The 53,957-nt window shown below is 66.3% G+C and carries 52 protein-coding genes (1 of these 52 only partly in view); 25 read left to right on the top strand and 27 right to left on the bottom strand.

The window, feature by feature from the left end; genetic code table 11:
• A partial coding sequence (locus tag VGK32_11265) for a TolC family protein (GenBank protein HEY3382340.1) occupies nt 1-1,524 on the bottom strand: 1,524 nt, incomplete at its 3' end.
• 208 nt (nt 1,525-1,732) lie between these two features.
• Between VGK32_11265 and VGK32_11260 the strand changes: the two genes are divergently transcribed.
• The 7 genes from VGK32_11260 (at nt 1,733) to rseP (ending at nt 9,952) form a co-directional block, all read left to right on the top strand.
• Nucleotides 1,733-4,117: a S9 family peptidase gene (locus tag VGK32_11260; GenBank protein HEY3382339.1), complete on the top strand. Its 2,385-nt coding sequence runs from the start codon at nt 1,733-1,735 to the stop codon at nt 4,115-4,117.
• A 134-nt stretch (nt 4,118-4,251) separates the two neighbouring features.
• Nucleotides 4,252-4,842, top strand: a complete 591-nt coding sequence (pyrE, locus tag VGK32_11255; protein ID HEY3382338.1) for an orotate phosphoribosyltransferase — start codon at nt 4,252-4,254, stop codon at nt 4,840-4,842.
• Between the two features lie 24 nt (nt 4,843-4,866).
• A complete protein-coding gene (truA, locus tag VGK32_11250) occupies nt 4,867-5,658 on the top strand; it encodes a tRNA pseudouridine(38-40) synthase TruA (GenBank protein HEY3382337.1) in 792 nt (263 codons plus the stop codon).
• A gap of 219 nt (nt 5,659-5,877) precedes the next feature.
• Entirely contained in the window at nt 5,878-6,669 is a 792-nt protein-coding gene (locus tag VGK32_11245; GenBank protein ID HEY3382336.1) for an isoprenyl transferase, read from the top strand.
• A 5-nt stretch (nt 6,670-6,674) separates the two neighbouring features.
• Entirely contained in the window at nt 6,675-7,460 is a 786-nt protein-coding gene (locus VGK32_11240) for a phosphatidate cytidylyltransferase (GenBank protein ID HEY3382335.1), read from the top strand.
• A complete protein-coding gene (locus VGK32_11235; GenBank protein ID HEY3382334.1) occupies nt 7,457-8,626 on the top strand; it encodes a 1-deoxy-D-xylulose-5-phosphate reductoisomerase in 1,170 nt (389 codons plus the stop codon). The genes VGK32_11240 and VGK32_11235 overlap by 4 nt, the downstream gene beginning before the upstream one ends.
• Nucleotides 8,627-8,635: 9 nt before the next feature.
• Nucleotides 8,636-9,952, top strand: coding sequence for an RIP metalloprotease RseP (rseP, locus tag VGK32_11230; protein ID HEY3382333.1), 1,317 nt, complete (start codon nt 8,636-8,638; stop codon nt 9,950-9,952).
• Nucleotides 9,953-10,027: 75 nt separating this feature from the next.
• Here the strand turns inward: rseP and VGK32_11225 are convergent, their stop codons facing one another.
• From VGK32_11225 to VGK32_11180, 10 genes are all read right to left on the bottom strand, one after another.
• On the bottom strand, nt 10,028-10,543 hold the full coding sequence (locus VGK32_11225; GenBank protein HEY3382332.1) for an N-acetyltransferase: 516 nt from the start codon (nt 10,541-10,543) through the stop codon (nt 10,028-10,030).
• A 160-nt stretch (nt 10,544-10,703) separates the two neighbouring features.
• Complete coding sequence (gene ispG / locus VGK32_11220; protein ID HEY3382331.1) at nt 10,704-11,933, bottom strand: flavodoxin-dependent (E)-4-hydroxy-3-methylbut-2-enyl-diphosphate synthase; 1,230 nt, start codon at nt 11,931-11,933, stop codon at nt 10,704-10,706.
• Between the two features lie 141 nt (nt 11,934-12,074).
• The gene (gene hemL, locus VGK32_11215; GenBank protein HEY3382330.1) at nt 12,075-13,376 is read right to left on the bottom strand and encodes a glutamate-1-semialdehyde 2,1-aminomutase; all 1,302 of its coding nucleotides are present in this window, start codon (nt 13,374-13,376) and stop codon (nt 12,075-12,077) included.
• A gap of 24 nt (nt 13,377-13,400) precedes the next feature.
• Nucleotides 13,401-14,399 (bottom strand): porphobilinogen synthase, encoded by a 999-nt coding sequence (gene hemB, locus VGK32_11210; GenBank protein ID HEY3382329.1) that lies wholly within the window; start codon nt 14,397-14,399, stop codon nt 13,401-13,403.
• Between the two features lie 43 nt (nt 14,400-14,442).
• Nucleotides 14,443-16,005 (bottom strand): uroporphyrinogen-III C-methyltransferase, encoded by a 1,563-nt coding sequence (gene cobA / locus VGK32_11205; protein ID HEY3382328.1) that lies wholly within the window; start codon nt 16,003-16,005, stop codon nt 14,443-14,445.
• Nucleotides 16,006-16,198: 193 nt separating this feature from the next.
• A complete protein-coding gene (hemC, locus tag VGK32_11200) occupies nt 16,199-17,164 on the bottom strand; it encodes a hydroxymethylbilane synthase (GenBank protein HEY3382327.1) in 966 nt (321 codons plus the stop codon).
• The gene (hemA, locus tag VGK32_11195) at nt 17,161-18,504 is read right to left on the bottom strand and encodes a glutamyl-tRNA reductase (protein HEY3382326.1); all 1,344 of its coding nucleotides are present in this window, start codon (nt 18,502-18,504) and stop codon (nt 17,161-17,163) included. Before hemA ends, hemC begins: the two co-directional genes overlap by 4 nt.
• A gap of 7 nt (nt 18,505-18,511) precedes the next feature.
• Nucleotides 18,512-19,339: a cytochrome c biogenesis protein CcsA gene (ccsA, locus tag VGK32_11190; GenBank protein ID HEY3382325.1), complete on the bottom strand. Its 828-nt coding sequence runs from the start codon at nt 19,337-19,339 to the stop codon at nt 18,512-18,514.
• A gap of 66 nt (nt 19,340-19,405) precedes the next feature.
• Complete coding sequence (locus tag VGK32_11185) at nt 19,406-20,488, bottom strand: VWA domain-containing protein (GenBank protein HEY3382324.1); 1,083 nt, start codon at nt 20,486-20,488, stop codon at nt 19,406-19,408.
• The gene (locus VGK32_11180; protein ID HEY3382323.1) at nt 20,485-21,429 is read right to left on the bottom strand and encodes a hypothetical protein; all 945 of its coding nucleotides are present in this window, start codon (nt 21,427-21,429) and stop codon (nt 20,485-20,487) included. The genes VGK32_11185 and VGK32_11180 overlap by 4 nt, the downstream gene beginning before the upstream one ends.
• A 390-nt stretch (nt 21,430-21,819) precedes the next feature.
• On the opposite strand from VGK32_11180, the gene ndhC reads away from it, so the two are divergent.
• The 13 genes from ndhC to VGK32_11115 all read left to right on the top strand — a co-directional run bounded on the left by ndhC (nt 21,820) and on the right by VGK32_11115 (nt 33,324).
• Nucleotides 21,820-22,176, top strand: coding sequence for an NADH-quinone oxidoreductase subunit A (gene ndhC, locus VGK32_11175; protein ID HEY3382322.1), 357 nt, complete (start codon nt 21,820-21,822; stop codon nt 22,174-22,176).
• A 54-nt stretch (nt 22,177-22,230) separates the two neighbouring features.
• The gene (locus VGK32_11170) at nt 22,231-22,917 is read left to right on the top strand and encodes an NADH-quinone oxidoreductase subunit C (GenBank protein HEY3382321.1); all 687 of its coding nucleotides are present in this window, start codon (nt 22,231-22,233) and stop codon (nt 22,915-22,917) included.
• Complete coding sequence (locus VGK32_11165) at nt 22,918-24,042, top strand: NADH-quinone oxidoreductase subunit D (protein HEY3382320.1); 1,125 nt, start codon at nt 22,918-22,920, stop codon at nt 24,040-24,042.
• Entirely contained in the window at nt 24,039-25,061 is a 1,023-nt protein-coding gene (gene nuoH / locus VGK32_11160) for an NADH-quinone oxidoreductase subunit NuoH (protein HEY3382319.1), read from the top strand. Before VGK32_11165 ends, nuoH begins: the two co-directional genes overlap by 4 nt.
• A gap of 15 nt (nt 25,062-25,076) precedes the next feature.
• Nucleotides 25,077-25,586 (top strand): NADH-quinone oxidoreductase subunit J, encoded by a 510-nt coding sequence (locus VGK32_11155; GenBank protein HEY3382318.1) that lies wholly within the window; start codon nt 25,077-25,079, stop codon nt 25,584-25,586.
• On the top strand, nt 25,587-25,895 hold the full coding sequence (gene nuoK, locus VGK32_11150) for an NADH-quinone oxidoreductase subunit NuoK (GenBank protein HEY3382317.1): 309 nt from the start codon (nt 25,587-25,589) through the stop codon (nt 25,893-25,895). It begins immediately after the preceding gene.
• 13 nt (nt 25,896-25,908) lie between these two features.
• Nucleotides 25,909-28,122 (top strand): NADH-quinone oxidoreductase subunit L, encoded by a 2,214-nt coding sequence (gene nuoL, locus VGK32_11145; GenBank protein HEY3382316.1) that lies wholly within the window; start codon nt 25,909-25,911, stop codon nt 28,120-28,122.
• Between the two features lie 5 nt (nt 28,123-28,127).
• The gene (locus VGK32_11140) at nt 28,128-29,858 is read left to right on the top strand and encodes an NADH-quinone oxidoreductase subunit M (GenBank protein ID HEY3382315.1); all 1,731 of its coding nucleotides are present in this window, start codon (nt 28,128-28,130) and stop codon (nt 29,856-29,858) included.
• Nucleotides 29,858-31,339, top strand: coding sequence for an NADH-quinone oxidoreductase subunit N (locus VGK32_11135; GenBank protein HEY3382314.1), 1,482 nt, complete (start codon nt 29,858-29,860; stop codon nt 31,337-31,339). Before VGK32_11140 ends, VGK32_11135 begins: the two co-directional genes overlap by 1 nt.
• A gap of 8 nt (nt 31,340-31,347) precedes the next feature.
• Nucleotides 31,348-31,587, top strand: a complete 240-nt coding sequence (locus tag VGK32_11130) for an AtpZ/AtpI family protein (GenBank protein ID HEY3382313.1) — start codon at nt 31,348-31,350, stop codon at nt 31,585-31,587.
• On the top strand, nt 31,584-32,048 hold the full coding sequence (locus VGK32_11125) for a hypothetical protein (protein HEY3382312.1): 465 nt from the start codon (nt 31,584-31,586) through the stop codon (nt 32,046-32,048). Before VGK32_11130 ends, VGK32_11125 begins: the two co-directional genes overlap by 4 nt.
• 32 nt (nt 32,049-32,080) lie before the next feature.
• A complete protein-coding gene (gene atpB, locus VGK32_11120; protein HEY3382311.1) occupies nt 32,081-32,890 on the top strand; it encodes a F0F1 ATP synthase subunit A in 810 nt (269 codons plus the stop codon).
• 92 nt (nt 32,891-32,982) lie between these two features.
• Nucleotides 32,983-33,324 (top strand): ATP synthase F0 subunit C, encoded by a 342-nt coding sequence (locus VGK32_11115; protein ID HEY3382310.1) that lies wholly within the window; start codon nt 32,983-32,985, stop codon nt 33,322-33,324.
• A 185-nt stretch (nt 33,325-33,509) separates the two neighbouring features.
• Here the strand turns inward: VGK32_11115 and VGK32_11110 are convergent, their stop codons facing one another.
• The 3 genes from VGK32_11110 to VGK32_11100 are packed head-to-tail and all read right to left on the bottom strand — an operon-like array spanning nt 33,510 to nt 37,264.
• On the bottom strand, nt 33,510-33,977 hold the full coding sequence (locus tag VGK32_11110; protein HEY3382309.1) for a C-GCAxxG-C-C family protein: 468 nt from the start codon (nt 33,975-33,977) through the stop codon (nt 33,510-33,512).
• Between the two features lie 16 nt (nt 33,978-33,993).
• Nucleotides 33,994-35,067, bottom strand: coding sequence for a hypothetical protein (locus VGK32_11105; protein HEY3382308.1), 1,074 nt, complete (start codon nt 35,065-35,067; stop codon nt 33,994-33,996).
• A 49-nt stretch (nt 35,068-35,116) separates the two neighbouring features.
• Complete coding sequence (locus VGK32_11100) at nt 35,117-37,264, bottom strand: dehydrogenase E1 component subunit alpha/beta (protein ID HEY3382307.1); 2,148 nt, start codon at nt 37,262-37,264, stop codon at nt 35,117-35,119.
• Nucleotides 37,265-37,449: 185 nt separating this feature from the next.
• On the opposite strand from VGK32_11100, the gene VGK32_11095 reads away from it, so the two are divergent.
• Nucleotides 37,450-37,800, top strand: coding sequence for a cupin domain-containing protein (locus tag VGK32_11095; protein HEY3382306.1), 351 nt, complete (start codon nt 37,450-37,452; stop codon nt 37,798-37,800).
• Here VGK32_11095 and VGK32_11090 read toward each other — a convergent pair.
• The 13 genes from VGK32_11090 to VGK32_11030 all read right to left on the bottom strand — a co-directional run bounded on the left by VGK32_11090 (nt 37,794) and on the right by VGK32_11030 (nt 51,482).
• The gene (locus VGK32_11090; GenBank protein ID HEY3382305.1) at nt 37,794-38,474 is read right to left on the bottom strand and encodes a rhomboid family intramembrane serine protease; all 681 of its coding nucleotides are present in this window, start codon (nt 38,472-38,474) and stop codon (nt 37,794-37,796) included. The two genes, VGK32_11095 and VGK32_11090, sit on opposite strands and share 7 nt — an antisense overlap.
• Before the next feature lie 223 nt (nt 38,475-38,697).
• Entirely contained in the window at nt 38,698-40,314 is a 1,617-nt protein-coding gene (murJ, locus tag VGK32_11085) for a murein biosynthesis integral membrane protein MurJ (GenBank protein HEY3382304.1), read from the bottom strand.
• Nucleotides 40,315-40,551: 237 nt separating this feature from the next.
• Nucleotides 40,552-41,961, bottom strand: a complete 1,410-nt coding sequence (locus tag VGK32_11080) for a hypothetical protein (protein HEY3382303.1) — start codon at nt 41,959-41,961, stop codon at nt 40,552-40,554.
• A gap of 27 nt (nt 41,962-41,988) precedes the next feature.
• Nucleotides 41,989-42,438 carry a GatB/YqeY domain-containing protein gene (locus tag VGK32_11075; GenBank protein HEY3382302.1) on the bottom strand — a complete coding sequence of 150 codons (450 nt, stop codon included), beginning with the start codon at nt 42,436-42,438 and terminating at the stop codon, nt 41,989-41,991.
• Nucleotides 42,429-43,517, bottom strand: a complete 1,089-nt coding sequence (locus tag VGK32_11070) for a GNAT family N-acetyltransferase (GenBank protein ID HEY3382301.1) — start codon at nt 43,515-43,517, stop codon at nt 42,429-42,431. The genes VGK32_11075 and VGK32_11070 overlap by 10 nt, the downstream gene beginning before the upstream one ends.
• A 7-nt stretch (nt 43,518-43,524) precedes the next feature.
• Nucleotides 43,525-44,268, bottom strand: coding sequence for a hypothetical protein (locus tag VGK32_11065; protein ID HEY3382300.1), 744 nt, complete (start codon nt 44,266-44,268; stop codon nt 43,525-43,527).
• 141 nt (nt 44,269-44,409) lie between these two features.
• Entirely contained in the window at nt 44,410-45,372 is a 963-nt protein-coding gene (locus tag VGK32_11060; protein HEY3382299.1) for a GDP-mannose 4,6-dehydratase, read from the bottom strand.
• A gap of 88 nt (nt 45,373-45,460) precedes the next feature.
• Nucleotides 45,461-46,576, bottom strand: a complete 1,116-nt coding sequence (locus tag VGK32_11055) for a DegT/DnrJ/EryC1/StrS family aminotransferase (GenBank protein HEY3382298.1) — start codon at nt 46,574-46,576, stop codon at nt 45,461-45,463.
• On the bottom strand, nt 46,573-47,610 hold the full coding sequence (locus tag VGK32_11050) for an NAD-dependent epimerase/dehydratase family protein (protein ID HEY3382297.1): 1,038 nt from the start codon (nt 47,608-47,610) through the stop codon (nt 46,573-46,575). Before VGK32_11050 ends, VGK32_11055 begins: the two co-directional genes overlap by 4 nt.
• A complete protein-coding gene (locus VGK32_11045; GenBank protein ID HEY3382296.1) occupies nt 47,607-48,341 on the bottom strand; it encodes a glycosyltransferase family 2 protein in 735 nt (244 codons plus the stop codon). Before VGK32_11045 ends, VGK32_11050 begins: the two co-directional genes overlap by 4 nt.
• 88 nt (nt 48,342-48,429) lie before the next feature.
• Nucleotides 48,430-49,290 (bottom strand): glycosyltransferase family 2 protein, encoded by an 861-nt coding sequence (locus VGK32_11040; GenBank protein ID HEY3382295.1) that lies wholly within the window; start codon nt 49,288-49,290, stop codon nt 48,430-48,432.
• A 51-nt stretch (nt 49,291-49,341) separates the two neighbouring features.
• The gene (locus VGK32_11035) at nt 49,342-50,385 is read right to left on the bottom strand and encodes a glycosyltransferase family 4 protein (GenBank protein HEY3382294.1); all 1,044 of its coding nucleotides are present in this window, start codon (nt 50,383-50,385) and stop codon (nt 49,342-49,344) included.
• A 2-nt stretch (nt 50,386-50,387) separates the two neighbouring features.
• Nucleotides 50,388-51,482, bottom strand: a complete 1,095-nt coding sequence (locus VGK32_11030) for a DUF933 domain-containing protein (protein HEY3382293.1) — start codon at nt 51,480-51,482, stop codon at nt 50,388-50,390.
• 275 nt (nt 51,483-51,757) lie between these two features.
• Between VGK32_11030 and VGK32_11025 the strand changes: the two genes are divergently transcribed.
• The 4 genes in view from VGK32_11025 to VGK32_11010 are tightly spaced (at most 16 nt apart) and all read left to right on the top strand, a layout consistent with a single transcriptional unit that may run on beyond the window.
• Complete coding sequence (locus VGK32_11025) at nt 51,758-52,225, top strand: hypothetical protein (GenBank protein HEY3382292.1); 468 nt, start codon at nt 51,758-51,760, stop codon at nt 52,223-52,225.
• Complete coding sequence (rsmH, locus tag VGK32_11020; protein HEY3382291.1) at nt 52,225-53,112, top strand: 16S rRNA (cytosine(1402)-N(4))-methyltransferase RsmH; 888 nt, start codon at nt 52,225-52,227, stop codon at nt 53,110-53,112. The genes VGK32_11025 and rsmH overlap by 1 nt, the downstream gene beginning before the upstream one ends.
• A gap of 16 nt (nt 53,113-53,128) precedes the next feature.
• Complete coding sequence (locus VGK32_11015; protein HEY3382290.1) at nt 53,129-53,530, top strand: cell division protein FtsL; 402 nt, start codon at nt 53,129-53,131, stop codon at nt 53,528-53,530.
• A 9-nt stretch (nt 53,531-53,539) separates the two neighbouring features.
• Nucleotides 53,540-53,957: the 5' portion of a penicillin-binding protein gene (locus tag VGK32_11010; GenBank protein HEY3382289.1), read on the top strand. 1,604 nt of this gene lie beyond the right edge of the window; the window shows 418 of its 2,022 coding nt (coding positions 1-418); the start codon lies at nt 53,540-53,542; its stop codon lies beyond the right edge, outside the window.

Below are 53,957 nucleotides of genomic sequence, written 5' to 3'. Positions count from 1 at the left end.
GTCCAGGACCGCCTGCAGTTCGGCGTTGCGGGCCGAGGCCAGGTCGCGCTGGGCCTGAATCACCTGGAAGTTGGTCGACATCCCGGCCTGGAACTTCTTCTGCTCGGCTTCCAGCTTTCTCTCGGCCAACTGGCGCGACGCCCGCGTGGCGTCGACGCGCTTGCGGTCGGTGTTCACCGTCCGGGCCACCTCACGCACCTGAGTGGTCACCTGGAGCTCGAGGCTTCGCATCTGCAGCTCTGTCTGGGAGCGGGCAACGCGGGCGCGCGCCAGGCCGGCTTCGGCGGCGCTGCGGCCGATTGGATAGCCGACGGTGACCGAGAACGACCAGTTGTGGAAGTCGTTGCTGAACATCTTCGACAACGTCGAGCCGTAGCCGTTTTCGATGACGCTGAGCGGCACCGGCGGGAAGTCGTTGCTGAACTTGATTTCCTTGCCGCCCTGGCCGGTCAGGCCATAGCCGCCCTGGACGTTGAGGTCTGGTAGCGTCTGATTCCTGTAGTAGCGGATGTTGATGTCGGTGGCCTCGAGGTTCTTCCGCATGTTGATGATGTCGGTGCGCTGGGCGAGCGCGTTCTTGACGGCCAGGTCGACGTCCACGGTCTGTGCCTGGAACGTCGGCTGGTCGGTCAGATCGAAGGTCATCGACCAGAACTCTGGGGTCTTCGGATCGAAGACGAGCTGGCGGAGACCATCCTCGGCCCGGGTGATGGCCGCTTCCGCGACGATGGCCGATTCCTCGTTGCGGGCCACCTCGGCCTCGGCCTCGATGATGTCGATCGGCGCCATCGTGCCGATCTGGACGCGCGACTTGTTGTTCCGCAGCGACTCGCGGGCGATGTCGAGCGACTGCTGCTGGACCTTCGCGTTCGCCACGGCGTACGCGAGATCCCAGTAGGCGTTCTTCACGCTGCGCACGGTCGCCAGCACGGTCTGGCGCAGTTGCACGTCGCTCATCTCGCGGTTCTTCTTGCTGATGAGCAACTGCTGGCGCGTGCTGTCGATCTTGAAGTTCCGCAGCAGCGGTTGCGTGTAGGACCCGCTCAGGCTCGCGGCGAGCGACGGGTTCGGGCTGTCGAACGCGCTGTTGGACTTGAAGCGGTTGCTGTTCCACGCCACGTTGTAGTTCGCGCCCCAGGGGAGGAGTTGATTGGCTGCGACGTTGGCCTGGAATCGATCACTGACCGCAGAATCCACCACGCCCGACAGGAAGCTGCTGGGCTGACTCGTCGAGCTCTGATTGGTGATCGTCGTACTGAGATTCGGCGTCCACGCCGTCCGAACCTGGGCGATGCTCAAATCCTGCAACTGGGGATCGATCCGTTGCACCTGCAGACTGAGATTCTGTTCGAGCGCGAGTTTCACGGCGTCGTTCACAGAGAGCCGGCGCGCCGCGGCGGCGGCCGGCGTGGCAGCCTGCCCCGTGGCAGGTGCCTGTCCGGTCTGCCCGAAAACGGACGCCGGGGCCAAGAAGGCGGCAAGCATGAGGGCACACGCGCTGAGGCGACGAAGCGTTTCTGACATGAAAGTGACTCCCATCCGCAGTTCCTGGCGTCCCGTCCGCCGGTGAGCACCATGGCGCCTCGGGACGCACGGCGCCCAAAGCGGGGCCAAGCCAATAGTAATAGACGATCAGCAGGCGTTCCGGGTTCTCGGACGCGACAGAATTGTATACTAGCGGCTCGCTTCAGTCGGAGGCCGACCGCCCGACGCTTCCTATCCGAGGTTTCTCATGACCCGAAAGACGCTGACCCTGTCCGTCCTGCTCCTGATCTCGGCGCCACTGTTGGCCATCGGTCCCGACCCCGCCACGCCCCACAAGCCGTTTGCTCTGACTGTGGACAGCATCATGCGCGGTCCGAAACTGGTGGGGTACCCGCCGAGCGGGCTGCGATGGTCTGGTGATTCGAAAGACCTGTTCTTCGAGTGGCGCCGGCCAGGCGACGAGGAGGCGGCCACCTATGTCGTCGGACGGGACGGCGGCGAGCCGAGAAGGCTGACGGACGAAGAACGCAAGAGCGCCCCACCAGCGGTCGGCGGTCAGTGGGACAAGGCCCATCGTCGCGTCGTGTTCGCCAGCGAGGGCGACATCGTGCTGCTCGACACCGTCGCCCGGAAGCGCCGCCTGATCACACGAACGTCCGCGGCCGAATCGAATCCCCGCTGGGCTCGCAGTGAGACCGCTGTGACCTTCGTCCGCGACGGCAACCTCTTCCTGGTGCCCCTCGAGACGGGTGCCATCGAGCAGGTGACCGACGCGCAGCCGAAGAAGCGCGAGACGCGCGACACCGACAGTCAGAAGTACCTCAAGGCCGAGGAACTGAAGCTGATCGAACACACCAGGCAGGACGTCGAGAAGAAGAAGAAGGACGAGGAGCGCCGGAAGAAGGACGCGCTCCCGATCTTCGAGACCCAGGAAGGGCAGACGGTCAACGACCTGTTGCTGTCGCCGGACGGCGAGCACGTGTTCCTCACGGTCTTTGAGCGCCCAACCGGCGCGAAGAACGCCGACACGCCCACGTACGTGACCGAGTCCGCCTACTCCGAGATGATTCCGGGCCGGACGGCCGTGGGTGACGCGCAGACGCGCCGCCGCCTGGCCGTGCTCAACCTGAAGACCGGCAAGAGCGTGTGGGCCGAGTCGTCGTTCGCGGGCAAGAAGACGTCGGTCCAGCCGTCTGCGCAGGGAGGCGAGAAGAAGGACACCGATCGGGACGTGAACTGGAGCACGCCGCTGCTCTCGACGGACGGCAAGCTGGCGCTGGCGTGGGTCCGCTCCGTCGACTTCAAGGACCGGTGGATCGTCGCCGTGGACCCCGACACCGGCAAGTCACGCGTCGTGGACGCCACGCACGACGACGCCTGGGTGCTCGACGGAGGAGGGTTCTTCGGCGGAGCGAACGCCGGATTCCTGGCCGACGACACGCGCATCTACTTCACCGCCGAGAAGGACGGCTGGATGCACCTGTACGTCGTCGATGCCACGCGGCCGGCCGCTGCCGCGACGCAACTGACGAAGGGGCGGTTCGAGGTCTCGGACGTGAGCTTGTCGCGCGACCGGAAGACGTTCTACTTCGCGTCGAGCGAACGGCACCCGGGCGAGCGCCACATGTGCACGATGCCGGTCGATGGCGGGGCGTGGACCGAGATCACCGCCCTGGTGGGGTCGAGCGCCGGCGAGGTCTCGCCCGACGATCAGATGATCGGGTTGGTCTACTCCTCCAGCACGAAACCGCCGGAGGTCTACCTCGCCGCCAACCGCAAGGGCGCCGAGGCGAAGAAGGTCACGACGACACCGACCGAGGAGTGGCGGTCGTTCGCGTGGATCGATCCGCAGGTGATCACGTTCAAGGCGCGCGACGGCGTCGAGGTCTACGCGCGGCTGTTCACCCCGGAGATGGTGGGCGCGAAGCGGGACCGGCTCAGACCCGGCGTCGTGTTCGTGCACGGGGCCGGCTACACGCAGAACGCGCACAAGTGGTGGTCGAGTTACTACCGCGAGTACATGTTCCACAACCTGCTGGCGAGCCTTGGGTACGTGGTGATGGATGTCGACTACCGGGCGAGCGCGGGGTACGGACGCGACTGGCGGACGGCGATCTACAGGCACATGGGCGGCAAGGACCTCGACGACATCGTCGATGCCGCGAGATACATGGCGGCGGCGCAGAAGGTGGATCCGACACGGATCGGCGTCTACGGGGGCAGCTACGGCGGGTTCATCACCCTGATGGCGATGTTCACGGCGCCGGGGACCTTCGCGGCCGGTGCGGCCCTGCGTCCGGTCACTGACTGGGCGCACTACAACCACGGCTACACCGCGAGCATTCTCAACCAGCCGCAGGACGACCCGGAGTCGTATCGCAAGAGCTCGCCCATCTACTACGCCGAGGGGCTGAAGGGCGCCCTGTTGATCTGTCACGGCGTTGTCGACACGAACGTGCACTTCCAGGATTCCGTCCGCCTCGCGCAGCGGTTGATCGAGCTTCGCAAGAACAACTGGGAGCTGGCGCTGTTCCCGGTCGAGAACCATGGCTTCGAGGAGGAAACGAGCTGGGTCGACGAGTACAAGCGGATCCTGAAGCTGTTCGACGCGAATCTGCGATCGAAGCGCTGAAGGAGCGACGGCGGCGCGTCCGGGCTTGACAAAGCCTCATCTCTCGTCGAACGATTAGCGATCCCGGCAGAGACCGAACGCCCCGGAAGGGAAATCGCCCCTGCGCGAGGCCTGTCTGCCGCTGGAGTGCATTCATGAACCGTGACGATCTGCTCGACCTGTTCCGTCGCTGCTCCGCGCTGCTCGAAGGCCATTTCCGCCTGTCGTCGGGGCTTCACAGCCCGGGCTATCTTCAGTGCGCGCTCGTGTTGCAGCATCCACAGCATGCGGCGACGCTCGGTGCCGCACTGGCCGATCACGTCCGGGAGTTGCGCCCCGCGACCGTCCTGTCGCCGGCGCTCGGCGGGTTGATCATCGCCCACGAGGTGGCGCGAGCGCTCGGGGCGCGTGCCATATTCGCGGAACGCGAGGACGGGGCACTTCGGCTCCGTCGCGGATTCAGCTTCACGGAGGCCGAACGCGTCGTCGTCGTCGAAGACGTGGTGACCACCGGTGGCTCCACCCGCGAGACGATTCAGGTGGCCACGGCAGCGGGCGCCCAGGTGATGGCAGCCACCTCGATCGTGGACCGCAGCGGGCGGACCGCCAGGCTGGATGTGCCGCTGTTCTCGCTCCTGGAGCTGTCCCTTCCAACATACGATCCGAGCGCGTGCCCATTGTGCGCGCAGGGTGTGCCCATCTCGAAGCCGGGATCGCGCCAGATGTCGGTGCCGCACCAAGCGTAGGGTCGCGACGAAGGCCGGAGCCGCATGACCCGTACCCTGAAGCTCGTGCTCGCCTACGACGGAACCTCGCTCGTGGGATGGCAACGACAGGCAGAGGGTCTGTCCGTCCAGTTCCTCCTCGAGGCGGGCCTGGCCGCCATCGAGGGCGCACCGGTCACCGTGGTTGGTGCGGGACGAACCGATGCCGGCGTGCACGCGCTCGGGCAGGTGGCCAGCTGCCGGCTGGAGCATCCGATTCCGGCCGAGACGCTGCGTCGCGCCCTCAACGCCAGGCTGCCCGGCGAAGTCCGGGTCCTGGACGTCGAATCGATGCCCGAGACCTTCCATGCGCGGTACTCGGCACTGCGCAAGACCTACCGGTATCTCGTCCTCAACGCCGGGATCGTGCCGCCCTTCGTCGGGCGTTACGTCTGGCACGTCCCCTCGGTGCTCGACGTGTCCCGCATGGCCGAAGCTGCCCGCCTGCTCGAAGGTGCTCACGACTTTGCCGCCCTTCAGGGTGCGGGCAGTGCCGTCAAGAACACCACGCGCGAGCTGGCCGGCGTTTCGGTGAGCCAGACCAACGTGGGGCGGGTGTTCGGTGAGGCCCTGGCCGGCGGGGAGTCGATGGGCGCGGCACGTGTCGTGGTGTTCGAAATGACGGGAAACGGGTTCCTGCGCCACATGGTGCGCAACGCCGTTGGCAGCCTGGTCGAGATCGGCCACGGCCACCGCGAGCCCGCCTGGCTGGGCGAGGTTCTCCGCTCGAGAGACCGTACGCTCGCCGGCCCGACCGCGCCGGCCGCCGGCCTGTTCCTGGTCCGCGTCGACTACTGAGAGCCACCGCGCAAGTTTCTCGACCGCCGCGGATTTCCCGGTTTCGCCGTGTATTCTCCGCTCTGCGCTCTGCATTCTCCGCTTCTCTCTCCGGTGGGAGTCGCGAAGCTCTGTCTCCCGCTCTTCATCTCTCGGCTGCCAAGTTCCGCCGGCAAGGGCACCTCGCTTGCCCCGCCCGGGGGCAGCCTGTAAGATCAGGTGTTGGCCCAGCAGGCTGGTATGTCCCTCGAACAGGTTCTGGCGTGGGTTTCGCCCGGCTCGCCCGAAGAGGCGCTCGTGCGGCAGGTTGATTTCGCCCGCATGCCTGCCCACATCGCCATCATCATGGACGGCAACGGGCGATGGGCTGCCAAGCGCCACCAGCCGAGGGTCGAGGGGCACCGGGCGGGCATCGATGCCGTGCGTGATGTCGTCGAGACGTCGGCGCGCCTCGGCGTACCGGTGCTGACCCTCTATGCGTTCTCGGTCGAGAACTGGAAACGGCCGCGGTCGGAGGTGTCCACGCTGATGACGCTCCTCAAGCACTACGTGCGCCTGGAGCTGAACACCCTCCTGCAGAACAACATCCGTTTCATGGTCATTGGACGGCCCGAGGCGCTCGATGCCGACGTCCGGCAGGAACTGTCGGACGCGGCGAAACGGACGGCCGGCAACGCCGGGATGCAATTCAACATCGCGCTGAACTACGGCGGGCGCGCCGAGATCGTGGACGCGGTGCGTCGCGTGATCGAGAGCGGTGTGCAGGCTGCCGAACTCGACGAGGCGCGATTCGGCCAGTTCCTCTACACCGCCGGCCAGCCCGATCCCGACCTGCTCATCCGGACGAGCGGCGAAATGCGCGTCAGCAACTTCCTGCTCTGGCAGATTGCCTACTCGGAGATCTGGGTCACCGACACGTTCTGGCCGGATTTCCGGTGCCGTCACCTGCTCGAGGCGATCGTCGCGTATCAGAAGCGCGATCGCCGCTATGGCGGCATCCAGCCGGGCCGCCAGACGATAGGGGCGAAATAGCCCGCATGCTGCTCCGTATCTGCTCCGCTCTGGTTCTCATTCCGATCTTCTTCAGCTGCATCTGGTTCCTCGGACCGGTGCCGCTCCTCCTCGTGGCGGAGGCCGTCCTGGTGCTGGCGTTCATCGAGTACGCCCGTCTCGCGGCCGCGCTGGGCGCCCGGTTGTCGAGCGTCGTGTCGGGGGCTGCCGCGGCTGCGGTCTGTGCCGCGGTCGCGCTCGACCTGCCGCTCGACCTGCCGCTGGCTGCCGCGCTGGTGGCGATCGGTTCGGTGGCCGTCGGCGCGCGCGTTCCGGGCAAGGGCGTGCTCAACGACGTGGCCGCGGCCGCGTTTCCGATGCTGTACCTGGGACTCCCCCTGGGCTGCTTCGTCGCCCTGCACGCGAGCGCGGGACGCAAGGCCGTGCTCCTGCTCCTCCTCACCGTCATCGTCAGCGACTCGGGCCAGTACTTCGCGGGCCGGCTGTTCGGCCGTCACAAGCTGTCGCCGGTGATCAGCCCGAAGAAGACCCTGGAGGGCGCGGTGGGCGGGTTCGTCCTGGCGCCGGTCGTCCTGGCGTGGCTCGGTCGCTGGTGGTTGCCGCAGATCTCGACCGAGCGCCTGCTGCTCTTCGGCGTGGCCATTGTCGGCCTCGGCATCGCCGGCGATCTCTTCGAATCGCTGCTCAAGAGAAGCGCCGGCATCAAGGACAGCTCGACGCTCATTCCAGGGCACGGCGGCGTGCTCGATCGCATCGACGCCCTGCTGTTCACCGTGCCGGCATTCCACGTGTTCCTGAAGTACTCGCTGTGAGACGCATCGTCATCCTCGGTTCCACCGGGTCGATCGGGCGAAGCGCGCTCTCCGTGGTGCAGGCGCACCGCGAACGGCTCGAGGTCGTTGGCCTTGCCGCGGGTGGCAACGTGTCGCTCTTCGGCGAACAGGTCGAGGAGTTCCGTCCGCGGGCGATTGCGCTCGGGAGCGCCCCGGCGCTCGATGCGGTGGTGCGCGGCTTCGGAACGTGGCGGCCAGAGGTGCTCGGCCACGGATCCGAGGGACTGGTCGCGCTGGCGACCGATCCCGATGCGGAGCTCGTCCTGTGCGCCTCATCCGGCACCGCTGCGCTCGAAGCTGTGCTCGCGGCGATCGAGGCGGGCAAGACGATCGCTCTGGCCAACAAGGAAGTCCTGGTGATGGCCGGGGGCCTGATGACCCACGCCGCGCGGCGTCGCGGGGTGGCCATCCTGCCGGTCGACAGCGAGCACAACGCCATTCACCAGTGCCTGACCGGGCGACCGCCTCACGAGGTGAAGCGCCTGATCCTGACCGCGTCGGGAGGGCCATTCCGCGGCCAGTCTCCCGCCGAACTGCACGCCGTCGGTCCCGACGACGCCCTTCGTCACCCGACGTGGCAGATGGGACGGAAGATCACGATCGATTCGGCCACGCTGATGAACAAGGGCCTCGAGGTCATCGAGGCCCACTGGCTCTTCGGTGTCGCGGCCGACAACATCGACGTCGTCGTCCATCCACAGTCGGTCGTGCACTCGATGGTAGAGTTGGTGGACGGATCGATCCTGGCTCAGCTCGGCGTGACGGACATGAGGCTGCCGATTCAGTACGCCTTTTCCTACCCCGAGCGCTGGCCATCACCGCTCCCTCCGCTCGACCTGGCACGGTGCGGCCGGCTCGACTTTCACCTGCCGGACCATGACAGCTTTCCGTGCCTCGGCCTCGCCTACGAGGCTCTGCGGGCAGGCGACGGCCTGCCGGTCGTGCTGAACGCGGCCAACGAGATCGCCGTGGACAGGTTCCTGGCGGGGCGACTCAACTTCACTGCCATCCCGGTACTCATCGAGCGCGCGATGGCCGCGCACCGCCGCCAGGCTGTCGCGACGCTGGCCGACGTTCGGCGGGTGGACCTGTGGGCGCGCGGCTGTTCTCTGGAACTGGCTCGCGATTTAGAATTGGAAGTCTGAGGGTTTTCCTTGGTCACATTACTTTCGTTCATCTTCGTGCTCGGCGTGCTGATCTTCGTCCACGAACTGGGCCACTTCCTGATGGCCCGGCGGATCGGCGTCCGCGTGCTGACGTTCTCCCTCGGCTTCGGGCCGAAGCTCTTCGGCTTCCGCCGCGGCGACACCGACTACTGCATCAGCGCCGTCCCGCTTGGCGGCTACGTCAAGATGGCCGGCGAGACGCCGGACGATCCCCGCACGGGCAACGACGACGAGTTCCTGTCGAAGACGAAGTGGCAGCGCTTCCAGGTGCTCATCATGGGCCCGGTGATGAACATCCTGCTGGCAGTGGTGCTCATGTGGGTCGTGCTGCTGCAGGGGGCGCAGATCCCGGCGTTCCTCGAGCGGGTGCCGATCGTCGGCGACGTGATCGCCTCGTCTCCCGCCGAGCGGGGCGGCATCAAGCCGGGCGACCGGATCGTCCGCGTGGCCGGGCGCACGGTGAGCAACTGGGAGCAGTTGTCGATGGCGGTCGGCACGAAGGCCGGCCGTGATGTCCCGATCGAGATCGTGCGTGACGGCCAGACCGTGACCGTCCACGTTGTTCCCGACGCCCAGACGAAGTACGAGATAGGCGACATCGGCGTCTATCCCCTGACGCACCCGCGGATAGGGAAAGTCGTCCCCGGCGACCCCGCCGAGAAGGCCGGCCTGAAGGGCGGCGACATCGTCTTGTCGGTCAACGGCAAGACGACGACGTTCGGGTATCAGCTCACCGAAGCCATCGCCAAGCACCCGCAGCAGGTCATCACGCTCGCGGTCGAGCGCGCCGGGGCGCGGCAGGAAATTGCGGTGACGCCCGCCCTGCGGGGAAAGAGGGGGTGGATTGGCGTGACCATCGGCGACGAGCTGAAGCTCATCCACCCCGGGCCCGTGCAGGCCATGACGATGAGCGTGCAAAAGAACTACGAGTTCGGGGGCCTGATCTTCCAGACACTCGTCGGTCTGATCACGCGCGAGACGTCACCGAAGCAGTTGATGGGGCCTGTGGCGATTGCCCAGCTGTCGGGAGAGTCGGCCGCGCTCGGGTGGATGGCGCTCTTCAGCCTGATGGCCTCGATCAGCCTGAACCTCGGGATCCTGAACCTGCTTCCGATTCCGGTGCTCGACGGTGGCCACATCTTCATCATGGCCCTCGAAGGCCTGGCGCGGCGCGACTTCAGCGCCAAGGTCAAGGAGAACATGCTCCTGGCCGGCTTCGCCCTGTTGATGGTCCTGATGGTGACCGTGATCTACAACGACCTCACCCGCATCCAGTGGGTCCAGAGACTGATGTTCTGGAGGTGAACGCGCTCGCGGGGCGGGCGCGGAGCACAGGATCGCCTCGGGGTCCGCGTTCGCGTGGAACGCCGGGTTCGGCCTTCACACCGCCTGGTCGAACTCGTCCCGGTATCTGGCCGTGCCAGATACGCCCGACATGGCCGGCGTATCGAGAACCAATACCATGAACGCGTCGTCCGGGACCCCGGCCCACTGACAAGAGAGGCCGTGGCGTGACGCCGGCATGAACCCAAAGCGCGGGTAGTACTTCGGGTGGCCGAGCACGACGATGAACGGGCAGTTCCGTTCGCGTACTGCGTCGATTCCGGCGTGGACCAGCCTGGTGCCGATCCCCTCACGCTGCCGGTTCGGCAGCACCGCCATGGGTGCAAGCCCCATGCCTCCGGCGACCGCGTGCCCACCAGAGACGGAGACGGCACTGAAGAAGATGTGGCCCAGAACCTGGTCATCTTCCACGGCCACAATGGAGATCGCTTCCGGACATGCGTTGCGGAGCACGTCCACGATGATCGCCTCGGTTGGCTGGCCGAAGGCCGCCTCGTTGACCGCGCGTACTGCGGCGATGTCTCCGGGCTGTTCCAATCGTATGGAAATCATCTCGCTTCGCTCGAACCGAGGCCGCTGCCTCTGAAACGACAACCGTCTCCTTGTCGATCATCTTCCTCGATCGAACGGATTGGCATCAGCGCTCCGCCACCACCGTCGTGGACGAGCAGGGCCGGTCGACGCCACTGTCGTCGTTGGTTGCCGGTGCCGATCAGCGGGCCGCGTTCCGCCTGGGGTATCTCGTCTCGACGTAGTCGTCCACGAGCTTCCTGAAGGCCGCAGACAGCTCGTCGTAGGTCCCGCGCAGTGTCGTGAAGTGCTTGCCGTCCACGTAAACGGGGCAGTGGGGTGCTTCGCCCGTGCCGGGCAGGCTGATCCCGATGTTGGCGGCCTTCGACTCGCCGGGGCCGTTCACCACGCATCCCATCACTGCCAGCGTCATCGATTCGACGCCCTCGTAGCGGGTCTGCCAGCCGGGCATCTGGTCTCGCACGTAGTCCTGGATCCGTTCGGCGAGCTCCTGGAACGTGGTGCTCGTCGTCCGGCCGCAGCCCGGACAGGCCGTGACGCTCGGCGCAAACGCCCTCAGGCCGAGCGCCTGCAGCAGCTCGCAGGCCGCGTAGACCTCCTCGCGCCGGTCGCCTCCCGGCCGCGGGGTCAGCGACACACGAATCGTATCGCCGATTCCCTCGTTGAGCAGCACGGCCATGGCCGACGCGGACCACACGAGGCCTTTGACGCCCATCCCGGCCTCGGTGAGGCCGAGGTGGAGCGGTTGGTCGGTTCGTTTCGCAAGATCACGATAGACGGCGATGAGGTGCTGCGGACGGGAGACCTTGCACGAGATGATGATCTGGTCTTTGCGCAGGCCCGACTCGAGCGCGAGATCGGTTGACTCGAGGGCCGACAGCACCATGCAGTCGTTGAGGACCTCCTCCGACGTGAGCCCGAGATTGCCGTCGGTGTTCTCCTGCATCCGCCGCATCACCAGTTCCTGGTTCAGCGACCCGCCGTTCACGCCAATGCGAACGGGCTTGCCCTCGGCCGCGGCGATCCTGCAAATCGTGGCGAACTGCTCGTCCCGGCGTTTACCCGAGCCGACGTTGCCAGGATTGATGCGGTACTTGTCGAGTGCTCGCGCGCAGTCCGGGTACCGCGCGAGCAGGAGGTGGCCGTTGTAGTGGAAGTCGCCGATGAGCGGGGCGGTGCACCCGGCATCGAGCAGCCGTTGCTTGATCTCGGGAACGGCCGCGGCCGAATCGGGGACGTTGACCGTCACCCGCAGCATCTCGGAGCCGGCCCGGGCAAGCTCGATGCACTGGCGGACCGTGGACTCGATGTCCGCCGTGTCCGTATTGCACATCGACTGGACGATCACCGGTGCGCGCCCGCCCACCAGGACGCTCCCCACCCGAACCCCGACGGTCTGATGACGCGCCATGGCCATGATCATAACAGCAGGCAGGAGTGGACGCGGCATGGCTGAAGCGATGCCGCGTCGGATGAGCGACGGCTCCGGTGCCGGTTGGAATCTCCGAGCGGGGGCGGGCCAACCGTGTCCGCCCAGACGAGGTTTCGACGATCAGCTGACCTCGGCAGCCTCCTGCATCGCGTCCTTCGCCGCGCGAATCGTCTTCTTCACGTCCGCTTCGGTGTGGGCGGCCGACAGGAACCAGGCCTCGAACTGCGAGGGCGGCGGATAGATGCCGCGGGCGAGCATGCCGCGGAAGAAGGCGGCGTATTGCATGCAGTTGGACTGGAGCGCCGAGTGGTAGTCGCGCACCGGCGCGCTGGTGAAGAAAGGCGTCAGCACCGACCCGACCGCGTTCACCTGGAGCGCGACGCCAGCACCGCGCGCCGCGTCAGCGAAACCGGTTGCGAGCATCGCTCCGAGACGCGCCATACGCTTGTAGAGATCCTTCGAGAGACCCGTCAGTGCCCACAATCCCGCGGCCATTGCGAGCGGGTTGCCAGACAGCGTGCCCGCCTGGTAGACGGGACCTGCCGGCGACACGTACTCCATCAGGTCGGCGCGCCCGCCGTACGCGCCCACGGGCAGGCCGCCGCCGATGATCTTGCCGAGGCACGTGAGATCCGGCTTCACCTTCCACACGTGCTGAGCGCCGCCCGCCGAGACGCGAAAGCCCGAGATGACCTCGTCGAGAATCAGCAGCATGCCGTATCGATCGCACAGATCGCGGAGCCCCGGGAGGAATCCGTCGATCGGCGGCACCACCCCCATGTTCCCGGCGAGCGGTTCGACGATTACCGCGGCGATCTGGTGCCGGTTCGCGTCGCACAGGCGTTCGCACGAGGCGAGGTCGTTGTACCTGGCGAGCAGGGTGTGCTGCACGGCCTTGCGCGGTACGCCGGGACTGGTCGGCGCGCCGAGCGTCGTGGCGCCCGATCCGGCTTTCACCAGGAACGGGTCCGCGTGGCCGTGGTAACACCCTTCGAACTTGATGATGCGGTCGCGGCCGGTCGCCGCCCGCGCCAGCCGGACGGCGCTCATCGTCGCCTCGGTGCCCGAGTTGACGAAGCGGACGCGCTCGACCGACGGCATCAGCGCCCGAACCTTCTCGCCGAGGCGGACCTCGGCTTCCGTCGGCGCGCCGTAACTGGTCCCCTTCCGGGCAGCGAGGTCGAGCACCTTCACCAGCCCCCTCGGCGCGTGGCCGTGAATCAGCGGCCCCCACGACATGACGTAGTCGATGTAGGCATTGCCGTCGACATCGACGAGCCGTGCCCCTTTCGCCGACTCGATGAACAACGGGTCTCCGCCGACGGCCTTGAACGCGCGAACCGGGCTATCGACGCCACCGGGCAGGATCTTCTGCGCCCGGATGAACAACTTGGCGGACTTGGACCAGCGTGGTGTCTTCATGGCTATGGCAGCAGGCCCTCGCGGTCAGCCGCGCAGGGCACGCGCGGCTTCGCGCGCGAAGTAGGTGATGATGATGTCGGCACCGGCACGGCGAATCGCCGTCAGCATCTCCATCATCGCGCGGGGCCCGTCGATCCAGCCGTTCTGGGCCGCCGCCTTGAGCATCGAATACTCGCCGCTCACGTTGTAGGCGGCGGTCGGGTAGCCGAATTCCGCCTTCACGCGGGTGATGACGTCGAGATAGGGCAGCGCCGGCTTGACCATGATCATGTCGGCGCCCTCGTCGATGTCCTCCGCCACTTCGCGGATCGCTTCCTCGACGTTGGCCGGGTCCATCTGGTGGGTGCGCCGATCGCCGAACTTCGGTGCCGAGTCGGCGGCGTCGCGGAAGGGACCGTAGAACGCCGAGCAGTATTTCGCGGCGTACGACAGGATGGCCACGTTCTGGAACCCGCGCTCGTCGAGTGCCCGTCGGATGGCTCCGATGCGTCCGTCCATCATGTCGGACGGCGCCACGATGTCGGCCCCGGCCTCGGCGTGCGAGACCGCGGTGCGAACGAGTTGCGCCACGCTCTGATCGTTCTCGATCTCGTCGCCCACGACGATGCCGCAATGGCCGTGCGACGTGTACTCGCAGAGACAGACGTCCGTGATTACCAGGATGTCCCGGCTCGCCGCCTTGATCGCGCGGACGGCGGCCTGCACAGGTGCCTGCTCGTCGTACGCGGCCGAGCCGACCTCGTCCTTGTACGCCGGCAGCCCGAACAGCAGCACGGCCGAGACGCCGTCCGTCTTCGCAGCCAGCGCTTCCTTGACGGCTTCGTCCACCGACAGGTTGAAGATACCGGGCATCGAGGACACTTCCCGGCGCACGCCGGTGCCCTCGCAGACGAACAACGGATACACGAACATGTCGGCCGATAGCCGCGTCTCACGAACGAGCGCGCGCAGGGCCGGCGAACGTCGCAGGCGACGCCCGCGGCGGATCAGATCGAGACGAGTATCGGTCTCGGACGTGGACATGGCTTGCCTCACTGACGATGTGTTGTGACGAGACGATCCGGCCCTACGGCTGGGAAGCCGCCGGCTGCCGGTTGCCGGCCTTCTCGAAGTGCTCGACGATGGCCCGGACGAGACCGGGGATGGTGTACTCACTTGGCATGATGGAGGTCCGGATACCGCATTGCTGCGCCGCTTCCGCCGTGACTGGTCCAATCGACGCGATCGCGACGGGCGCCAACAGGTCGGCTACCGGCTCGACGCCGTACAGCTTCACGAAGTTCCGGACCGTCGACGCGCTCGTGAACGTGAGGACATCGACCTTCCGGTCCAGCAGCATCCGGTAGATGTCCGGTTCGCTCTCGCGATCCGGCTCCACCGATACTGTGCGATAGGCGGTGACCTCGTTCACGATCGCGCCCGAGCGACGCAGTTCCACGGCCAGCAGTTCGCGGGCGATGTCGGCGCGCGGAAGCAGGAACTTCTTGCCCTCGAGGCTGCCGGTCGCACGCATGGCCTCGACCACCGCCTCGGCCCGGTACTCTGGAGGCACCAGGTCGACTCGCAGACAGTGCTTGGCGAGACGCTCGGCGGTGCCCGGTCCAATCGCACAGATGCGCACGCCGGCCAGCGAGCGTGCGTCCCCGATTCCCGTGTTCATCCGCTGGAAGAAGTAATCCACGCCGTTGGCGCTGGTGAACACCACCCAGTCGTACTCCCCCACCGTGGCGCACGCCTCGTCGAGCGGCGCGAAGTCGTCCGGCGGCACGATCCGAATGGTCGGCGCTTCGACGACCGACGCGCCGAGTTGCTCGAGCGCGTCCACCAACTCGGCGGCCTGTTCTTTCGGACGGGTGACGACCACGCGCTTGCCGAACAGCGGGCGGTCATCGAACCACCGGAGATGCTCGCGCAGGGCCGTGACGCGGCCGACGATCAGCATGGCCGGGTTACGGTACTTCGGCTGGCGCGCGAGCTCGGCAAGCTCGCCGAGCGTCGCCTGGATGGTTTCCTGCTCGGGCATGGTGCCGTTGAACACCAGCGCCGCGGCGTCACCGTCGGACCACCCGTGCGCGAGCATCGCGGAGAGGATGCCGGGCAGTTGTTTCGGCCCTGAGTAGCAGACGACCGTTCCGCCGAGCTTGCCGAGGCTGGCCCAATCGACGTGCGGCTTCTTCGAGTGTTCGTTCTCATGGCCGCGGACGAACGTGACCGTATCGCCCCCGCCAGGGTACGTGATGGGAATGCCGGCGTACGCCGGGACGCCGATCGCGGCTGGGATGCCCGGGACCACCTCGAAGCGGACGCCGTGTTCGTGCAGGAACAGCGCTTCCTCGCCGCCCCGGTCGAACACGAACGGATCGCCCCACTTCAATCGCGCGACGACCTTGCCCTCCTGTGCCTTGTCGGCGAGCAGGTAGCAGATGGCTTCCTGCTCGAGCGGTTCGGGCGCCGCCGGGCCCACGTCGATCTTCTCGACCTCGGGTCGTGTGTGGCGCAGCAGGCGTTCATGTACCAGGTGATCGTAGATGATGACGTCTGCCAGATTGAGGCAGCGCAATCCGCGGACGCTGATGAGCCACGGATCTCCCGGACCGGCTCCGATGATGTAGACGATCGGCTTCTTCATAAAGGGCTCTCGCAGCCCGTGGTGAAAGTCCCGCCGGCATTCGGCCGACGCTGCATCCCACCCGGCTGCGTTGCTCCTCCCTCGAATATGGCCCGATATTCTCAGTCGCCGCGCCTGGCCGGCTGGGCGCATCGTCGCCTTCGGTGCTGCGCCGCGACTTCCACCACGGGCTGCTGGGCGCTCGGCCCCGGGCTCACTGGCCCTGGTTTCGCCGAACTTCCTCGAGGATCGCGTCGGCGCCCTGTTCGATCAGGCGACGGCCGAGCCGCACACCAAGCGTCGTTGCCTCGCCGCGCGGAGCGCGGTCACGTCCTCGCACCACGCGGTGTCCATCCAACGAGACTACCACCGCGCGCAAGTCGAGGTCATCCGCGTCGGCCAGAGCGACCGCGCCGACCGGCGTCTGGCATCCGCCGCCGAGCGTGGCGACCAGCGCACGTTCCGCTTCGACCGCTCGCGCGGTTGCCGCATCGTCGATTCGCGCCACGGCCACGCGCGCTTCGGTATCGTCCACGCGCAACTCGATGGCGATCGCGCCCTGGCCGGGCGCCGGGACACAGGCATCGACCGCGAGCGCGTGCGAGATGCGGTCGGCGAAACCGAGGCGGCGCATCCCGGCCGCCGCGAGAACCAGAGCGTCGTAGCCGCCAGCGTCGAGCTTTCGCAGCCGGGTGTCGAGGTTGCCGCGAATCGGCTGGAACGACGCGGTCGGCAGGAGCCGCGTGAGCTCCGCGATGCGTCGCACGCTGCTCGTGCCAATTCGGGCCGACTCGCCGAGGCGTTGAAGCACGTCGTCGAGGGTTGCCAGCTGGGCTTGCGGCCCGTGTGCTTGCTGAGGCAGCACGAGCACATCGCGTGGATCTTCGCGCTGAAGCACCGCGCCGATGGCCAGGCCATCCGGCAGCACCGCCGGCATGTCCTTGCAGCTGTGCACGGCGAAGTCCACGTCGTGGCGCAGCAGCGCGTCCTCGATCTCCTTGACGAACAGGCGCTTGCCGCCGATGTCGGAGAGTGGGGCCTCCGCGAGCCTGTCCCCACTGGTCTTGATGATGACGATTTCGCAATGCGGGCCGCCCGCCTGTTCGACGAGCGCGGCCGCCGTGCGAGCCTGCCAGAGAGCCAGTTGGCTTCCGCGGGTGCCGAGGCGCAGGATGTTCACGGGGTCACCGACTTGCCGGCATCTGCCGCGCGATGCGCGGCCGGACCTCGACCCGGCTCGCCTCGGGCCGGTTCCTCCGCGTCGAGCGCAAAGAGCCGCGTCAGGGCGTCGGCATACGTTCGCACCCGCTCCGGGTCGGGAATGGACTTGAGCTGCTCGGTGGGCGTGATCAGCAATTTCTCGACGATCAGCCGGGTGACTTCCTCGACGCGCCCGCGGGCGTCGGGCGGCAGACCCGCCAGCTTGGGCTGCAGGCGTTCGAGTTCCGCGCGGCGGATCGCGTCGAACCGCTGACGGAGCGCGACGAGTGTGGGGATGGCACCCCGCGTCGACAGCCATGCCTCGAACTTCTTGACCTCGTCGCCGACGATGTCCTCCGCACGCGTGACCTCGGCGGCGCGACGCGTCAGGTTCTCCTGCACGATCGCCTGCAGGTCGTCGATGTTGTAGAGGAACACCGCCTCGAGGTCGCCGACCGCCGGATCGACGTCGCGCGGCAGGGCGATGTCGATCATGAACAGTGGACGGTTGCGGCGCGTCCGCATCACGCCTTCAACCTGGGGTCGAGCCAGGATCGGAAGCGTCGATCCCGTGGCCGTGATGACGATGTCGGCATGCGCGAGCGAGGTTGACAGGTCCTGCCACGGCAGCGGCGTGCCGCCGATCGACTCGGCCAGCGCCGTCGCGTGGGCGAACGTGCGGCTCGTGATGAACATCCGCTCGACGCCCTGTCCCTTGAGATGTTGCGCGGTCAACTTGCCCATCTCGCCGGCGCCGATCACCAGCACGGTACGGCCCTTCAGATCCCCAAAGATCTTTCGTGCCAGGGAGGTGGCGGCGAAGCTGACCGACACCGCGCCCTCCGACAGCCCCGTCTCCGTGCGGACCCGTTTGCCCACCGTGAAGGACCACGGGAACAACTTGTTCATGACCGGGCCGACGGTGCGCTGCTCGGCCGCCACCGAGTAGGCCTCCTTCACCTGGCCGAGAATCTGCGGCTCGCCGACGACCAGGGAATCGAGGCCGGCGGCCACGCGGAACAGGTGCGTGGCGGCCGCCGCATCCGTCTGCTCGTAGAGGTGAGGGTCGAGGGCGGCGGGGTCGAGGCCGTGGTACTCGCCAAGGAATCCGATCAGCTCCTGCCGCGCGGTCGACACGTCTTCGCACGCCACGTAGAGTTCGGCACGGTTGCAGGTGGACAGCACAACGGTCTCGCTCGCACTCGGCCGCGTGGCCAGCGCCAGCAGCGCGTCGCTCAAGCCGCGGGTCGCGAAGTCGAGGCGTTCGCGCACGTCCACGGGGGCCGTGCGGTGGCTGACGCCCAGGAGAAGCAGGTGCATGGCGACGTTACCCGCCGAAGTTGTGGCTACGCGTCAGGAAGTAGCCCACCGGCACGAAGTTGAACAGCACGATCGCGAAGCCGATCGCCGAGAGATACGCCGCGCGCTTGCCGCCCCAGCCCAGACGGCGGGCGTAGAGCGCGAAACTGTAGACCGACCAGCAGATGACGGCACCGAGGATCTTCGGGTCCGCAAGGGACATCGCCTGCACGCGCAGGTCGAACACCGGGCCGTTGCGCGCCTGGGTCGCCCAGATCGTGCCGACGACCACTCCAACGGTCAGGAACACCCAGCCGAGCGTGACGGTGCGCGCGTTCATCAGGTCCAGTGAATCGAGCGAGGGCAGCCGCGTGTAGAAGAACCCAAGGTGCTTGGCCTTGATTTCCTTGAACAACAGGACATAGGTGATGCCGACCACGCAAGCGAGCGCGAAGCTGGCGTACGCGAACAGGAGCGACGCGACGTGTACCCCGAACCACAGGCTCTCGAGGATCGGCACGCGCTTCTCCACGGTCGGGTTCAGAGCACGGATCAGCTGCAGCGCCACCAAGAGGGGGACGATGAACACGCCGAGCGCACGCTCCTCGGTGGTCATCTCCATGTAGAGATACGCCAGGGCGAGCAGCCACACGAACGTCGAAATTGCCTGCGTCGTTCCCGCGATCGGCACGTGGCCCGCCGCCATCGTCTGCATCCCGATGACGAAGGTGTGTCCAAGCGCGCCAACGGCGAGCAGGGCCGTGCCAGACCGCCCAACCGTCACGTTTCGCGTGACGAAGTGAGCCGCGTAGACGATGCCGGCGGCGAGGTAGAGCAACAGGGGAATCGTATTCACAGCGGTCTGTCCCGTCGCGGGCTCAGACGCCCGCGGCCATTAGTCGATGTTCCGATCACCATTCACTCATCGCCCGGCCTGCTTCGTGGGCCCGTAGTACCCCTGCCTGGTCCGCACCAGAACCCCCTCCCGCTTCACGCGGACCGTGATCCGCCGCCACGCACCGTCCCGCTTGGGGTTCCTCGAAGCGTAGCCGATCAGATACTGGCTCGCCAGTTCGTCCGCAATCCGGCCGTAGACTCCCGCCAGGTCGCCGATGCGCCCCGGGAAGAACGCGCGGGCGCCGGTTTGCTGCGCGAGGTCGCGCAGGACGAACGCTGCCTCGTTGTACGCCTTCCCGCCCAATTCGTCCTTGGAGAGCAGGCCGATCGTGTAGATCGCCGTCTCCGAGCGCTTCGCCAGGTCGAGTACCTGCTCGTAGGGAATCAAGCTCGACGTGTCCTCGCCGTCGGAGAACACCACGATGGCCTGTCGTCGAATGTCCCGCTCGGCTTTCGCTTGGGTCTTCTTCAGTTCACGAAGCGCGATGTACACCGCGTTGTAGAGCGAGGTCGATCCGCCGGCCGTCGTCTTTCGGATCGCCTGTTCCAGTGCGCCCGTGTCGTTGGTGAACGTCTGAAGGACCTTCACGTCGTGGTCGAAATCGATCAGCGCGCCCAGGTCCTCGGGCCGCAAGTGACGGGCGAACCCGATCGCCGCTTCCTGCGCGGTGGCCATCTTGTCTTCCATGCTCGCGCTGGTATCGAGCAGGAGCGAAAGCGCGATGGGCAGGTTCGACCGGTTGAAGAAGGCGATGTCCTGCGCGGCGCCGTCCTCGAAGACGCTGAAATCCTCCGGTTCCAGGTCGGTCACGTAGCGTCCTGCCGGGTCGGCGGCGGTGACGCTGAGCGAGACGATATCGACGCCGCCCCGGAAGGCCGGCAACCGCTGTCCGCCAGGACCTGGCTTCCCTGGGAGCACCGGCGAGATGCCCGTTCCGCTCTGCGCAGATGGGAGGCGCAGGCCACTCGGAGCGTCCGTGACCGCGCGTCGAGTGGCGCGAGCCTCCCGCCCGCGCTGTGCGGCCGGGCCGGTCGATTGCGCGACAAGGGCGATCGCGACGATGGCCGCCGCGACGGTCGTCCGCGAGGGGGGGCAATGGCGCATCATCCGCGTTTGGTCTTCACCGGCGTGCCGCGTGCGGTGAGCCCCGGATGCCGCACGCTCACTTCGATCCTGCTCGGAGGAATCAGCGCTTCGGGGTGGGCGTACGTGACGCGGTACTGGTTGCTCAGTTCGTCGCCGAACGCCGTCAGGGCATGGTCGAGGGCCATCGAGCTGAGAAGCTCGACCCTCACGCCACCGGTTGCGCGCGCCGCCTCGTCGAGGAGCAGCGCCCGATTCCGCTGTCCGTTGTCGGACAGGTTCGTCGAACCCGCCGTGGCGATCGTCATGGCGACAAACGCGGCCCCGCTGTCACGGACCGCCGGCAGGACGTCGGTATAGTGGCGTTCGCTGAATTCCGCCCCGCCCCCCGTGATGGTCAGAATGACGCCGCGATCAAAATCGCGCTTCGCCAACCCCTTGCAGATCTCGCGAACCGCTTCCATCACCGTGGAGCCGCTGCCTGGCACGGCGAACAGGCGATCCACGCCCTTCATGAGCGACGGTACGTCCAGCGAGTAGTCCACGACGATTGTCGGCCGGTCGCCGAATGTCGTGAACGTGATCGGGTTCGCGCCGCCCATGCGCTTGACGAAGCTGTGCAGGGCGGTGCGCATGTCGGCGATGAACGGTGTCGCCGTCTGCGTGTTGTCCACGAGCAGTGCCAGCGTGATCGGGCCGGTCGCTCTCTCCACGCGCAGCACCTCGCGCGCCACGCCGTCTTCCCGCACGACGAAGTCCGCGGGCATGAGGCCCGACACCGGTGCCCGATTCTTGTCGAGCACGGTGACGAACATGTAGCGGTCCCCGGGCCGTTCGGTGCGCGCGGCGTCCTGTGGCCCCATCGACGCCGGCACGGCGGCGAGCACGGCGCAGCCCAACAGCAGGGTCGCTCCGACCAGGATCGACGCCTTCACGGGTCTCAACGTGTGCGAATCGCGAGACATGTCTTCTCCGCGGAATTGAGGGACGCTGGCTCAGTTCAGTATAGGACTGGCCGGAATCGGGGGTCAAGGTCGAGCGGCTGAAACTCTTTGCAATTCAGTCACTTGCAGTTCTGTCTGCAATTCGACCGCGATGGTCGCGTTTCTTGACACCCCCAGGGGGGCGTGCTATAAACAGCCGAGATCCATCGACCGAGCACGCCGCTGTCATCCCCCTCCGGCACCGTTGCATTCGTGCTGCGGCCGCTGGCAGTGCCGTGTGACGTTGAGGGCCTGAGCCCCTCACCCCGGGGCAAGCACCCGGTACAAACGGAACCACTGGGCTGCGGGTTGCGGCGTCCAAAGCCTGGCAGGGTACTTTGGCTCCTCTCACAGTCCGCGCGGCACTGGACGATGCTCGAAGCCTACATTCCCGTTCTGCTGTTCCTCCTCGTGGCGATTGGGTTCGCGTTCGTCGCGCTGATCATGGCGTGGTTCGTGCGGCCCGAACGGTACAACAAGGTCAAGTCCGAGCCCTACGAGTGCGGCATCGAGACGCGCGGCGATGCGCGCGACCGCTACAGCATCCGCTACTTCATCGTGGCGATGCTGTTCGTCGTCTTCGACGTGGAGACGGTGTTCATGTTCCCGTGGGCGGTCATCATGGACAGGCTGGCCCTGTTCGGCCTCATCGAGATGATCGTCTTCCTCTTCATCCTCATCGTCGGCTACGCGTACGCGTGGAAGCAGGGTGCGCTCGAGTGGGTGTAGCGTCCACCGGCCTTCCCGGTCGTGTGCGTGTTGTCGCAGCAAGAAGCACCTCCCATGGCTGACACCGAGAAACCAGAATCCACGGACAAGCCGGCCGCGCCGGCAGCGGCGACGCCGGCCGTGCCGGCAGCCAAGCCTGCGGCCGCCGCGGCGGCCCCGAAGGCCCCGCCTGTCCCGCCTGGACCGCCCGACCCTCCGCCCCCCGCCGATGTGACCGTCCCGGCATATATCCAGGCGCTTCAGCACGCGATGCCTGGTGCCGCCCTCCAGCTCAGCTACTGGGTGGGCGACTGGACCGTCATCGTCGATCCGGCGCAGTGGCTCGGTGTCGCCCGACACCTGCACGACGCCCCGGGTGCACTCTTCGACTACTGTTCCGACGTGACGGCCGTCGACTGGCCGACGCGCGCAGGGGCCCGCTTCGACGTCGTCTGCTCCCTGTACTCGACCGCGTTGCGGCAGCGCGTCCGCGTGAAGGCCCGGATCGCAGACGGCGCGGAGATCGCGTCGCTGTCGGGCGTGTGGTCGGCCGCCAACTGGCTGGAGCGCGAGGCGTGGGACATGTTCGGGATCCGGTTTGCGGGTCATCCGAACCTGCACCGCATCCTGATGCCCGACGAGTGGCAGGGCCATCCGCAGCGGAAGGACTATCCGCTCGAAGGGCCGGGCGAGTTGATCATGGAAAGCCCGCAGGAGTGGCTCAAGCTGCGCCAGTCGTTCAACGAAGCGGAGATCGAGTAAATGGAACCGGACGTTGCCCGCCCGATGTTCGACACCGACGAACTCGTCATCAACATGGGGCCGCAGCACCCCGCCACGCACGGCGTGCTGCGGGTGGTGTTGAAGCTCGACGGCGAGAGGGTCGTGGACGCGGATGTCGTCATCGGCTATCTCCACCGGGGCGTCGAGAAGCTGAGCGAAAACCGCGACTGGACGCAGATCGTCCTGCTGACCGACCGCCTGGACTACGTCGCCTCGGCGGCGGCGAACCTCGCGTACGTCGAGACGGTCGAAAAGCTGCTGTCGCTCGAGGTGCCCCGACGCGCCCGGTACCTTCGCACAATCCTCGCTGAACTCCAGCGACTGGCCAGCCACCTCGTGTGGCTGGGCAGCCATGCGATGGACATCGGCGCCGTCACCGTCTTCCTCTACTGCCTGCGCGAACGGGAGTTGATCCTCGACCTGTTCGAGGAGTACTGCGGCGCACGGCTGACGTACAACTCGATGCGAATCGGCGGGCTGCCCCAGGACCTGCCGCCGGACTGGGGCCAGAAGGTGCTCCGGTTCTGCGACCTCCAGCTGGAAAAACTGGTCGAGTACGAGACGCTGCTCACGCACAACCGCATCTGGCTGAACCGGACGAGGAACATCGGCGTGATCTCCGCGGCCGATGCGATCGCCGTCGGGTTGTGCGGGCCTCCCTTGCGCGGGTCGGGCGTCGCTCGGGACGTGCGGAAGGACGAGCCCTACGCCGCGTACGAGGAGTTCCAGTTCGACATCCCCGTCGGCACCCGGGGCGACACCTACGACCGGTACCTGGTGCGCCTCGAGGAGATGCGGCAGTCGATTCGGATCATCCGCCAGGCGATCGAAGGCCTGCCGGAGGGCCCGGTGATGGGGAAGGTGCCGCGGTTGATCAAGCCGCCGGCCGGTGAAACCTACCACGCGAACGAGTCGCCGAAGGGCGAGATCGGCTTTTTCATCGTGAGCGACGGCAGGTCCACGAATCCGTATCGGATGCGCGTGCGGCCGCCGTCGTTCTGCAACCTCCAGGCGCTGCCGCAGCTCGTGCGCGGCCACCTGGTGGCGGACGTGATTGCACTGATCGGCACGATCGACATCGTGCTTGGAGAGGTGGATCGGTGATTGATCTCCTCGTCATACCGTTCATCAAGATCGTCTTCGTCCTCACGGGCGTGCTGATCACGGTCATGTACCTCGTGCTCCTCGAGCGCAAGGTGCAGGCGTGGGTGCAGGTGCGGCTCGGGCCGATGCGCGTCGGCCCGCATGGCGTGCTGCAGCCGATCGCCGACGTGCTCAAGCTGTTCATCAAGGAAGACCTGACGCCGGTGCGCGCCGACAGGTGGGTGTTCACGGCCGCGCCGATCATCGTGCTGGTCCCGGCCCTCATCGCGTTCGCGGTGATCCCGTTCGGCGACAAGGTGGGCGTCTTCGGGAAGCCGGTCGATCTCTTCATCGCCGACCTGAACGTCGGCCTGCTGTACATCGTCGCCGTGGCGTCGATCGGGATCTACGGCATCATCCTCGCGGGATGGTCGTCGAACTCCAAGTACTCGCTGCTCGGAGGACTCCGTTCGTCGGCGCAGCTCATCAGCTACGAGCTGGCGGTGACGATGACGTTCGTCAGTGTGATCCTGGCGTCCGGCAGCCTGAGCATGGTGGACATCGTCAGCAGCCAGCTGAAGAACGGCGTGTGGTTCGCGTTCGTCCAGCCGGTCGCGCTGTTCGTCTACTTCGTGGGCGGCCTGGCGGAGACCAACCGTTCGCCGTTCGACCTGCCGGAGGCCGAACAGGAGCTGGTGGCGGGGTTCCACACCGAGTACAGCGGCATGCGGTTCGCCCTGTTCTTCCTCGCCGAATACGCGAACATGATCGTCGTCTCGGCGATTGCGACGACGCTGTTCTTCGGCGGGTGGCTGCGGCCGTTCCCCAACGTGCAGTTCCTGCGGTTCCTGGACATCGTGCCGACGTGGATCTGGTTCATCGGCAAGACATTCGTCGTGCTCTACGTGTTCCTGTGGATCCGCGCCACGCTGCCGCGATACCGGTACGACCAGCTGATGCGGATTGGGTGGAAGGTCCTCATCCCGCTCGCCATCGCGAACATTCTCGTGACGGCGGCGGTGAAGGTCGCGCTCGGGTAAGCGAGGTTTTCTGACATGGGCGAAGCAATTGCCTTCTACACGCTTGCCGCGATGATTCTCGCGTTCGGTGTGCTGGTCATCACGGCCAAGAGCACGGTGCACAGCATCATGTTCCTGATCGCGAACTTCCTGTTCATCGCCGGACTGTACGCGATGCTCAACGCGCCGTTCCTGGCGGCGATCCAGGTGATCGTCTACGCCGGTGGCATCGTCGTCCTCTACCTCTTCGTCGTCATGCTGGTCAACCTGAAGCGCCCACCCGAAGCGCACCAGGACAAACGACGCCGCAGCGGGTGGGGCGTCGCGTTCTCGGTGGTCGTGCTGGCCGAACTCATTGTCATCGCGGCCTACAAGTTGGTGTCGCCTGCCAGCCTGGTGCTGCCCGCGGCGCCCATGGGATCGCACAACGTCGAAGCGGTCGGGTGGCTGCTGTACACCGACTACCTGGTTCCGTTCGAAGTGGCCTCGATGCTGCTCCTCGTAGCGATGGTCGGCGCGATCGTGCTCGCGCGGAGGGAGCTCTAGATGACCCCGATTACTCCCGCGCACTACATGGTCCTGTCGGCGGCGCTGTTCATCATCGGCGTCATCGGCGTGATGATTCGCCGCAACATCATCGTCATCCTGATGTCGATCGAGCTGATGCTGAACGCCGTCAACATCAACCTGGTGGCGTTCTCCAATCAACTGAACAACGCCGTGGGGCAGGTGTTCGTCATCTTCGTGATTTGCGTGGCAGCGGCCGAGGCGGCCGTCGGCTTGGGCATCATCCTCGCGTTCTACCGGAACAAGGAAACGGTGAACATCGACGAGATGAGCCTCATGCGCTGGTAGGGACGACAGAACCATGGACCTGATCTGGCTCATTCCTCTCGTGCCCGGTGCGGGCGCGGCCATCAACGGCCTGTTCGGCATCCGCTTGTTCAGCAAGCGGACGGCCGGAGTGGTCGCGTGCACGACGATGGCCCTGGCGTTCGGGCTGTCGGTGGTGGCGTTCTTCCAGTTGCTGGGGCTGCCGCCGGAATCCCGGGCGCACGACGTCGTGCTGTTCGACTGGATTCCGCCGACCGCGCTGCAGCTCGCGAGCGGCAAGATCGGGATGCTCCACATTCCCTGGTCCTTCCGGCTCGATCCGCTCTCGGCGGTGATGATTCTGGTCGTCACGGGGATCGGGTTCCTGATCCACGTGTATTCGACGGCCTACATGCACGACGAGCCGCGCGGCGGCGTCGCCCGCTACTTTTCCTACCTGAACCTGTTCTGCTTCTTCATGCTGACGCTGGTGCTCGGCGCCAACTACCTGGTCATGTTCGTGGGCTGGGAGGGCGTGGGCCTCTGCTCGTACCTGCTGATCGGTTACTGGTACGAGAAGCAGAGCGCGTCGGATGCGGGCAAGAAGGCGTTCATCACGAACCGGGTCGGCGACTGGGGCTTCCTGCTGGGCGTCTTCCTGGTGTTTGCGACCTTCGGCTCGTTCGACTTTCGCGAGGTCGCCAACGCGGCGGCGGTCCTGCCGGTCGAGCGCGCGCAGTTCGGCACGCTGTCGCTCATCACGCTGCTGCTCTTCGTCGGCGCGACGGGCAAGAGCGCGCAGATTCCGCTGTACGTCTGGCTGCCTGACGCCATGGAGGGCCCGACTCCGGTCTCGGCACTCATCCATGCCGCGACGATGGTGACCGCCGGCGTCTATATGGTCGGGCGCAACGCCGTGCTCTTCACGCACGCGCCGATGACGATGGAAGTCGTCGCGATCGTGGGCGTGCTGACCGCGGTGATGGCGGCGTCGATTGGCCTGGTACAGACCGACATCAAGCGGGTGCTGGCGTATTCGACCGTCTCGCAGTTGGGCTACATGTTCGTGGCGATGGGCGTCGGCGCGTTCGCCGCCGGGGCGTTCCACCTGATGACGCACGCCTTCTTCAAGGCGCTCCTCTTCCTGTGCAGCGGCGCGGTCATCCACGCGATGGCGGGCGAGCAGAACATGCTGAAGATGGGCGGCCTGAGGAAGCACATGCCGATCACCTTCTGGACGATGATGATCGGAACGCTGGCCATTGCCGGCATCCCACCGCTGTCAGGGTTCTTCAGCAAGGACGAGATCCTCTACAAGGCGTTCCTGTCGAACAAGGTGGTGTGGGGACTCGCGGCCTTCGCGGCCCTCATGACCGCGTTCTACATGTATCGCCTGATGTCGCTCACGTTCTTCGGCGACTATCGGGGCCCGGCGTGGGAGACTGCCGGCCATCACCCGGTAGACCACGGTGATGCGGACCCGGGCCACGGTCACGGCGGCCACGGGGCGTGGCACGGCCCGCACGAGGCGCCGAAGGCGATGACGATCGTGCTGTCGGTACTCGCCGTGGGCGCGGTCCTGGCCGGGTTCGTCGGGATCCCCGCGGTGCTCGGCGGCGGCAACGCGATCGAGCGGTTCCTGGAGCCGAGCTTCGTGGCGAGTCACGCCGCAGGGACGGAGATCCGCGCCACCGGGGCCGGCCTTGTCGCGAACCCCGAGGCCCGCGCGGCTGAGGCTGGTCACGCCGCAGGCACGGAGGCCCGCGCCACTGAGGCCGAGGGCGGCGAGGGCGCCCACCTGTCTCCGGCTGGAGAACTCGGCCTGATGGCCTTTTCGGTCTTGATCGGCGCGCTCGGCATCTTCGTCGCCTACCGCTTCTACGTCCGGCGTCCGGAGATCGCGGCGCGCCTGAAGGATCGGTTCGCCAGGCCGCATCGTGTCCTGACGAACAAGTACTACGTGGATGAACTCTACGGAGCGACGGTCATCCGCGGGACGATGAGCGGTGCCAACGGCCTGTGGACGTTCGATCGGAACGTCGTGGACGGCGCCGTCAACGGTTCCGGCTGGCTGACGATCTTCTCGTCCTGGTTCTCCGGTGTCATCGACAAGTACATCGTGGACGGCCTGGTGAACCTGGTTGGCTCGATCCTGCAGGAGGCGAGCTTCGTGTCCCGTCGTCTGCAGACGGGACTGATTCAGAACTACGCGCTGCTGATGCTCTTCGGCGTCTTCGCGTTCGTGAGCCTCTATCTGCTGATGCGGTAACCGCCATGAATGACTTCCCGTTGCTGTCGCTGATCCTGTTCACGCCGCTGGTCGGCGCCGCCGTGTTGCTGTTCGTGAACCAACGCAGCGAGAACGCCATCCGCTGGACTGCGAATCTGTTCGCGGCGGCCGGCTTCCTCGTCTCGCTGCCGCTCTGGTTCCAGTACGACTACCGCAACCCGTCGTGGCAGTTCGTCGAGCGCGCGCAGTGGATCCCGGCTGTCGGCGCCGAGTACCACCTGGGTGTGGACGGCTTCGCGGTACTGATGGTCCTGCTGACAACCCTGATGGGCGTCATCGCGATCCTGTCGTCCTGGACGGCCATCAAGGAGCGGGTGAAGGAGTACTACATCTTCCTCCTGATCCTGCAGTCCGGGATGATTGGCGCCTTCATCTCGCTCGACTTCCTGCTGTTCTTCCTGTTCTGGGAAGTCATGCTCGTCCCGATGTATTTCCTCATCGGGATCTGGGGCAGCGATCGCCGGCTCTATTCGGCCATCAAGTTCTTCCTCTACACGCTGGCCGGCAGCGTCGTGATGCTGCTTGGCATCCTGGCGCTCTACTTCTGGCACCAGCAGCAGACCGGCGTCTCCACGTTCGACGTCACGGTGTACCAGCAACTCGCCCTGCCGAAGGGTCTCCAGTGGTGGGTGTTCCTGGCGTTCTTCCTCGGGTTCTCGATCAAGGTCCCGATGTTCCCGTTCCACACCTGGCTGCCCGACGCCCACACGGACGCGCCGACCGCGGGCTCGGTCATCCTGGCCGCTGTCCTGCTGAAGATGGGAACGTACGGATTCATCCGCTTCAGCCTGCCGATCCTGCCGGATGCCTCGCGCGACTTCGTCCCGATGATGGCGGCGCTCTCGCTCATCGGCATCGTGTACGGCGCGTTGGTCGCGATGGCCCAGCGGGACTGGAAGCGCCTCGTCGCCTACTCGTCGGTCAGCCACATGGCGCTCGTCATGCTCGGGATGTTCGCCCTCAACCCCGTGGGCATCAAGGGCAGCATCATCCAGCAGATCAACCACGGCATCTCCACCGGTGCGCTCTTCCTCATCGTCGGCATCGTCTACGAGCGGCGGCACACGCGGCAGATCTCCGAGTACGGCGGCTTGTCGAAGGTGATGCCGGTCTACGCGGCGGTCTTCTGCGTGATGATGCTGTCGTCGATCGGCCTGCCTGCGCTTAACGGGTTCATCGGTGAGTTCCTGATCCTGCAGGGGATCTTCACCGTGAGCAAGCTCTGGGCGGCCATCGCGGCGACCGGGATCGTGCTGGGCGCGGCCTACATGCTGTGGCTCTACCAGCGGACGATGTTCGGCAAGATCGAGAATCCGAAGAACGAGCACCTGCCGGATCTGAACCTGCGCGAGATCATGACGTTCGTGCCGCTCATCATCCTGGCGATCTGGATCGGGATCTACCCGACGCCGTTCCTGGATCGGCTGGACACCTCGGTGAACCGCGTCATCGCGCGGGTCAGCCCGCAGTATCTCGAACAGAACGCGTCGGCCAAGCCGGCTGATTGCGGCCAGGCGAAGCCGGCATCCAAGTTCCAGATGGCGGCGTGCGGCGGCGACGAAACCGCGCCGCCGGCCACCACGGCTGGAACGGTTCCCGCTGGTCGACCGAACCAGGTGGAACAACACGTTGCGCCAGAGACGGCGCCTTCGAAGGCGCCCGGAGCCGTGCCATCGGCCGCCAAGCCCGGCGCCAAGACGGCGGGAGGGCAGTAATGCCAGCGGGTTTCTCGCCCAGCGATTTCAGCGCGCTGCTGCCGGAGTTCGTCCTCACCGGGGTGGCGCTCTTCGTCCTGCTCGCCGATGCCTTCATTCCGAGGGCCAGGCACGGGGTCATCGCCTGGATCTCGTTTGCCGGACTCGCGCTGACGGCCGCGGCGCTCGTGCCGTTCGTGGGCGCGCACGCCACCGCCGCGCGCGGCATGATCGCCGTGGACGGCTTCGCCGTTTTCTTCAAGTTCCTGTTCCTGTTCGCCGCGGCGCTGACGATCCTGATGTCCACCCGCTACCTCGAGGTGGAGGGCGCCCGGCCGGGGACCTACTACTTCCTCATTCTGTGCGCGACGCTCGGCATGATGTTCATGGCGAGCGGCATCGATCTCGTGACGATCTTCATCGGTCTCGAGACGATGGCCATCTCGTTCTACATCCTGGTCGGCTTCATCAAGCCGAGCCAGCGATCGAACGAAGCCGCGGTGAAGTATTTCCTGCTCGGCTGCTTCTCGCTCGGCCTGCTGCTCTACGGGATGTCGATCCTCTACGGCCTGACGGGAACGACCAACCTGCGGACGATCGCCACGGTGCTGGCCGGCCACGAGCACGACAAGTGGCTGGGCCTCGCGGTGATCCTCGTCGTGGCGGGCGTCGGGTTCAAGATCGCGGCGGTGCCGTTCCACATGTGGGCGCCCGACGTGTACGAGGGCGCACCGACGCCGGTCAGCGCGTTCCTGTCCGTGGGATCGAAGGCCGCGTCGTTCGCGATGCTGCTCCGGATCTTCTTCGAGGGGCTTCCGTCCGTGAACGCCGATTCGGTCGTGCTCTTCTACGCACTCTCGATCATCACGATGTGCGTCGGCAACATCGCGGCGCTCACGCAGAGCAACATCAAACGGATGCTGGCGTACTCGTCGATTGCGCACGCCGGATACCTGCTGATTGGCGTGGTTGCGGCCACGACCGTCCCGCAGATCGGCATCAAGGCGACGATGATCTACCTCGCGGTTTACGCCTTCATGCAGACTGGCGCGTTCGGTGTCGTGACGCTGCTCCGGCGCAGGGACGTGATCGGCGAGGAACTCAAGGATATGAGCGGCCTGTTCCAGCGCAGCCCGCTGGCGGGCACGGCGATGCTCCTGTTCATGCTGTCGCTCGGCGGCATCCCGCCCACTGCGGGTTTCATGGGCAAGTTCTGGCTGTTCAGCGCCGCGATCGACGGCGGCTACATCTGGCTGGCCGTCATCGGCGTGCTGAACAGCGCCGTGTCGATCTACTACTACATGCGGGTCGTGGTCTTCATGTGGTTCAAGAGCGAACCGACCGGATCGGACCTCGTGCTGTCGCCCGCGATGGCCGTGCTGCTCGCCGTCACCATCGTCGGAACGATTGCCATCGGTGTGTATCCCCGGCCGCTGTTCGACCTGGCGGACCTGTCCGCCCGGACGCTGGGTGTGGCGGGAATCGCCGCAAGCCTCAGATAGGTTGGGTGGTGACCAAGACGACCGGCCCATCCCTGGGTTCGCTCGGCGCGCTCAGCGCCGTCGGGTTCGCGTTCGTCCTGGCGGTCGTCTTCGGCTTCCTCATCGGCTACTTCCTCGATCGCTGGCTCGGCACCTCGCCGCTCTTCCTCATCGTGTTCTTCTTCGCAGGCGTGGCCGCCGGCATCGTGAACGTCGTCCGAACGGCGAATGCCGTGACCGAGGAAGAGAAGCGGAGCGGCAAGGAGTGATCCTCGCCGACGCGGACAGGTTCCTTCGACATTTCGAGCGCGACGCCGCCCTGGCCTGCAGCGTCATGGCCGTCGGCGCGCTCGTCGCAGAGCGTGGGCGGCCCGACGGGGCGGCCGGCGTGGTGGCGGGCGGCCTGCTGATGGCCGTGTCGTACGGCGCAATCAAGGGGGCGGTGGACGCCGCCATCGCCGTGATGCGGCACGAGCCCGGCGTTTTGCGGCCGCGCCGCCGCGCCCTCGTGGCAGCCGTGAAGTTCTTCACAAGGTACGCTTTACTGGCTGTTGGGGCGTACGCTATGCTGACGTGTTTCCGCCTGCACCCGGTCGGTCTGGTGGCCGGGGCCACGTCGCCGTTTCTGGCTGCGGCGGCGCAGGTGGTCCGACTGTCCCGGGCGCCCTCCAACCGGGAACATGGCTACGCTCAGAAGGATGAAGGCGGAAGGATGAAGGATGGCGGCTAGGGTCCTGGCGTCATCCACCATCCGGTAGGATCATGGAGAAGCTCGAGCACTCGCTCTGGATCGTGCAGTTCGTGAACGCGCTGCTCGGCCCACTCGTGGCCGCCGCACTGCGACCGCTCGGCTACCACTTCGAGCCGGGCCAGGAAGTCATTCCCGACTTCCTGGTGATGTGCCTGCTGATCCTCGTCGTTCTGTCGGTGCTCTGCCTGTTCATCCGCTCGCGCCTCAGCGTCGAGAATCCTGGGAAACTGCAGATTCTGCTGGAAGACGTGGTCGGGTTCCTCAACGGGATGATGGACGAGTACATCGGGCCGAAGGGCCGCAGCTATACGACCCTCGTGGGGACGATGTTCATCTTCATCCTCGTGGGCAATCTCATGGGGCTCGTGCCCGGGCTGAAGTCGCCGACGAGCAACATCAACGTCACGCTCGGCTGCGCGCTGACGGTGTTCGTCTACTACCAGTTCCACGGCTTCAAGGAGCAGGGGATCCTCGGGTACATGAAGCACTTCCTCGCGCCGGCCGGGGCGCCGATCTGGATCGCGCCGATCTACCTGCCCGTCGAGTTGATCAGTCACCTGTCGCGCGTGCTGTCGCTCTCCGTCCGGTTGTTCGGCAACATCTTCGGCGAAGATCTGGTCATCCTGATCCTCTTCAGCATCGTCCCGTTCGTGGCGCCGCTGCCCATGATGTTCCTCGGGCTGATTACCGCGACGCTGCAGGCCTACATCTTCGCGATGCTCACGACGATCTATCTGGCGGGTGCGGTGGTCGTGGACCATGGGCCGGACGGCCACGGTGCGCACGGCGACGGGCACGCGACGGAGCTCGGGACGGCTTGAGGGTGAGTGGGTGGCAGGGCCCGGACCCTGCGGATCATCGGTTCGTTGGCGCAAGGTCGCGGCCTTGCTGAATCTCTGAGGAGGCGTCTATCGTGCGTAAATCGCTGGTGCTGTCGCTGACGGTGTTGTTCGTGGCCGCGGGCATGGTTGCGCCGCTGTTCGCCCAGGGGTCCGCTGCGGCGGCTGGGGGCAGCGAGGTGGCGAAGTGGTCGATCATCACGGCCGGGTTCGCCCTGGCCATCGCGGCGGCGGCCGGTGCCTTTGGCCAGTCGAAGGGCTTGAGCGCGGCTGCCGAGGCGATCGCGCGCAACCCCAGCGCAACCGGTGACATCCGGTTTGCGTTGATCCTGGGGCTCGTGCTCATCGAGTCCCTCGTGATCTACGTGCTGCTCGTCGCGCTGATCCTGTTCTTCGTCAAGCCGTTCCCCGTATAGGGCGCGGGCGGACGAAGGCCGGAGCCAGAATCGAGAAGCGAGAATTGAGAAGCGAGACGTGAGAATTGGGGGTCCGCCAGACTCCCGATTCTCACCCCGCACGCGCGTCTGCCTGCCCTTCCTTCGCGTTTCCTTTCCCGTTGTTGGTTGCCTCCGTACCCGGTCTTCGGATCGGGGCAGGTGACTCAGCCTCCTGCCGGAGGTTCCTCGAGGAGCGCCGAGAGGATCCGGGCGGCGTCGCCGACCAGTCGTGGGCACACGTCCTTGAACACGTTGCGATCGCGGGCGGCCTGGAGTCCCTCGGGGGTTCCGATGGAACAGCCGATCAGGTCTCGGCACTGCACCGATCCATGCTGTTCGCGGAAACGGGTCAGGAAGTCGTTTGCCAGGCTGTAGAGCGCCGCTTTCGACGGCTCTTCGTTGTCGGCCTTTCCACGCGCCAGACCAAGGGCCATCAGCGCTCCGGTCACCGCGCCGCACATCTCGCCGTTCCGGGCGATGCCGCCGCCGAAGGCCGATGCGAGGCGCAGGGCTCGGTCCGCCTCGAGGCCGAACCCCGGGACGAAGGCGGTCAGCACGGCCTGCGAGCACGAGTATCCTTCTGCAAAGCGTCCGAGAGCTGCCTCTACCTTGCCGTTGACCGCGTCGCTCATACGTCTCTCCTGGAGTTCACGCCGGGCGTGGGTCGAAGATGTAGCAGCCTGGCGTTACCAGCAAGTGCCCGTCGGGCGCGAAGAAGAGTCCGGTCGGTGTCAAGACGCCGGTGGCCTGCAGTTGCACCACCCGCACCTTCTCGCCGTTGACATCGTACACGTGAAGATACGGGACGCTGGCGAACACGATCCAGAGGCGTCCCAGCCGATCGACGGCTGCGGCCCGGACGACCGGTCTCACCATCGGCAGTTCGCGATCGACGCCCGCCACCTTGCGCCGAGGCCACGTCGTCGGCAGGTTGTTGATGACCGCGTCGATCTCGGGGCCCTCGATGTGTCGCTCGAACACGACATTGCCGGCGTCGTCCAGCTTGCGAAAGAGCGGGCGCCCGCCCTGGAAGACAAAGTAGAAGCCGCCCCGCGGGTTGAGCAGTGGCAGGCCTGTGTTGAGGGCGCAATGCAGGTCCCGATCCGCCTCGTGTCCGGTCGCGCGAGGCACGCCGAACGTTCGCTGTACGGCGCCGTTCAGCGCATACTCTGCAACCAGCGCCCCGGACTCGGGCTGGCTGAGGAATACGGACCGGCCACCGTACTGCAGCGATCCAATACCGTTGAAAACCACGCCTCCGAGCGTGACCGTCGCCACGGCTCGACCAGGCAGCGTGAAGCCACCCAGCAGCGCGCCGCCCGATCCGAAGACCTGTATGCGCTCCAGCGCCCCCGGACGGTCGGCGACGACAAACGTGCCGTTGGGCGCGAGCGCGAATGCCGTCGGCTCGAGGATGCGGCCAGCCTCGCCGCCGATCCTGACCACCGGCCACGACCCGGACATCTCCCGGTCGATCCCGTAGACCGTGTGGCCCTGCCGATCGAAGACGAAGAACTGCCCTGAAGCCGCCTGCTGAAACGCGAGCGGGTCGCGGAAGTTGCCAACGATCTCGGGTGGAATGCCGCCGATCGAACGAAGGACGAGAACGCGGCCATCAGCAGCCACCTTCGGGCTCGCGCCGCGCTGTCGAGCGGATGCCGATCCGGCAACGATCGGTGCGCCGAGGGCGCTGAAGGCGAGGAGAAACGACCGGCGGGTCATACGGACGATAGTGTGACACCGGAATCGGAGTGGTGACACATGATTGTCGTCAGTACTCCGCGGTCTCTCGGATTGCCTTCAGGATGTCAGCGCTCTGCGGCAGGATCACCTCTTCGAGGTCCGGGCAGTAGGCAACGGGCGTGTCGAGCGATGCGACGCGACGAACCGGGGCGTCGAGATACTCGAAGAGTTCGCCGGCCACCCTCGCCGCAATCTCGGCGCCGAACCCGCACGTCAACTGATCCTCGTGCGCGATGATCACACGATTCGTCCGCTTCACGAGTTCCGCGATGCCGGGCCAATCGTACGGAACGATGGTCCGCAGATCGAATACCGCGACGCTGATGCCGTCCTTCTCCGCCTGCTGTGCGGCGAGCAGCGTGCGCTGCACCAGCGCGCCCCACGTGACGACCACGAGATCAGCGCCGTCGCGCACCAGTGCCCCATTGCCGAAGGGAATCGTGAAATCGTCGCCGGGGTACTCGCCCTTGTTGTAGGTCTGACGGTACAGGTGCTTGTGCTCGAAGTACAGCACCGGATCGTCGCAGCGGATGGCGGTGCGCAGGAGTCCAGCCGCATCGACGGCGTTGGACGGGAAGGCAATCCGGATGCCGGGGCAGTGGGCGAAGATGCTCTCCCCCGATTGACTGTGATAGGGTGCGCCGCCGCGCAGGTAGCCGCCGATCGGCACGCGCACCACCATCGGGCAGGAAAAGGTGTTGCCCGAGCGGTACCGCAGCATCGCCATCTCGTCGCGCAGCTGCATCATCGCGGGCCAGATGTAGTCGAAGAACTGGATCTCGACCACCGGCTTGATGCCGCGCGTGGCCATGCCGACGGCGCGCCCAATGATGTTCGCCTCCGCCAGTGGCGAGTTGAACACCCGGGTGCTGCCAAACGCGCGCTGCAGGCCGTGCGTGACCTTGAAGACACCACCCTTGCCCTGCACCGCCGACAACGCCTCTTCACGCGTGGCATCGGCAACGTCCTCGCCGAACATCACGATCCGCGGGTTGCGCGCCATCTCCGAGCGGAGCGTCCGGTTGATGGCGGCCACCATCGTGTCCGGCTTCCCCGTCGGTTGCGCCGGACCACAGAACGCGGGGCCGGTGGGATCGACGTCGGGCGAGAACACCCAGAGGGTCGCGGTGTCCGGCGCTGGTCTCTCTGCCTGCAGGGCCCGTGCGGCCGCTTCGTCGACCTCGCGATCGAGGCTTGCGGCCAGGTGGTCGAGGTCGGCGGTGCTGGCGAGGCCCTCGCGCAGCAGCACCCGCTGCAGCCGACGGATCGGATCCTTCTCCGCCTCGGCTTCGCGTTCAGCCGGCGTCTTGTAGAGCCGTTCATCGTCCGACAGGGAATGGGAGTACGGCCGGGTGACGTGCGCGTGAACCAGTGCGGGGCCGCGCCGCTCACGCGCGTAGGCGACCGCATCGTTCATCGCGTGGCAGCTGGCGGGGAAGTCCGTGCCGTCCGTCGTGACGACGTGGAGATTCGGGAACGAGGTGACGATCCTCGAGATATCGCCCCCTGGCGTCTGCACCTCCACGGGGACCGAGATCGCGTAGCCGTTGTCCTCGATGAGATAGACGACCGGCAGTCGTTTGCCGCACGCGGTGTTGAGCGATTCCCAGAACTCGCCCTCCGCCGTCGCACCCTCACCGGACGAGACGTAGACGACTTCGTCAGCGCGGAAGCACGACTCGCGGTCGGAAATGTCCGTGAGCCGCTGGTACAGCCGACCGGCCTCGGCGCATCCGACTCCCTGCAGGCACTGGGTACCCGTCGGGCTGCCCTGCGACACGATGTTCCAGCGCTTGTGGCCCCAGTGGGACGGCATCTGGCGGCCGCCCGATGCCGGGTCGTCCCTGGCGCCAACGGCTTCGAGCAGCATCTCGTACGGCGTGACGCCCAGCACGAGACACAGCGCCCGGTCGCGGTAATAGGGATAGAACCAGTCGTACCCGGGGCGGAGCGCACGACCCGCGGCGACGAGAATCGCTTCGTGTCCGGCGCCGCTGATTTGAAAGAAGATCCGGCTCTGATTCTTCAGCTGGATCTCCTTGTCGTCGATCTTTCGCGACAGGAGCATCCACCGGTAGGCCCGCAGCAGGTCGCCGCCGTCGAGCCCGTGATGTCCGGGGCCCGAGGAAGCCCCAACCTGGCCCGCCACCCCGTTGACCGTCGTTGGTGCTTCCATGATGCGACTGGCGCTGCTCCCCCGCGCGTGTGATCGTTCGGGGAACCCGGGTCAGCGTGCGAGTTTCCGCGCGAACCGGTCCGGAGACGGGACGAAACTGTGCTGATCGCTGAGTGTTTTCATTATAGCATCGGGGCCCCGTTGTATAATCGACCACACGCGAACACGACAGAGAGCCCTCCACGATGACGCTGCCCTCTCGCCTGCATCGCTGGGACGAAATCTCACTCGAGAAGATGACCGAGATGATCTCGCGGAAGATCATCCCGGGCGATCGGCTCATGCTCGCGCACGTGTACCTCAAGCGCGGCGCGCTGGTGCCAATGCATCACCACGAGGGCGAGCAGATGACCTACGTGCTCCAGGGTGCGCTGCGGGTGATGATTGGGGGCGAGGAACTCACCGTGCGGGAGGGAGAGGTGCTCCACATCCCCTCGAATGTCGATCATCAGGCAGAAGCCCTGGACGACACGCTCGAACTCGACGTCTTCAGCCCCGTGCGGGCCGAGTGGATGATCGACACCAACGGTCAGTGAACCTTCCGATCCCAGTCGTTGCGGCCGCCGCTGTAGACGCTGAACTTGCGCCGCAGCCGGTTCATCCTCCACTTGACGTAGCGATATTTCAGTTCGTCCAGAGGCCGCGAGCGCCACACCCGCAGATACAGGTAGCCGAACACCAGCCCGCCGAGATGTGCCGTGTTCGCCACCCCACCCTGGTTGCCTCCCACCGACGACAGGAACGCAATTGCACCCATGATGAGGACGAAGTACCTGGCGGGAATCGGGAACACCATCCACATGTAGATCGGGCGGTCCGGGAAGGCCAGAGCATAGGCGAGCAGCAGGCCGTAGATGGCGCCCGACGCTCCCACGGTCAGCGAGTAGCGCATGGCGGCGCCGACCTCGCCGGGCACCAGCGCCAGAAGCATCGTGGTCACCGCGGCGCCCACGCCGGTGACGAAGTAGTACTTGAGGAAGAACGTCGTGCCCCACATCCGCTCGAGCTCGACGCCGAACATCCACAGCGCGAGCATGTTGAACAGGATGTGAAAGAAACCCGCGTGCAGGAACATGTACGTGACCGGCTGCCAGACGAACAGTCGCGAGTAGACCGCGTCCGGCTGCAGGCCAAGGAAGAGGACGATGGCGGGCACGAGCCACGAGATGACGAACAGTGCCGCGTTCGTCCAGATCAGGGCCCTGACCACCGGCGTCATCGGACCCGGACCGAAGGCGAATGACACCGAGCCGCGTGGAGGAGAAGGATATCGCCGCATGAGCCCTGTACTCAGGCTGGCCGCAAGCCTACGGCCCGCGCGTTTCAATCAGAACCCGATCCCAAGTGATCGTACCATAGCCGCCCCTGGCCGCCGCCCGCGTACCGAGAAAATCTCTCCTGGCGAGATGGCGAGAGAATCGCTCCGGGAGAGATCATGAGCTGGCGCCGGCAGGTCTGAAGATCCGAGCCGACACCGTCCGCGCCGCCTCGTTGAACTCGGCGATGCGGAGCAGGCGCGCCGCCCCGGCCAGCGCGACGATCCCGGCGGCAATCGCACCGCCCACACGGACCAGTTGCGCCGCCAACGAAGGGCCAGGCGCGAAGCTGCCCAGTCCACGCTCGGTCGCCCAGACCGCCGCGGCCATTCCGAGTGACGCGACTCCGACCTTGATCGAGGCCGTTGCCAGTCGGCGACCGTCGATTCCATCGAGCCGACGACGGAGGAGCCAGAGGAGCGTGGCCGCGCTGAAGAGGGAGGCCAGGGCCGTCCCGAACGCCAGCCCGCGATAGCCAAACGGCCCGACCAGGAGCAGGCTCAGCGCCACGTTGACCGCCACGGTGATCATGCTCACGGCTACTGGGGTTCGGCTGTCGCGCAGCGTGTAGAACGTCGGCACGCAGATCTTGACGGCCGAGTACCCGAGCAGCCCCGGGGCGTAACAGATGAGCGCCGATACCGTACCCGCGGTGGCGACGGCCGTGAAGGAGCCACGCTCGAACAGTAGCGCGACAATCGGCCGGGCCAGGACAACAAGCCCGACGGTCGCCGGCACGTTCAACATCAGCATCATCCGCAGCCCGCTCGACAGCGTCCGGCGCATCGCGTCCCGATCCTCGCGCGCCGCGTGGCGCGACAAGGACGGGAGTGCCGCGGTGGCAATCGACAGGCCGAACAGGCCGATGGGCAGGTACATCAGGCGGAACGCGTAGCTGAGGAACGAGACCGCGCCCTCGCCCTGGCTCGTCGCCAGCATGGTGTTGATGAGGACGTTGATCTGGACGGCAGCAAGGCCGATGGTGCCCGGAGCCATCAGTGCCAGGACTTCGCGCACGTGCGGATCGCGGAAACTGACGATCGGGCGGTACCGGAAACCCTCCCGGCGGAGCAGCGGCCACTGCACGACCACCTGTCCGATTCCGCCCACGAGCGTCCCAATGGCCACGGCGAAGATCGGGCGGATCCCCTGCGCGCGGAGGATCGGGATCAGCACGACCATGGTGAGGATGGTGCCGACGTTGAACATCGCCGGCGAGATCGCGGGCACGAAGAAACGGCGCACGGAGTTGAGCATCCCCATGCAGGCGGCGGCCAGCGCCACCAGGATGAGGAACGGGAACATGATCTGGGCGAGCGAGACGGCAAGCTCGAGCTTGCCGGGCACCGAACCGTAGTCGGACGCGGCGAACCGGACGATCGGCCACACGAACACCATGCCCGCGCCGACGAAGGCAGCGGTCACGAGCAGGAGGCCGTTGAGGACGAGGTTCCCGAGGCGCCACGCGGCCGCCCTGTCCTTCAGGGTGAGCAGTCGGGTGAAGGTCGGCACGAACGCTGAGCTCATCGCCCCTTCAGCGAAGAGGTCGCGCAGGAGGTTCGGGATGCGGAACGCCACGTTGTAGGCGTCCATTTCGTGGCTGGCGCCGAAATAATACGCCAGCGTTTGATCGCGAACCATCCCGAGCACCCGGCTCGACATCGTCGCCGCACCGACGAGACCGGCCGAGCGCGCCAGTCGGGCGGCGCCCGCACCGCGAACTTCTGCAGTCACAGGCGGTGTCCCGTCGGTGGTCGGAACCGGCGCAGTGGGGAGAACGTCCATCCGAGGTCAGGTTAACACAGGGGTTTTTGGCGAACCCCCAGAAACGGCGAAAGGGCGGCATCGCCGCCCTTCGAAGAAAAGGCAGGGGTCCCCGGCTCAGAGGGACCCCCATGGAGGATGGAACAGAGGCTTTTGGCTCTCGTTATTCAGTTAGACGGCCGCATTCCGGAAAAAGTTCGTTCGCCGTCAGAAGCCCCCGTAGGTGGTCATCAGCCTGGGCCAGATGGTGAAGACCACGTCCAGCATCAGCGTCACGAACACCAACGCGTGGATGTGGGTGACCGTGGTCGTCAGTCCGGATATGTTCCAACGGGTCTCCGAGAACGGTGCACGGTCGAACAGACACGACAGCACGAACAGGAGGGGAGCGAGATGCGCCTCCAGAAACCTCGTCGTTCCCGTGTCGGAGGTCACGCAAAACAACGCGATCGAGGTGGAATAGACGGCCGCGTACACCACCAGGAACACCGCAAGGACGGCATGCTGCCTCACCAGTTGCGCAAAAGCCCGACGGTTGAACCCGATGAGCAGCGCTCCCAGGCAGAGGTAGAGCGTTACGTACTTCAGGTACCAGAACGTCCGGTAGGAGCGGACGAGCATGTCCTGGAACCCGTTCGCCAGGCGCCCAGCGATTTGCCCCAGCGTGTGGTGTCTCCAGTACTGCCTTATCTTCGGCAGTTGGCTTCGGGGAATGTCGATGCGCCCTTCCGGGTCGGTGTGCGGGAGTATGGCCCCGCGGGCATCGGCGCCGTTGTCGTACCAGATGTAGTAGGCGGTGTTGACATTGAAGAAGTACTCGCCGAACACGCGCTTGCTGTTCGAGATATATGGGTAGACCACGGCAAGGAAGCACAGCGCCATCATGCCGACAGACGCCAACCGCCACGCCAGTCGGCGCACCCGGGCGCCAGCCGGCTGCTCGGGGCTGCGCGCAAACCGCGCCACCGCCTTGAGTGCGAGGGCTGCGGCGAGCAGTACCATGAACGGTGGCACGACTCCCTTCGTCAGGTGCGCGAGGCCCGCCAGCACGCCGGTGATCGCGCCAAGCCACACGTCCCGGACGGGGTCGCGGCCGACGAGCAGGTGCCAGGCACCGAGGAACGCCAGGAAGAACAGGAAGTAGAACAGCAACTCCGGCTGCGAGTATCCCGCCCTGAACACGAAGTAGCCGAAGGCCACGATGAGCGTGAGGTTCATCGAGAGCAGTGGCGGCAAAGACCGGGCGAACACCACCGCCAGCACCGCGAGCAGCACCACCGACAGTCTGATGTTCCAGGTCTTCGCCACGTCGAAGAATTCCTGCGGATCGCGCCCGGGAACGTAGAACAGAGCCAGGAACGCGGGATACACGGTCATCCGCATCCGCTGGCCGATGAGCATCTCCGGGGTACGGCCATGCCAATTGTCGTAGACGTGTCCCGCATCCCAGAGGTAGGCGGACTGGTCGGCACGGGCCTTGAAGTCGTTGACCGTGCGCGCGTGTTCGGTGGCGCCAGCCACATAGAACGTAGCCAGCGCGACGAGTAGCAACACACGGCCCCACCACCAGAGACGTCGAGGCAGGACCTTCGTCACCGTGAGAGCTGTCAGCGTCATGTCTGATGTCGTGGACCGGGGCAGGCGTCAGCCGGCCAGTCGCCGGCGGACCAACTCGTTCACGGTTCTTCCGTCGACTGTCGCCCCCGCCAGCTTCGCCATCACGGCCTTCATCACACGACCCATGTCCTTGGGTGAAGCGGCTCCGGTCTCCGCAATCGCCTCGGAGACGAACCGGTCGAGGTCCTCCGGGGCAAGCGCCGGCGGGAGGTAGGATTCGAGAACCGAGAGTTCAGCCGTCTCCTTGTCCACCAAGTCCTGACGCCCGCCCTTGGCAAACTGCTCAATCGACTCGCGGCGCTGCTTGGCCAGTGTCGAGACGACCTGGCGCTCCTCGACGTCCGTCAGCGCTCCTCCCCGCTCGACTTCGCGGTTCATCAGCGCGGCCTTCAGCATCCGCAGGGGTGACAGCCGGGCCTGGTCCCTGGCCTTCATCGATTCGGCGATCGCCCGAGTCAGGTCTTCGATCAGCGACATGCGAATTCCTCCACGGCTGCCAACCGCCGGCCTGAATACCGGTCCTGGTCGGAGTCGCCCAGAGTGACGTGCCACCGGTCCGTGCGCTCGTAGAAGGACGTCGGCACCGGCACGGCATTCACCTTGGCCGTGAACGGAAGCGAGGCCTTCACGTCGAAATACCCTGCGCGCTTCAGCGTCCGCCTGTAGCCCTCGTGCATCGCGAACACGCGGATCTTGTCGGAATCCGCGGCGCGCGCCTCGCGATCCACCCATCGCAGCAGCGTTTCCAGCCCGAGTACGTCCGACGGGTCGACGAGGAAGTCCACGAGGATCGTCACCCGGCTCCGCGCTTCCTGCACGTGGCGGTACACGGCGTATCCACCGACGGTCTCGTCCCGTTTGAGCGCGACGACCGAATACCGGACATGCGGCGGTTCGATGAACTTCCAGTTCAGATAGGCGGCGTCGCGCACGACAGCCAGGTCGAACGAGCGGGCAACCCGGCCCCACAGCTCGGTGAAGCGGTCGTCGAAGTGGCGGATGGGCTCGATCTGCGCGTGAAGGGGTTTGGTGCGCGATACGAACCGCACGTACGGGAAGGTCAGCGCGGACACCAGCCGGTTGAGCGGCATCGGCCACGACGCCCGGCGAAACGCACGGCGCGTGAGCGGCTTGGCCAGGCACGGCACGGGCTCGATATCCGGCCACTTCAGTTTTCGGAAGAGACCTTGCGACGAGACGGACAGCCCGAGACCGAGCGAGGCGCCGACCTGTCGATCCCAGGTCCTGAACAACACCTCGCCGATGCCCTGGCGCTGTCGCTCCGGTGCGACCATGACATCCATGCCCCACGATCCGGTAATCTCCGATCCGACGACGGTGAGACGCACCGGCATGGTGGCGTACTGTCCGATGACGGTCGGACCCTCGCGGGCCAGCCAGATTTGCGCGCCGTCCGGCGGGTTGTTGGGGTTCTGCTCGTACTGCCACCGCCACCGAAGCTGGCTGGCGTTGGCCGCGTCGTAGCCGAAGATGCGTCGGTAGAGTGTGTCGACTGCGCGGCGGTCGTCGGGACGAAAGCGGACGATGTCGGCCATGGCCGGGCTAAACGCCGCCCTGACCCGGATCGCCGGGCCCGCCCCCGGGTCCTCCCGGACCTCCGGGCCGAACCGGTGTCGTGGGCATCCCGGGACGTGTGGCGGGCTGAGAAACGGGCGGCGGGGGGTACGGCGTCTGGCCGTACGGGCTGGCGTTGGGCGTGGCAAATGGCGGACCGGTCTGGCCACCTTGCGGCATCTGGTAGGGGGCAGGCCCGGTCAGCATACCGGGCTGCGCCGCCATCGGCTGTTGTGGCTGCGGGTTCACCGTTGGTTCGTCCGGGTCGTCCACGATGATCGGAGGCGGCTGCATCCGGTCACGGCCGCCCCAGGCCGGCAGCTGATTGGCGGCCGAAGGCCTCGCGGGTGCCGCTGTCGTGGCAGGCGTCCCGACGGCCGGCCGGCTGCCCGGCATGACGATGATCCGATCGAAGACCGAGCCGGTGGACTGCGCCACGGTACGAGGGGCAGCCACGTAGCCTGCTGCCGTCCGCAGCAGCACCTCGAGCGCCGCCCGTTCGGGCACGCCGCTCAGCTGCAGGGTCATCGGCGTTCCGGGCGCCCGTTCGGCGTTCACGATGCGCGTCTGCCCGACCCGGCCCCACTCGGCCAGAACCTCTCGGATGGACGCATCCTTCGCGTCGAGCGTCACCAGACCTTCCCGAATTTCCAGCTTGACCTGACCGGCAGACGCCGCCGCTGCCAGCGTGAGCATGCAACACGTCGCCGAGATCCTGAGGAAGATGTTCATGGGAGCCAGCCTTGCGTACGTCAGTATAGCGCCGGCCGGGGAGTGCACCAAGTCCGCACGGAATGCGGCCGGTTTCACCCTCCTCCAATCCGCGGCTCCGGTGGCGCGCTTCCCGTCCAGGACGGCCGTTTGAGCGTCCTGCTACGCCTGCTGGAAGTAGTCGATCACCCGCGCCAGCACCTCGTCGAGCTGGACCTTCGGCTCGTACCCGATGAGGTCGTGCAGGCGGGTGATGTCCGGGACGCGCCGGGGCATGTCCTCGAAGCCTTCCTCGTACGCCTCGTCATACGGAATCGTCACGATGGGAGACGCGCTTCCGGTCAGCGCCTTCACCCGTTCAGCCAGATCCCGGATCGTTATCTCGTACGTGTTGCCGACGTTGAACACCTTCCCGATGGCCCGCGGTTCGACGACCAGGCCCACGAGCGCCTCCACGACGTCGCCGACGTACGTGAAGCTCCTCGACTGGGTACCGTCCCCGAACACCGTGATGGGCCGTCCGGCGAGCGCCTGGCGAACGAAGTTCGGTATGACCATTCCGTACTGGCCGGTCTGGCGCGGTCCGACGGTGTTGAAGAGGCGGACGATGATGACAGGGAGCTTCTTCTCCTTCCAGTAGGCCAGCGCCAGGAACTCGTCGATCGCCTTGCTGCACGCATACGCCCACCGGTGCTTCATCGTCGGCCCGAGAACGAGATCGGCGTCCTCGCTGAACGGCACGTTGGCGTTCTTGCCGTAGACCTCCGAGGTGGAGGCGATCAGCACGAGCTTCTTCTTCTTGTTTGCGTGGGTGAGGACGATCTCCGTTCCCTTGACGTTCGTCTCGATCGTGTGAACCGGCTGTTCGACGATCAGTTTCACCCCGACGGCGGCCGCGAGGTGGTACACGACGTCCACGCGGTCGATCAGTTCGGCGAGGACCGGTTCATTGATGACCGAATCGATCGTGTAGTGGAACGCCGAATGACTTTTCAGGTGGACGATATTGTCAATCGATCCGGTGGATAGATCGTCGAGGACGAAGACCCCGTGTCCCTGGGAGAGAAGTCGCTCGGCGAGGTGTGACCCGATGAATCCGGCCCCACCCGTGATCAGTGCGCGCATGGTTGACGGTTCCTCCGCTCGCGGGGTGAACGTACGTGCCGCTGGACCCACTCATCATACCGGACAGGCATCGTCTCCTGCTCGGGTTTCAGGTCCGTGATGCGGTCGGTTCACGGCCCGTCTCACCGACTGCGCGTGCGACGTCCGCGGCCTGGGCATCGGTCATTGCCGGGTAGAGGGGGAGCGACAGGATCTCGTCGCAGACGCGGTCGGCCACCGGGCACACCGCTGGTGATTCCGAGGCGAGCGCCGGCTGACGCGGGATCGGCACCGGGTAGTGGATGAGCGTCTCGATGCCACGATCCGCCAGCCGGGTCATGAGGACATCGCGCCGCGCGGAGCGGACGGTGAACAGGTGATAGACGTGGCCTGCGTCCAATTCGGGCGGCACCACGACATCTGCGCCGGCCAGTTCTCGCCGATAGACCGCGGCGAGCGCGCGCCGGCGCGCGGTCCACGCCGGAAGAAAGGCCAGCCGTGCGGCCAGTACGGCGGCCTGAATCTCGTCCAGGCGCGTGTTGAGGCCCGCTTCCGCGTGGTGATAGCGATCGGTCTGCCCCCCGTTTCGCAGCCGTTTCAGCCGGTCGGACAGTTGTGCGTCGCCGGTCGTGATTGCGCCGCCGTCGCCGAGGGCACCGAGGTTCTTGGTCGGGTAGAAGCTGTAGGCCGCCGCGGCGCTGTACGAACCCACCGGGCGGCCCTCGTGCGTGGCGAGGTGCGCCTGGCAGCAGTCCTCGACCATCGCCAGGTTGTGGCGCGTCGCGATGGCGGACAACTCGCGCATCGCGGCCGGCTGGCCGTAGAGGTGCACCGGCAGGATGGCCGCCGTGTCTGGCCCGATGGCGGCGCGGACGGCCGCCGGATCGAGCGTGAGCCGGTCGGCATCGAGATCCGCGAAGACCGGTCTCGCGCCCGCCATCATCACCGCGAGCGCCGTGTAGGCGGCCGACAGAGGAGCGGTGATGACCTCGTCGCCGCGCCCGATCCCGAGCGCCCGCAGGATCAGCGCGATGGCATCCGTGCCGGTGCCAACGCCCACCGCGTGCGCCGCGCCCGATGCCTGGGCGAACGCGTGCTCGAAGGCGTCGACTTCTGGCCCGAGGACGAACCACCCACGATCGACGACGCGCCGGATGGCCGCGTCCACCGCCGTGGCATCTTCACCGAGGCGAAGACTCATGAAGGGGATGCGTGCGACCGTCATAGGCTTCCCGCCAGGTCCTCGAGCACGGGATTCAGGTAGTGGGTGAGGTGCTGGCGGTAGAACGCGACCGTACGCTCGAGGCCTTCGCGGAACGATACCCGCGGTTCCCATCCCACCGCCGCCCTGAACTTGCTCGAATCGGCGTAGAAATTGCCAATGTCGATCGCCTTCTTTTCGGCCGGCCACTCTACATATCTCACGCGCCCCGTTCCGGCGACTTCCAGGAGCATCGCGACGAGATCGCGATGGCTGACAGGTGTCTGGCCGCCGACGTTGAATGCCTCGCCATTGCACGCCTCCGACGCGCCCGCCCGCAGGAAGGCATCCGCGGCGTCGTCCACGTAGACGAAGTCGCGCAACTGCGAGCCGTCACCGTAGATCTGGATTTCGCCATCCTCTACGGCGGTCCGGATGAACCAGCCGATGAAGCCCTGGCGATTGTGTTTCACGAGCTGACGTGGACCGTAGACGTTGGTGAGACGAAGGGAGCAGGCGCGGATGCCGAACACGTGGTGATAGAGCAGGTGGTAGTTCTCGCCTGCGGCCTTGTTGATGCCGTTGACATCGGTCGGCCGCACGAGATGGCGCTCGGTGACGGGCAGGGAGTCGGGCTTGCCGTAGACCTGGCGCGTTCCGGCGAAGACGACGCGGACATCGGGATTGTGTCGCCGGCACGCCTCGAGGATCGACAGCTGGCTCCGGCAGTTGATCTCCAGATCCGTGTAGGGATCCAGCATGCTGTCGATGTGGCTCACCTGGCCCGCGAGGTTGAAGATCACCGCGCGATCGCGGACCAGATAGTCCATCGTGCTCTGCTGCCGAACGTCGGCGACGTTGACTCGGATCCGATCCTCGATGCCTCGAATGTTGAAGAAGTTCCCGCCGTAGTCCGCGATCATCGAGTCCACGAGCAGCACCTGTGCCCCGCATTCCACGAGTTGCCGGGCGAGGTTGCTGCCGATGAATCCGAGACCGCCGGTGATCATCACCTTGCGGTGGCGGTAGAAGGATCGGTAGTCTTCGGTCACGGTCATTGGCCTGTTCGGTGCTGGACGACGAGCGCCCACCAGAGCCGGAAGACATCGACTGCCGTGCGTGCGATGCGGCCGAAGTTGAAGAACTGTGACTTGCCGTACGCGCGGTGGTAGTGGTGCACCGGGACCTCGACGACGCGGAAGCCCGCGTCGGTGATCTTCTTCATCATCTCGAGGCAAATCACCCCGCTCGACTTCTCGAGGTGGACGCGCTCGAAGATGGTGCGTCGCATCAGCCTGAAGTCACAGTCCACGTCCCGCACGCGCAGCCCGAACAGCAGCTTGACCGTATAGTGGTAGCACCGGCCGATGAGGATCCGGTGCAGGGGGTCGGATCGGCTGATCTTGTAGCCGTTCACGAGATCCACCGAATCCGACATCCTCTCCCAGAGCCGGGCCATTTCGCGGGGGTCGTACTGTGCGTCCCCGTCGGTGTAGAAGATCAAATCCTTCGTCGCCGACCCGAACCCGGTCCGCAGCGCCCCGCCGTACCCGCGGTTGCGGTCATGGTGAATCGCCCGGACCTGCGGGTAGAGCCGCGCCAACTCGTCGATGATCTCGGCGGTGGCATCGGTGCTGCCGTCGTTGATGACCAGCACCTCGAAATCGGGCGTGAGTCGGGCGGCCGTCTGCACGGCAGCGATCACCAGGCTTGCGATGGTGCCGCTGTCGTTGTAGGCGGGAAAGAAGACCGTCAGCCCGACAGGCGTGTTCTCGAGTGGAGACGACATGGTACGAAGGCGCTAAACCATAGCACGGGCGTCACTTGAAGGGCAAGCAGATGCATCGGGCCATTCTGCGCGACCGCCGGAACCCCTGCTATTCCCGTCTTTCGAAGTGCAGCGAGGCGATCTGCTCGGAGACCAGCCCCATCAGAAACACGATGACGCCGAGCGTGATCAGCAGCACCGAGGAGTTGGTGACGTGCGATTGCGTGGCGACAGTCCACACCGCGTACGCGCCGCCCAGGAAGAAGGCCGCCAGGCTGACGGGAAGGAAGATGCGCCACGGGCTGAAGATCGTGACGACCTTCAGGACAATCAGCAGGAACTTCACGCCGTCGCGGAGCAGCCGAATCTTCGAGTGTCCGATCCGGGGCCGCGCCTCGACCGGCTCGAACTGCACGTTGTATCCCGCCTTCAAGAACGCGAGGGTTGTGGTCGTCGGCGTCGAGAACTGGTTGGGCAGCAGATGGAGGAACTCGCGCAGGTGCCGGCGCCGGGCGGCGCGGAAACCCGACGTGAGATCGGGGATCGCCCGGCCCGTGAGGTAGCTGGCCAGCGCGTTGAGCAGATGATTCCCCATGCGCCTGGCGAGTGTGGCCTGCGTCGAGTGGGCACGCGCGCCGATCACGAGGTCGTACTCGTCCAGCCGCGACACGAGGCGGGTCGCGTCCGCCGGCTGGTGCTGGCCATCCGCGTCGATGATCAGGATGTACTCGCCGGTTGCCGTCCGGATCCCGCTCTTCACCGAGGCGCCGTTTCCCTTGTTGTACGGGTGACGAACCACGCGAGCGCCGGCGTCGGCAGCCACCCGGGCCGTGTCGTCCCGCGATCCGTCGTCGATCACCAGAATCTCGTGCCACTCGGCCTCCCGTCGCAGCCCGGCCACGACGTCGCCGATACCAGCGGCCTCGTTGAATGCGGGAATGACGACGGAAGTCTGCTGTGGTGCCGCCACTGGCTCTCCTGCTGTCTGAGTCCGCCGCCTGACTGGCTGCCCAGCCCTGGTCTACCCGCCAACCAGTTCCTCGATCACATGATCCCACGTGATGGTGACGGCCCGCTCGCGGCCGGCGGCGCCAAGCGTCGCCGCGCGGGCACGGCTGGCCGCGAGCGTGTTGATCGCGCGTGCCAACTCCTCATCCACCGGAGCGCAGACGCATCCGTTGACGCCGTCTTCCACGAACTCCAGCACGCCGCCCGAGTCGCTGGCGGTGATCACGGGCTTCCCGCTGAGGAACGCTTCGAGCGTGACGTAGCCGTAGTCTTCGTCGAACGGCGGATAGATGACTGCCAAGGCGCCGGCGTACAGGTCGATCAACTCCGCGTCACTCTGTTTGCCGAGGAACTGCACGCGATCGAGCACGCCCGATTCTCCGGCCACGCGCTCGACATTCGATCGTTCGGTGCCCTCGCCGACCACGACGAGGCGAATCGGCGGGTCGACGAACCGCATCGCACGCACGGCCATGTCCACGCGCTTGATCCCCTGGATCCGACCGACCGAGAGCACGTAGTCTCCGAAAGGACCACCGTGCAAACGGTCGGCGAGCCGTGGTGGATGGTAGAGCGGCTGGGCCGAGATGCCGATGTATTTCTCCAGCCGGGCGGTCGTGTTTCTTGCGATCGTGAAGATACGCCGCGATTCGAGCAGCATCTCACGATCGAGACCGAAGATCCGCTCGCGCAGGCCGAGATCGAGTTCGGTGAGCTCGATGTCGCTGTACGGTGTCCCGCACAACTCGTACACCGCGCGGTACTGATGAACGAGCCAGGTGACCTTGTTCGGGTGGCGCGCGAAATAGGACGGGAACTTCGTGCCGATCACCAGGTCGATTGGACGGCCGTCGCTCTCACTCAGATCCAGCAGGCGCCAGGCCGCCGCGTGCGTCAGGATTTCCTGTTTGGGATACCACTTGAACGGCACCGACACGAGGCCGGCCACGTATCCACGCAGCCGAAGCTGGTGCACGAGTTGGCGAACGAGGCTCTCGGCGCCGCCCTCGACGAGCGGCACCTGCGCCTCGCACACGAGTACCGTGCGGATGGACATCGCTAGGTCGCGAATCGGAAGTTGATGACGTCACCGTCCTCGACGACGTATTCCTTGCCCTCGAGGCGGACCTCGCCGTGCTCCCGGCAGATCGCCAGCGACCCGCGGGCCACGAGGTGTTCGAAGCGCACGACTTCGGCGCGGATGAAGCCGCGTGCGATGTCGCTGTGAATCTCGGCGGCCGCCAACTGGGCCGGCGTGCCGCGCGGGATCGACCACGCCCGGCACTCATCCTCCCCGGCGGTGAGAAACGAGATGTAGCCGAGCAGGTCGTACGTGGTGCTGATGACGCGATTGACGCCAGGCTCGGCCAGGCCGAGGTCGGCGAGAAAGGCCCGGGCATCGGCGGCGTCGAGTTGGGCAATCTCCAGTTCGATCTTCGCGCAGACCGCAACCGCACGCGTTCCGGCACGGGACAGAAACGCCGTGAGGCCGGCGCTCTCCGCGGCCCGGGCGCCGTCGGCCAGCAGGTTCGTATCCGCTTCGTCCATGTTGATCACGAGCAGCAACGGCTTGGCCGACAGGAACTGGAAGCCGCGGAGCAGCTTCCGCTCGTCGTCGGTCATCGTCACGCCGCGAAGCGGCAAACCCTCTTCGAGCGAGCTCTTGCAGCGGAGGATCAGGGCACGCTCGCGTTCGAGTTCCGGCGTCCGGCCCTTCTTGAGGTCGCGCTCGATCCGCTCCAGGCGCTTCTCGGTCACCGCGAGATCGGCGAGGAGAAGTTCGTCTTCCATCGCCTGTGCGTCAAAGGCCGGACTGAGCGTCTCCGCGTGATGCGTCACCGACGGATCGCGGAAGGCCCGAATCACGTGGACGAGCGCGTCGGCGTTCCGGTACGGCGCGACGTCGAGCAGGGCCTGCGCGCCGGTGCGACCTGGACCCGCCAAATCCGCGAACTCGACCGTGGCGGGTGTCGTCTTCTTGGGTTTGTACAGCTCGGCCAGCCGCGCGACACGGGCGTCGGGTACCCGCGCGACGCCGATGACCGCCTCCAGCTTGCCGTGGCCGCCCTTGGGGGCCTCGTGCTGGCTCGTCATCAGCTGGAAGAGCGTCGTCTTGCCCGAGGATGGGAATCCGATCAATGCGGTGCGTAGCATGGCAAACGGACATGCTATCACGGTCACCGCCTGGACATCCGCGCTCTCCTCCAACCTGTTCCGGCCGGCAGTTGATCCGGGGCCCGGGCGGGCCGGTGAGCGCGCGGCGTGTAGCTTCCGAGTCGAGCCCTGGCGGCGGGAAAAAGCGAATCAAAGGCGAATATCTGACGAGGCTGCACGCAAGGCCAACCCCCTCTGTTTCTTAGTGATTGACAAGGCTCTGCAGGTCTTCTACCATCCGAGTGGTCTCAGGTGGAGTCAAGTGGAGGACGCGGATGTTTCGGGGCAGCTTCCCGGCGAAGATCGACGACAAAAGCCGGCTGAAGATCCCTCGCGACTTCCTCACCCTCATCGAGGAACGGCACGGGCGCCAGCTCTTCGTGACCAGCTTTGCGGGTGACTGCGTCCGCATCTACCCCATGCCCGTCTGGGCCGAACTCGAGCGCCGCCTCGGGGCGCAAGGGCTCGTACGCGATCCCGCCATCAACCGCTTCTTCCAGCATACCAGCTTCTACGGTCAGGCGGCGGAGATCGACAACCAGGGACGCGTTCTGGTTCATCCGCGCCTGCGCGAGCAGACGGCGATGACCGGCGAGGTGGATGTGGTCGGCGACTACGACCATCTGCAAGTCTGGAACCTCGAGCGACTGCGTACGAAGCTCGTGCAGGAGCCGTTCAACGACGACGACATGCGGGTGGTGGCTGACCTGCTGCGCCGTGGCAGCGCCGCGCAGGACACGTGATGCCCGGACACGTGCCGGTCATGAGAGCGGAAGTGCTGACGGCTCTCGCACCGGCTCGTGGCGGACTGTTTGTCGACTGCACGATCGGGCTGGGTGGGCATGCGGACGCGCTGCTCGAAGCCGGCGCCACGCGCGTGGTCGGGATCGATCGCGACGCCGATGCGCTCGCGGTGGCGTCCGACCGGCTGGCTCGCTGGGGGGAACGCGTCGTTCTCGTGCACGCCGACTACCGCGAGCTGAACCGTGTGCTCGACGCGCGCACCATCGACCGGGTGGACGGCGTCCTCGTCGATCTCGGTGTCTCGTCGCTGCAGTTCGACGGCGAAGGCCGGGGCTTCAGCTTTCAACGCGACGAGCCCCTCGACATGCGCATGGACCGGTCGTCGGGGATCACCGCAGCCGACCTGATTGCCGGGCTGCCGGAGAAGGAACTCGCCGACCTCGTCTATCAGTTCGGCGAGGAGCGGTACTCACGACGGATTGCACGGGCAATAGTCGAGGCGAGACAGGAAGCGCCGGTTGCGACGACGGGGCAGTTGGCCGCGATCGTCCGGCGCGCCGTCCCGCGCCGCGGATACAGCCCGATCCATCCGGCCACGCGCACGTTTCAGGCGCTGCGCATCCGGGTGAACGAGGAACTCGAAGGACTCGACGCGTTCATCGGCCACGCCTGCCAACGGCTCGCGCCGAACGGACGGCTGGCGATGATCGCCTTTCATTCATTGGAAGACCGGATCGTCAAGCACACGCTGCGACGGTTGGTCACGCAAGAACAGGGGTCGTTCCGAATCCTGACGAAGAAGCCGCTGCCACCCACCGACGAGGAGGTCGTGGCGAACCCGCGGGCGCGCAGCGCGCGGCTGCGGGCACTCGAACGGATTGCGTGAGCGAAAGGACCGGGGCATGCACGGCAGGGCCATCGACACGATCGGCTTCGAGGTCAATCCGCCGATCCCCAACCAACCGATTCGGCTGGAGGTGGATCCGGCGCGTCAGCGTGAGTTCCGCCGCTGGCTGCTCATCGGCCTGGTGCTGGTGGTCGCGGCGCTGTTCGACGGCTGGCAGCGATATGGTCTGATCTCGCACGGCTACCGGCTCGAGGATGTGCAGCGGGCGCGGGCGCGAGAGGAGGGCACGGCGCGCCATCTGCGCCTCGAGATCGAAACGCTGCGGTCCCCCGCCCGTATCGAGAAGCTCGCAACGACTGAGCTGAATCTCGTCGCGCCCACGCCCACCAACGCCATCGTGATCGAGCGGGTCGTGCCGCCCGATCAGCCGCCATCGTCGGTTGTCGCCAAGCGGTAGGAGTGCCTCATGGTCGAACAGCCCGCTGCGAACGCCTGGCGACGCGTGGTCCGCACCCGCCTCCTGATCGTCGGCGCGATCTTCGCCCTCTGGTCGGTCGGCATCGTCGGCCGCCTCGTGGACCTGCAGGTCTACCAGCACCAGGAGTTCCAGGCGCTGGCCGAGCGCCAGCAGATGCGGCTGATTGAGGTGCCCGCGCGGCGGGGAGAGTTCCTCGATCGCCACGGCCGCCTGCTCGCGTACAGCGTCGATGGGGACGCCGTCATCGCGGTACCGGCAGACGTGCAGATACCCGCCGCTACAGCCGCCCGACTGTGCGAGGCGCTCGGTGACTGCGGACCTGCGGAGGTCGCCGACCTGACGAAGCGGCTCGACCGTCACACCGCGTACTTCGCGTACGTGCGCCGGCAGGTCTCGATCGAACAGG

Source organism: Vicinamibacterales bacterium (assembly GCA_036504215.1).
Classification (GTDB): Bacteria; Acidobacteriota; Vicinamibacteria; order Vicinamibacterales; family Fen-181; genus FEN-299.
Note: the sequence above shows the minus strand (reverse complement) of the source record. Positions and strands in the feature narration are given on the sequence as shown.

Coding starts and splice junctions, on each gene's coding strand:
- VGK32_11065 (HEY3382300.1), bottom strand. CDS start 44,268: ATGAACATCTTCCTCAGGATCTCGGCGACGTGTTGCATGCTCACGCTG.
- VGK32_11060 (HEY3382299.1), bottom strand. CDS start 45,372: ATGCGCGCACTGATCACGGGTGGGGCCGGATTCATCGGGTCACACCTC.
- atpB (HEY3382311.1), top strand. CDS start 32,081: ATGGAGAAGCTCGAGCACTCGCTCTGGATCGTGCAGTTCGTGAACGCG.
- VGK32_11100 (HEY3382307.1), bottom strand. CDS start 37,264: ATGGAAGCACCAACGACGGTCAACGGGGTGGCGGGCCAGGTTGGGGCT.
- VGK32_11140 (HEY3382315.1), top strand. CDS start 28,128: ATGAATGACTTCCCGTTGCTGTCGCTGATCCTGTTCACGCCGCTGGTC.
- VGK32_11055 (HEY3382298.1), bottom strand. CDS start 46,576: ATGACGGTCGCACGCATCCCCTTCATGAGTCTTCGCCTCGGTGAAGAT.
- VGK32_11095 (HEY3382306.1), top strand. CDS start 37,450: ATGACGCTGCCCTCTCGCCTGCATCGCTGGGACGAAATCTCACTCGAG.
- truA (HEY3382337.1), top strand. CDS start 4,867: ATGACCCGTACCCTGAAGCTCGTGCTCGCCTACGACGGAACCTCGCTC.
- VGK32_11015 (HEY3382290.1), top strand. CDS start 53,129: ATGCACGGCAGGGCCATCGACACGATCGGCTTCGAGGTCAATCCGCCG.
- VGK32_11165 (HEY3382320.1), top strand. CDS start 22,918: ATGGAACCGGACGTTGCCCGCCCGATGTTCGACACCGACGAACTCGTC.
- nuoK (HEY3382317.1), top strand. CDS start 25,587: ATGACCCCGATTACTCCCGCGCACTACATGGTCCTGTCGGCGGCGCTG.
- VGK32_11240 (HEY3382335.1), top strand. CDS start 6,675: ATGCTGCTCCGTATCTGCTCCGCTCTGGTTCTCATTCCGATCTTCTTC.
- VGK32_11225 (HEY3382332.1), bottom strand. CDS start 10,543: ATGATTTCCATACGATTGGAACAGCCCGGAGACATCGCCGCAGTACGC.
- VGK32_11075 (HEY3382302.1), bottom strand. CDS start 42,438: ATGTCGCTGATCGAAGACCTGACTCGGGCGATCGCCGAATCGATGAAG.
- VGK32_11245 (HEY3382336.1), top strand. CDS start 5,878: ATGTCCCTCGAACAGGTTCTGGCGTGGGTTTCGCCCGGCTCGCCCGAA.
- VGK32_11035 (HEY3382294.1), bottom strand. CDS start 50,385: ATGTCCATCCGCACGGTACTCGTGTGCGAGGCGCAGGTGCCGCTCGTC.
- VGK32_11025 (HEY3382292.1), top strand. CDS start 51,758: ATGTTTCGGGGCAGCTTCCCGGCGAAGATCGACGACAAAAGCCGGCTG.
- VGK32_11070 (HEY3382301.1), bottom strand. CDS start 43,517: ATGGCCGACATCGTCCGCTTTCGTCCCGACGACCGCCGCGCAGTCGAC.
- hemL (HEY3382330.1), bottom strand. CDS start 13,376: ATGAAGACACCACGCTGGTCCAAGTCCGCCAAGTTGTTCATCCGGGCG.
- VGK32_11170 (HEY3382321.1), top strand. CDS start 22,231: ATGGCTGACACCGAGAAACCAGAATCCACGGACAAGCCGGCCGCGCCG.
- hemA (HEY3382326.1), bottom strand. CDS start 18,504: ATGCACCTGCTTCTCCTGGGCGTCAGCCACCGCACGGCCCCCGTGGAC.
- VGK32_11030 (HEY3382293.1), bottom strand. CDS start 51,482: ATGCTACGCACCGCATTGATCGGATTCCCATCCTCGGGCAAGACGACG.
- VGK32_11180 (HEY3382323.1), bottom strand. CDS start 21,429: ATGTCTCGCGATTCGCACACGTTGAGACCCGTGAAGGCGTCGATCCTG.
- VGK32_11080 (HEY3382303.1), bottom strand. CDS start 41,961: ATGACGCTGACAGCTCTCACGGTGACGAAGGTCCTGCCTCGACGTCTC.
- ispG (HEY3382331.1), bottom strand. CDS start 11,933: ATGGCGCGTCATCAGACCGTCGGGGTTCGGGTGGGGAGCGTCCTGGTG.
- pyrE (HEY3382338.1), top strand. CDS start 4,252: ATGAACCGTGACGATCTGCTCGACCTGTTCCGTCGCTGCTCCGCGCTG.
- rsmH (HEY3382291.1), top strand. CDS start 52,225: ATGCCCGGACACGTGCCGGTCATGAGAGCGGAAGTGCTGACGGCTCTC.
- hemB (HEY3382329.1), bottom strand. CDS start 14,399: ATGTCCACGTCCGAGACCGATACTCGTCTCGATCTGATCCGCCGCGGG.
- VGK32_11045 (HEY3382296.1), bottom strand. CDS start 48,341: ATGTCGTCTCCACTCGAGAACACGCCTGTCGGGCTGACGGTCTTCTTT.
- VGK32_11260 (HEY3382339.1), top strand. CDS start 1,733: ATGACCCGAAAGACGCTGACCCTGTCCGTCCTGCTCCTGATCTCGGCG.
- cobA (HEY3382328.1), bottom strand. CDS start 16,005: ATGAAGAAGCCGATCGTCTACATCATCGGAGCCGGTCCGGGAGATCCG.
- VGK32_11185 (HEY3382324.1), bottom strand. CDS start 20,488: ATGATGCGCCATTGCCCCCCCTCGCGGACGACCGTCGCGGCGGCCATC.
- VGK32_11050 (HEY3382297.1), bottom strand. CDS start 47,610: ATGACCGTGACCGAAGACTACCGATCCTTCTACCGCCACCGCAAGGTG.
- VGK32_11135 (HEY3382314.1), top strand. CDS start 29,858: ATGCCAGCGGGTTTCTCGCCCAGCGATTTCAGCGCGCTGCTGCCGGAG.
- VGK32_11110 (HEY3382309.1), bottom strand. CDS start 33,977: ATGAGCGACGCGGTCAACGGCAAGGTAGAGGCAGCTCTCGGACGCTTT.
- nuoL (HEY3382316.1), top strand. CDS start 25,909: ATGGACCTGATCTGGCTCATTCCTCTCGTGCCCGGTGCGGGCGCGGCC.
- VGK32_11105 (HEY3382308.1), bottom strand. CDS start 35,067: ATGACCCGCCGGTCGTTTCTCCTCGCCTTCAGCGCCCTCGGCGCACCG.
- VGK32_11155 (HEY3382318.1), top strand. CDS start 25,077: ATGGGCGAAGCAATTGCCTTCTACACGCTTGCCGCGATGATTCTCGCG.
- ndhC (HEY3382322.1), top strand. CDS start 21,820: ATGCTCGAAGCCTACATTCCCGTTCTGCTGTTCCTCCTCGTGGCGATT.